This is a genomic window from Pectobacterium betavasculorum (assembly GCF_000749845.1).
Taxonomy (GTDB): domain Bacteria; phylum Pseudomonadota; class Gammaproteobacteria; order Enterobacterales; family Enterobacteriaceae; genus Pectobacterium; species Pectobacterium betavasculorum.
Genome location: NZ_JQHM01000007.1, coordinates 57,672 through 115,342, shown reverse-complemented (window position 1 = coordinate 115,342; position 57,671 = coordinate 57,672). Strand labels below are relative to the sequence as shown.

The following is a 57,671-nucleotide window of genomic DNA, read 5'->3' as shown; positions in this document are numbered from 1 at the left end:
AAAATGTTCGGCAAACGGCGCGAAGAGATCGTAAAACGACAGACTCAACCAGCGGTTATCGACGCTGTGATAGAGGTTGTTATCCGCCCGCAGAAACAGCGCCACGCGTTCACCGGCGCATAAACCATCCGGCAGCATTTTCGCCAGCATGCCTCCGGCCCAAATCTGCTGTTCGCGTGGGCTGACGACAAACAACCCGCGCTGCCCGGAGGTGCCGGACGACAGCCCGACGCTGAACCCGTTTACATTCGGCGTAAAGTCACGATCGTCCTCACTGCGGCGTGCGCAGGCAAGAAGCTCATCCCGCTTCAGCCCGGCGGTATTCATCCGATCGAATTCGGCCATCATCACGGCTTTATCCATCATCGGCCAGGATGTCATGGGTAGCTGGCAGTAAGGCCGAAAGTAGGGGCTGCGTGCCAGCACCCGCCGAGCAAAACGAGAAAGCTGGCGCTGTTGATAGTGTTCAAGCGCCTGACGAGTGCTAAAACTCAGGCGGCTGGCACGAAAATAGTGCCAGATCGTCATCAGCGGAATCATAGGTCTCCCTCGTGGCACAGCCGAATCTCAACCCGCCCGTTCAGGTGCAACTGGTGCAGTTGATCTAACGTTTGGTAATAGGCTTTTGGATCGTCCATCACCAGATTCGCCAACCGCGACGGCCCGCGACCTTCTCGATAACTGTGCGGCGACCAGGCCGCATCGCTTGCCAACAGCACCCAGCCGTTTTCAGTCAGTACAAACGCGCCGAGGTGCCCTGCTGCATGACCGGGCAACGGCACCAGCACGATCTCTTTGTCGCTCCCCGGCAGCGCATAACCTTGCGTAAACGGCGCAAGCTCAGCAGGCAAGTCGGTAAGCGGGAAATTTTCGACAAACTGGAGTGACTGCTCAAAATGTTCAGGAATCAGCGCAGGCACAAACGCCCGCTTCAGGGCCGCGAAACCACGCAAATTCCGCGTCTGCTGCCAGCCCAGCGCCGAACAGATAAACGGCACGGCGGGGAAATCCCTCAGCCCCGCGATATGGTCGCCGTGGAAATGGGAAATAATCAGGCCGTCGATGTCGGCAGGTTGAATACCCTGAGCATGTAGCTGATGAATCAGCGCATCTTTGGTCTCGAAATGCACTGGCGTCATTCTGCGGTACAGTTGAAACAGGCCGGAACGCGTGGCATCGGTAAAATGCTGGGCATAACCGGTGTCCCACAGCCAGCGCTTGCCGTGACTCTCCAGCATCCAGACACGAGCCGGAAAACGGCACACCTTCCACCCCGCACCACGCAGCGCCATGCAGCCCGGATGCAGACAGTACCCTACTTCAAACGTCGAAATATTAGCCATGTCCGTCAGTACTCCGCTGCGCAAGATGGGTATTGAACCAGCTACCGGTTAATTCAATGCCCTGCTGGAGGGAGAAACGCGGCTGATATCCCAGCTCTTGCTGCGCTTTTTCCGCGCTGAGCGTCATATCAAAATTCACCGCGCCCGCACTGTAGCGCGTCAGCAGCGGCTCTTTCCGGCTAAAGCACGAGAACAGTTCCATTCCACTGGCTACCGTGTGCAGCAGCGGATACGGCACCGCTTTGACGCGATAATGCATCCCCAGTTGCCCGACCAACAGTTGCGCAAGCATATCTGCAAGGCGTGCGGGTTCGTGATTGGTGATGTTGTACGCCGAGCCAGAAACTAACCCCGTTCGCTGGCTGGCAAGCGCCATCGCTTCCACCACGTTGCCGACAAATGTCAGATCCAGCAGCGCCTCGCCGCCGCGTGGAAGGCGCAGCACACCGCCGCCCACCGCGATTTGTTCCAGAATACGCGGCAGGATCACGCGGTCATGCGGGCCAAACAGGCCACGTGGACGCAGAATCACGTAGGTCGTTTGCGGATAGCGCAGCGTCAGAACCTGAAGGCGTTCTTCCGCCAGAAATTTGGTCTGCGCGTAGTGATTGGCAAAGCGCGCTGCGCGGTAGCTTTCATCAATATTCAGGTGGTGCTGATAATCAAAGTAAATCGCAGGCGTGGAGATATGGACAAAACGTGGGATGCCCAACTGTCCGGCAGCCTCAGCCAGCCGCGCCGTCACCTCGGTATTATTCTGATAGAAGTCATCATATTGACCCCACGGCGATGATTTCGCCGCACAGTGCCAGACAACATCGCAGCCCGCCATCAGCGATCGATACTGCTCTACCGACGTTTCGACCAAATCAATGCAGATAAACTGCGCACCCAGCATGTCAAGCTGCTGCCCCACCGTGCGATCGCGCCCGCAGGCCAGCACCTGATGCCCGGCCTGAAGCAGCCATTCCACTGCATTACGCCCCAACCCACTGGTTGCGCCCGTGACGAAGACCTTCATGGAATCAGTACCATTCCGCCCAACGTCAACCCTGCGGCCGTACCGACTAGCATCGCGGGTTCGCCTTCAGGCAGGCGTTGCGTCACGATGGCATGGTGCAGCGCCGTCGGAATCGAAGCAGCGACCTGATTACCGTGATAGCGGTAAATATCAATCAATCTTTCTGTCGGGATCGCCAGCCGCTTACGCATATGCTCCAGCGACAGGTGGCTGGCCTGATGCGGAACCACCGCCGCCATCTGCTCAAGGGTGAAACCACTCGCATCCAGCAGCCGTTGCAGATAGCCCTCAATCAAGGCAGACGCCTGCCTGAATAGCCGTTTCCCCTGCATATGGAACAGAAAATCATGCAGTTCCATCCCCGCTCGCGGGTTGCGCAACGTACCGCCTGCACGGATCTGACACAGCTCATTGCCCTTCGGATAGGTTTCCAGCAGACATGCAGCAATCCCGCTGCGACCATCACCGCGTTCGACAATCGCACAAGCGGCCCCGTCGCCAAAAATCAGCGACGATTCTTCGTCATCCCAGTCAATACCGCGTGAAGCCAGTTCGGTAGAGACAATAGCAATGCGACGATAGGCTCCGGTATTTAGCAAGCCAGCGGCCACCTGAAGGGCAGAAATAAAACTGACGCAGCTGCTGTTAATATCAAAACAGGCCGTCCCTTTTGGCAGAGACGATGCCTTTAATAAATGACTGGCGCTATAAGGCAGCGCCTGAATCGGGATAGCGGAAGCAAACAGCAGCAGATCGATTGATGCTGGCGGAATAACGCCTCGCGTCAGCGCATCATTTAACGCCGCCACACCAAGCTCGGCCTGGCTGGCATGATTATCAGCATGATGGCGATAGATAATTCCTGAACGACTTTCGACATAACCAGCGGGCTTATTTAATCGCACATCTAATTCAGCCGACGTCACCCGCTGCGCAGGAAGCGCACTACCGGTAGAAATAATTTTGAGTGGCACCAACCCCTGAGTAAATGCATGACTTTGCGTCTTCAACTTCAATCCTTTCCAGATTCATTATCGTTTTAGCTGCACCTACAGTGCCATATACCCTAAATAATTCGAGTTGCGTGAAGGCGGCAACCGCGTGAATCCCCAGGAGCTTACACAAGTAAGTGACTGGGGTGAGCAAGGGCGGCCAACGCACAAGCAGCTCGAAGTATGACGGGTATCACGTACGGTATTTATTCATTCTGACGCTAAGAATAACGAAATCACCACGAATTGAAATCTTAAGCTGTGCGATCGCACTATTCCATCCCGACACTTTTTCGCTATTCTCTGTGCATTCGCGATGCTTAATTAAGCCAGAAGTTATACTTATGTCATTGTTTATCAAATCGGTTATTGGCGCGCTGATCGTATTGCTCATCAGCGTACTGGCGAAAAGCCGAAACTATTATATTGCCGGGCTAGTGCCGCTATTCCCCACGTTCGCCCTGATCGCGCATTACATCGTTGGCACTGAACGTGGACTGGACGCGCTACGCGCCACCATCCTGTTTGGCATCTGGTCTGTTATTCCTTATCTGGTTTATCTCATCTCACTTTATTACTTTACCGGGTGGATGAAATTGCCACAGGCGCTGCTCGCGGCAGTCGTGTGTTGGAGTGTATCAGCGGCACTGCTGATCAAAATCTGGACGTGGTATCAGGGGAATTAGCGTCTGACTTCTTATCTTAGGATTGTGCAATGACAAAAACGACATATCCAGGCACGGTTTCTCGCCCCATTCTCTCCGCGCAGGAAGCAGAACGCTTCACGCTCCCGCACTATTTTACGCGGTGTGGACACGTTGACCATCCTGATGCTGATGTCTGGCAGCCCGTACCGATTGAGGTCGATCCGGCGACGCCTTGGGTTGTCGGGCCAAAAGTCGGGGTCGATGGCGCAACGCACACTCATATCCAGCAGGCGGTGAACGCCGCGCTGCGGGCTCAGCGGGATCGGACGCGCATTGATATTAAAGTGCTGCCGGGCACCTATACCGGCACGGTCTACCTCCCCGCCGATGCCCCACCGCTCACGCTATTTGGAGCGGGAGAACAACCGGATGACGTAGTGATTCAACTCACGCTGGATTCGATGTTCTCACCAGCAACCTACCGAGAAACAGTGAACCCGCACGGTGAATATCAGCCCGGTGACCCAGCCTGGTACATGTACGATCTCTGTGCGTCAAAGCAGAACGCGACGATTGATACTCTCTGTGCAGCCGTAGTCTGGTCGCAGAGCGACAGTTTCCAGATGAAGAACCTGACAGTGGTAAATTCATTGCTGGATTCAGTAGATAGCCGTGCACATCAGGCCGTCGCGCTGCGCACCGACGGCGATAAGGTGCAGCTTGAAAGAGTTCGCCTGATCGGGCGTCAGGATACGTTTTTTGTCAATACCAGCAACCTCCAGAATGAGTACGTCACAGACCGCTACAGCCGCGCCTACATTAAAGACAGCTATATTGAGGGCGATGTCGATTATGTTTTTGGCCGAGCGACTGCGGTATTCGATTGCGTCCACTTTCATACCGTTTCTAGCCGTGGAGCAAAAGATATACATGTCTTCGCACCTGACAGCATGCCATGGGCGCCGTATGGTTTCTTGGCAGTAAAGTGCCGCTTTACGGGTGACGAAGGCTTCAGCGGGGAAAGAAAGGCCAAACTGGGACGCGCCTGGGATCAAGGGGCAAGGCAAACGGGATATCAGCCGGGTCAGACGGCAAACGGCCAGTTAGTGATCCGCGATAGCACAATTGACGCCAGCTACGATAGAGAACAACCGTGGGGAGCCGCCGCGACTACCGCACGACCCTTTACGGGTAACGCGGATTCGGCCCGCAATCTGGACGATATGCATTTCAATCGGCTGTGGGAATATAACAATATCGACAAGGAATAGCGTGCGATGGGAAACAGGCACAGCATGCATCAAAGACGACTGTTGCAAGCACAAGAATCAGATTGATGCAGCAAATGTTGGTGCATCTTAATAGGCCTGCAAAATGGTACCAGTGTAGAGAAGAAAAGCGCTGTTTTTTTATGACGTTATTGATGAAGCCAGTTAAATGAACATTCCCTGATGTTAGCCAATAATCAACAAAATTTAAATGCATATGAATTATATCAATTACGTCTTTTTACTTATCTTATAATTGTACGTTTTTTCACTTCGGCATAACAATTAGACTTAGGTACAGGTATAGGTATATACTTTTCCATTACAGGGATGTTGATTCTTCAGACTGAGGTCATGAGATGTCGCCATTATTCACTGATAGCGAAATAATAAGCAAGGTAATCAAAAAACACTTCACTAAAAATTTGGATCATTACGATGGCGTAAAATTCTCATTTATGGTTCTCAATAAGAAGAACCCTTCTCAAATGATCATCATTTCCAGCTATCCCGATGAATGGGTTGACCTGTATAAAGAAAATAAGTATCAACACATTGATCCTGTTGTTCTTGCTTCATTTAATAAGATATCGCCTTTCTCTTGGGAGAAAAGCCTGGTTATTAATACTCGACTACAACTTGCCAAAATATTTGACCTCTCTAAAAAATATAACATCATCAACGGATATACCTTTGTACTTCACGATCATGGCGACAATCTGGCCATGCTATCGATTATCGTGGACAGTTCATATCCAGATGATGTTGAAAAATTTATTGAAGAAAAGAAAGACACTTTCCAGATGCTGTTAATTGAAGCATATGAAGAAATCATCTCTCTTTGCAGAGAGATGATTGAAAGTAAAAAACAATTACATAATAAAGACATATTTTCTCAACGAGAAAATGAAATTCTTTACTGGGCCAGCATGGGTAAAACCTATCTGGAGGTGGCTATTATTCTCGGTATTAAAACCAGCACGGTAAAATTTCATATCGGCAACGTTGTGAAAAAACTAGGTGTCCTTAATGCCAAGCATGCGATAAGGCTCGGCGTTGAGTTGCAGCTCATTAAGCCTGTACAATAGCGGCAGGTAACCGTAGCGGCCACTGTTTCAAATCATTGCTCATAAATGTCCCGCTGCGGTTAATACGACGAACCAAAGCGTCCTGATTCTGATCATCAACAGGAAGAAAAACTAAATAGACCCTTTCTTTCTTCTCTGACAAGCCTTGCTCAACCACACTAATACCCCAACCAGAACGCTTTAATATCGTCAGCATAGGGTGGCTAACTATCGTATATATTCCATCATAACCTTTATCCCTTGAATAGTTAATCATCGAAAGAAATAGCATCGAACTAATAGGATATTCGTTGCCGAGAATTTCTTTCGCACGTGATTTATCTACAAAAAAACGGCTAGATTCCAGATAATTCCCTTCTGGAATATTGATCTCTTTGAAATAGGAGAAAAATGTTCCAGTAATCATGTTAGGATATTTTGTTTCGATAAATCTCAGACTACAAATGACAGTGTTATCTTTTATACCAAAAAGATAAGTCGTATTATTATTATCATACTGATCAAACTCCATTCCATCAGTACATTGTACGGCCCAATTCAGTCGATCTTTAAACGTCTCTTTTCTGAGGGTAAATAGCTCTTCTGATTTCGTTTCCGACAACAAGGTGTGATTTACATCAAATATCTCTAACATTTTTCCTCCATTGAAAAGTTAATACATAACCTCAAAAAACAATACACCATCCTACAGATCCTTCGCCTTCAGATTATTTTCCCACCTGATTATTTATAGGTATTCTGTCGCTTTCCTCGGTGGTTGTACAGATGCAACCCGCATTGTCAGCAAGAGTTCACACACGAAAAAATTTCATGGGAAAAACGAATGTAATCATATGATAAATAGATAAAAAAAACCCGGAAGCGCAAGACGATTCCGGATTTTTATATCACTCAACCTGTGAGTTATTTCTCTTCTTTATGCTGCACTTGCCCTACCTGCGGCAGACCCGTGCTAGCAGAAGAGGAGAGCAAGCCTGTTTCAACATAACTAAACAGTTTTTCACGCGTATCAGTGATGTCCAGATTGCGCATGGTCAACTGGCCAATACGGTCATCAGGTGAAAATACCGAGTCGCCTTTCTCCATGGTCAAACGTTCTGGTTTATAGGTCAGATTGTCAGACACGGTATTCATGATGGAGTAATCATTGCCACGACGCAGCTCCAGCGTCACTTCGCCGGTGATAGCACTGGCGATCCAACGCTGAGAAGAATCACGCAACATCAGCGCCTGGGAATCAAACCAGCGTCCCTGATACAGGAAACGCCCCAGTTGACGACCATTAGCGTGGTATTGTTCGATGGTGTCTTCGTTGTGGATACCAGTAACCAGACGCTCATAGGCAATGTGCAACAATGCCATTCCCGGTGCTTCATAGATGCCGCGGCTTTTCGCTTCAATGATACGGTTTTCGATCTGATCGCTCATACCCAGACCGTGGCGACCGCCGATGCGGTTCGCTTCCAGCATCAGTTCGACATCATCGGTAAAAGTCTTGCCGTTCAGCGCAATCGGGTAACCACGTTCAAAACGAATGGTCACTTCTTCTGCCGGAACCTTGACGTTCTCGTCCCAGAATTTCACGCCCATAATCGGGTTAACGATTTTGACGCTGGAGTTCAGGAATTCCAGATCCTTCGCTTCGTGCGTCGCACCCAGAATATTGGAATCGGTGGAATAGGCTTTCTCGGCCGACATTTTATAGCCGAACCCTGCCTGCGACATAAACTCTGACATCTCCTGACGACCACCCAGCTCATCAATGAAGTCGGTGTCCAGCCACGGCTTGTAAATCTTCAGTTCAGCATTGGTCAGCAGGCCGTAGCGATAGAAACGCTCAATATCGTTGCCTTTATAGGTGCTGCCGTCACCCCAGATGTTCACGCCGTCTTCTTTCATCGCCGCAACCAGCATCGTACCGGTAACCGCACGGCCTAGCGGTGTGGTGTTGAAATAGGTCACGCCCGCTGTCGTATTGTGGAATGCGCCACACTGAATCGCAGCGATACCTTCAGCGACTAATTGCTTACGGCAATCGATAAGGCGAGCATTTTCTGCACCGTATTCCATAGCACGACGTGGAATTTCATCGTAGTCATCCTCGTCTGGTTGCCCCAGATTTGCGGTATACGCATAAGGAACCGCGCCCTTTTGACGCATCCAAAGCAGCGCAGCGCTGGTATCCAGACCACCCGAGAACGCAATACCAATACGCTGACCAACCGGAAGATGCTTGAGAATCGTTGTCATATATGTAATCCCTGCTCGAAAGATCTATGGTGATATACCCGTTATACTTCAAACTGCATGTGCGTTGGCTTCTCTTACTCACCCCAGTCACTTACCGATTTAAGCTCCTGGGGACTCGGGCGATTGCCGCCTGCCTGCAACTCGAATTATTTAAGGTATCAGCTTAGCCGCCACACCATTATGTTACGCCATACATTAATGAGCGTTCGAGCCCTGTGCACATCCCACATCAAACGGGCCGGTCGATGACCAATAATCGATACGCTCACAAATGCATATTTATGCAAAATAAGTGAGTGATAATTTAAACATCTTTTTGGCGGGACAGGAAGAGAAGAGTCATACTTTCATGCAAAAAAATTCGTGGCTAATTCACGACCAGTTAGCAAGTATAACGCCATCTTCTCTTCAAGATAAGCAGCAAAAATCGTTTACGCGACTCACCCGACATTAATAAAACATCGTTTCATTTTTACGATATTTCTTTGCTATCCTCTTGCCGTTAACACTTTCCCTTGCATATTGCTGGAGATGCTATGTCTATGAACGTCGCCGTTCTGCTGGCTCCTGGGTTTGAAGAAGCAGAAGCGATTATGGTGATTGATGTACTGCACCGTATGAAGATAGAAGTCACCATGCTGTCATGCTATGACAGACTGGAGCTGCGCAGTTATCACAATATCCGACTGTTTGCCGATGCACTGCTGGAAAGAAACCAGGACACGCTGTTTGATGCGGTGGTCATTCCCGGCGGCCCACAAGGAACGGTAAATCTTGCCGCAAACCCGATGGTTGTCGAGTTTATCCGCCGCCATGACGACGCGGGAAAACTGATCTGCCCACTGTGCTCCGCGGCCGCACGCGTGCTGGGTGGTAACAAGCTGCTGAAAGGCCGCCGCTACGTCTGTTCTGGAGATTTATGGCAGGACGTGACCGATGGCGTTTATGTTAACGAGAAAGTCGTAGAAGACGGCAATCTGATCAGCGGCAAGGGGCTAGGCGTGTCATTCGATTTTGCCTTTACCATCGCCACCCGCCTGACCGGTGATAAAGAAGATGCCAACTTCCAGGTTGAGCACATCGATTATGATTACTGGCGTGTGCCAGCGTAACCGTTCACCAGCCTAATGATAAGGCGCGCACCATCGCGCCTTCCTGCATGATTTTCCTATGTGAATACCTTAATAACCTTCCCCATAGCGCTCGCGGTACTCTTTCGGCGTGATGTCATAGCCTTTTTTAAAGACGGCATAAAAATAGGGTAGCGAAGGGTAGCCACACATCAGCGAGATCTCGCCAATCGGGAGCGAAGTCGAAATCAGCAAGTTACGCGCCCGATCTAATTTCTCCGCGTGAATCACACCGTGGATCGTCTGACCTACCTCATCTTTGAAGCGTTTTTCCAGATTAGAGCGGGAAATCCCCACTGCATCCAGCACCTGCTCGACCTTAATCCCTTTACAGGCGTGATAACGAATAAAGTGCATCGCCTGAATAACAGCAGGATCGTGCACGGAGCGATAATCCGTTGAGCGGCGTTCAACCACCCGAACCGGTGGCACCAGAATACGTTGCAGCGGCAACTCGGCCTGATTCAGCAACAGTTGGTGCAGCAGTTTAGCTGCACGGTATCCCATTTGCCGCGTGCCTTGCGCCACCGACGATAGCGCGACGCGTGACAGGTAGCGAATCAGATCTTCGTTGTCGATCCCAATCACGCACAGCTTTTCCGGTACGGCAATATTCAGATGTTCGCAGACCTGCAACAGATGACGCGCACGGGAATCCGTTACCGCAATAATTCCGGTCTGCGGCGGCAGTCCCTGTACCCAATCGGCCAATCGATTTTGCGCGTATTGCCAGTTATTCGGCGACGTTTCCATTCCCTGATATACCACGCCCTGGTACTTTTCTGCCGCAACCAACTGCCGGAAAGCGTGCTCCCGCTCCTGTGCCCAGCCTTTACCACCCGATGCAGGCAGGCCATAAAAAGCAAAGCGGTTCAGACCTTTCTCTTTAAGGTGCATAAACGCGCTTTCCACCAGTGCATAATTATCTGTCGCGATATAATGCACAGGCGGGTAATCCTCGGGCTGATGATAGGAACCGCCAACCCCCACTAGCGGAACGTTCACATCCTGTAGTAGCCGTTTGATCTCGCCATCGTCAAAATCGGCAATCACGCCATCACCCAGCCACTCTTTGATGTTATCAATCCGGCAACGGAAATCCTCTTCAATGAAGATGTCCCAGTCACACTGAGAAGCCTGTAAATATTCGCCAACCCCTTCAACCACCTGACGGTCATACACTTTGTTGGCGTTGAACAGCAGCGTGATGCGATAGCGTTTTTCAAACATGGTAGTCGGCGCTCATTAATCGCAAGTTCCTTGAATAAAACTCTCTTTCTTGAATAGCACAGCGCCCTCAGAGGCCAAAATAATTTGCTGATTATTGCGAGCCGTCACGTATTTCCTCCACAGGCCCAACCACGTCATACGCGCCGCTTTGTGGCGGTGTCCATCCACACAGCTAGGAGCAGGATTCCTCCTTTCACAACGTATTGCCAGAACGTCGGCACATCCAGCATGCTCATCCCGTTATCCAGCGACGCCATGATAAATGCCCCCATCACCGCACCCGCCACGCTACCAATCCCCCCCGCCAGACTGGTTCCACCAATCACGCAGGCCGCAATCGCATCCAGCTCGGCAATATTCCCGGCAGATGGCGACCCCGCCCCCAATCGCGAACTGAGAATCAGCCCGGCAACCGCGACCATCAGGCCGTTAATTGCGAACACCGCCATTTTGGTGCGTTCGACATTCACTCCCGATAAACGAGCCGCGTCGATATTCCCGCCCACGGCATAGATACGGCGGCCAAACGCGGTTCGCGTCGCCAGAAAAATACCGCCTAGCATCAACAGCGTCAGCACCAGAACCGGCGTTGGCACACCGCGATAGTCATTCAGCAGATAGATCGCACCCAGTACGACGAGTGCCGTCACTGTCTGCCGGCCGACATCACCTGCGGGTGGATTTATCGGTAATCCTAACCGGGCACGGCTGCTGCGCCGACGCCACTGCCAGCCAATAAACACCATCAGCCCGATCGCACCGAACATAAAACCGATGCCAGAAGGCAGATAGCTTTGCCCAATCTGCGACATCGCCTCGCTGGTCGGGGATACCGTTGTCCCATTGGTAATGCCGATCAAAATGCCGCGAAAAGCCAGCATCCCCGCCAGTGTTACGATAAAAGAAGGGACTTTCCGGTAGGCAACCCACCAGCCGTTCCACGCACCGAGCAATAATCCCAGCGCGAGCGTCACAACAATGGTTAGTGGCAAAGGCCAGCCAAGCCAGACATCAAAAATAGCCGCCGCACCACCCAATAACCCCATCATCGATCCGACCGACAGATCGATTTCGGCAGAGATAATGACAAACACCATACCGACCGCCAGAATGCCAGTAATTGCCGTTTGCCTCAGCAGGTTGGAAAGATTACGCGCACTGAGGTACGCCCCATCGGTCATGTAGGTGAAAAAGAGCATGATCGCGATGATGGCGGCAATCATCACGTAGACCTGAAGATTGATGCTTTTCAGCCGTTGCAGCATCGAGACAGATCCGGCGACATGTTGTTGTTCAGACTGCGATGTTTTCAGCACGATGTTCACTCCTCAATGCAGCTTCCATAACCTGTTCCTGGGTTAAATCGCGATTGATCAAATCCGCTTTGATACGCCCCTGATGCATCACCAACACCCGATCGCTCAATCCCAATACTTCAGGCAATTCTGAAGAAATAACGATGACGGCAATATGCTGTTTTACCAGTGCATTGATGAGCTTATAGATTTCATATTTGGCACCGATATCGATGCCGCGCGTAGGTTCATCGAGGATGAGAATGCGAGGATTCAGCAGCAGACATTTTGCCAGCACCGCTTTTTGCTGGTTGCCGCCGCTTAATCGGGCGATCGCCAGTTCCGGGCTGGAGGTTTTCACTTTCAGGTTCGCTAGCGACTGCCGGACGATGTCCTGCTCACGAGCATCATCCAGCATGGAAAGCGCCCCTGTGAATTGCTCAAGCGCCGCCAGCGTCATATTCTGCGCCACGCTCATCACTGGGACGATACCGTCCTTCTTACGATCCTCTGGCACCATTGCAATTCCCTGCGCCATAGCCTGCTGACAGTTGTTGATGGTCACCCGCTTACCGTCAATAACGATGTCGCCCTGCCAGCGGCCATGATAGGCACCAAACAAACACTGCACCATCTCCGTGCGCCCTGACCCAACCAATCCGGCAATACCGAGAATCTCGCCTCGATGCAGAGCAAATGAAACATCGTCAACCCGACGAATGTGACGATTGACGGGGTGCCAGGCGGTAAGGTGTTCTACGCGCAATACTTCTTCACCAATGACATGCGGTTCATTGGGATAAAGCTCCGTCAGTTCCCGCCCTACCATCATCGCAATGATCTGATCCTCGCTCAGCTCAGCCGCCGGACGTGTACCGATATGTTTCCCGTCGCGAATCACGCAAATCACATCGGAAATCGCTTTAACTTCATTGAGCTTATGAGAAATATAGATACAGGCGATGCCGTGATCGCGCAGATCCTGAATGATCTCCAGCAGAATACCCGTTTCTCGTTCGGTCAATGAGGCCGTTGGTTCATCCAACACCAACAGGCGCACCTGCTTGTTCAGCGCCTTGGCGATTTCCACCAGTTGCTGCTGACCTAACCCTAGCTCGCCCACTTTAGTATTTGGGTCGACGGCCAGCTTGACCTGTTCCAACATACGCTGGCAGCGTAAATACATATTGTCGTAATCCATCACACCAAAACGCGTCCACTCATTACCCAGAAACATGTTCTCCAGCACCGTCATCTCTTTCACCAGCGCCAGTTCCTGATGAATAATCGCGATACCTTTCTGCTCCGTATCACGGATATGGTTGGCACGTAGTTCATCACCCGAAAAGATAATCTTCCCGTCATAACTGCCATCTGGGTAGATAGCACACAACACCTTCATCAAGGTGGATTTCCCTGAGCCATTCTCGCCGCACAGCGACAAGACCTGACCAGCCTCCAGCACCAGGCTGACGTTATCGACGGCTTTCACCGCGCCAAACGCCTTGGTGATGTTTTTCATTTCCAACAGGTGTGGCATCACGGCCTCCGTGATTCAGGTATCTCAGACCTCGTCTGCGACAGTGGCGAGCCACAACGTCATGTCATGGCTCAGTAACCTCTTTCCTACATCCTGAAATCAATTGGTTGTGAAGATCGTTAATACACATCCGCTTTTTTGTGGAAACCATCAGCAATGACGGTGGAGTCAATATTGGATTTATCGACGGAAATCGGGGTCAGTAAGAAGGAGGATATGTCTTTCAACCCATTGTTTAATTTAGCGTTAGACTCCGGCGCTTTACCTGATCCAAGCGCCACGGCAATATCTGCGGCATCTTTCGCCAGCTTGCTAATCGGTTTATAGACCGTCATGGTTTGCGTCCCAGCCACAATGCGTTTAATTGCCGCCAGATCGGCATCCTGACCGGAAATAGCGACTTTCCCTGCCAAGCCTTGTGCAGCCAGCGCCTGAATCGCCCCGCCCGCCGTCGCATCGTTCGACGCAACGACGGCATCAATCTTATTGCTGTTCGCCGTTAGCGCATTTTCCATAATTTTTAGCGCGTTCTCTGGTAGCCAGGCATCAACCCACTGATCGCCAACGACCTTGATCTTCCCGCTCTCGATCAACGGCGTGAGCACTTTCATTTGCCCCTGACGAAACAGCTTCGCATTATTATCGACGGGTGAGCCGCCCATTAAGAAATAGTTACCGCCGGGCACCTTATCGACGAGATATTTCGCCTGTAGCTCCCCAACCTTTTCATTATCAAATGAGATATAAAAATCCACATCTGCATTATTAATCATGCGATCGTATGCAAGAACTTTTATTCCCTCACGTTTTGCTTCCGCAATAACATTACCAAGTACCTGACCGTTATAAGGAATAATAACCAATACATCGACACCGCGATTGATCATGTTTTCTATTTGAGAAATTTGCGTAGCTTCATTGCCGTTTGCTGATTGAACAAAAACATCAGCGCCCTGCTTTTTGGCTTGCTCAACAAAAAGATCGCGATCTTTCTGCCAGCGTTCAAGACGCAAATCATCAATCGCCATACCTATTTTCACGTCTTTCGCGAATCCGGGCTGACAAACTAAAGTGAATACGGCACAAGCTGAGAGTAAAAAATGTTTAACTTTCATCATAGCGTACCTTTTTTATTTAAAATGCAGGGCCTAAGACTCCACTCGCAATTGCCAGATGAGTATTATCGCTAAGCATCCCCCCATCAATTACAGATTTTTATCCTCCAATTATGTTTTTTGGTTTAATTTCCGTTTTTTGATACGGGTCATATTTTATTGTCGAGTCACCTCTTCACGTTGTTACATATTGCGAAGCGCATTCAGGTTAAAACACCGTTATTTTTGCGACACAGCGCACATTTAATAATTCTCTGAATTTCAGTGTGAAATAACGTAATTGAGGAAACGTTCATCCACTCCGAAAATTAATCACATTACCGTCTCTTCCGTCTGGATGGTTTCTAAGGAGTTAACAATGCAAGCTTATTTTGAACAGATCGAAAAAGTCCGTTATGAAGGTAGCCAAAGCAATAATCCCTTCGCCTTTCGCCACTACAACCCCGATCAGGAAATTCTCGGTAAACGTATGGCGGACCATTTGCGTTTTGCCGTTGCGTATTGGCACACGTTCTGCTGGAACGGCGCGGATATGTTTGGCGTCGGCTCCTTTGCCCGACCGTGGCAACAGTCCGGCGACGCGTTGGAGCTGGCGAAGCGCAAAGCGGACATCGCATTCGAATTTTTTCAAAAGCTAAGCGTGCCTTACTACTGCTTTCATGATGTTGATGTCGCGCCGGAAGGGAACTCGCTGAAAGAGTATCTGCATAACTTTGCCGTGATCACCGATGTGTTAGCGGAAAAGCAGCAAGATAGCGGCGTGAAGCTGCTGTGGGGCACCGCCAACTGTTTCACCAATCCACGCTATGGCGCAGGTGCGGCCACCAGCCCTGACCCAGAGGTGTTTGCCTGGGCGGCCACGCAGGTGTTCACGGCAATGAACGCGACGAAAAAGCTAGGCGGTGAAAACTATGTACTATGGGGCGGACGCGAAGGGTATGAAACCCTGCTCAATACCGACCTGCGTCAGGAACGCAAACAGATTGGCCGTTTCATGCAAATGGTCGTCGAGCATAAACACAAAACCGGTTTTCAGGGCACACTGCTTATTGAACCGAAGCCGCAGGAGCCGACCAAACATCAGTACGATTACGATGTCGCCACCGTTTATGGCTTCCTGAAACAGTTTGGGCTGGAGAAAGAGATTAAAGTCAACGTGGAAGCCAACCACGCTACGCTCGCTGGGCATTCATTCCATCATGAAATCGCCACCGCTGTCGCGCTGGGCGTTTTCGGATCGGTCGATGCCAATCGCGGCGACCCTCAGCTTGGCTGGGACACCGATCAGTTCCCTAACAGCGTGGAAGAGAACGCGCTGATCATGTATGAAATTCTTAAGGCGGGCGGCTTCACGACGGGCGGTCTAAACTTTGATGCCAAAGTCCGTCGCCAGAGCACCGATCGCTATGACCTTTTCCATGCCCATATCGGCGCGATGGATACGATGGCACTGGCGCTCAAGGCTGCTGCCAGAATGATTGAGGATGATAAGCTCAATCAGCTTGTTGCTAAGCGCTATGCGGGCTGGAACGGAGAACTGGGCCAGCAAATTCTGCAAGGCAACGCGTCTCTGGAATCACTTGCCCAGTATGCGGAAAGCCACCAGCTTGCTCCACAGCACCAGAGTGGCCAGCAGGAATTGCTGGAAAATATGGTTAACCGCCACCTATTTGGCTAAAACGGTACTCATACCTGCTACGGCAGGTTAAAAAACTGCCGTAGCACGAGGTTATCAGGAGCGACTATGTATATCGGTATTGATCTGGGCACTTCCGGTGTTAAAGCCATCCTGCTGGATGAAGCAGGCGAGGTGATTGCCAGCCATAGCGCCGCGCTGAGCATTTCTCGTCCACATCCACTTTGGTCGGAGCAAGCACCTGAAGACTGGTGGCAGGCAACCGATCAAGCGTTACAAGCATTGGCAGCAACACACAACCTTCGCGGCGTGAAAGCGCTGGGGTTAACCGGGCAAATGCACGGGGCGACCTTGCTGGACGCCCACCAGAACGTGCTACGACCTGCGATCCTCTGGAATGACGGGCGCAGCGCAGCACAATGCCGGTCGCTGGAACAGTTGGTGCCGACATCGCGCCAGATTACCGGCAACCTGATGATGCCGGGCTTTACTGCCCCCAAACTAAAATGGGTACAGGAAAACGAAAACGCTATCTTTCGCCAAATCGACAAGGTCCTGCTGCCAAAAGACTATCTGCGCTGGCGTCTGACAGGGGAATTCGCCAGCGATATGTCCGATGCGGCAGGAACCCTTTGGCTGGACGTTGCCAAACGAGATTGGAGCGACGCTCTACTGGAAGCTTGCTCGCTGAGCCGCGAGCATATGCCCACGCTGTATGAAGGCAGCCAAATTACCGGCTATCTGCGACCTGACATCGCCAGTCGTTGGGGTATGGAACCCATCCCCGTTATTGCTGGCGGTGGAGATAACGCAGCAGGCGCGATTGGCGTCGGGCTGTATAAAACCGGTCAGGCGATGCTGTCTCTCGGTACATCCGGCGTTTACTTCGCCGTCAGCGACGGCTTTCTCAGCAATCCTCAGCATGCCGTCCATAGCTTCTGTCACGCACTGCCGAATACCTGGCACCTGATGTCCGTAATGTTAAGCGCAGCATCTTGCCTCGACTGGGTCGCCCACCTGACACAGGCCGAGAGCGTGTCCACGCTGTTGCAGGAAATCGCCTCGACGCCAGTTGATGACTCAATAACACCAGTGTGGTTCTTACCCTATCTTTCCGGCGAGCGTACGCCACACAATAATCCCGATGCCAAAGGCGCATTCTGGGGGCTGACCCACCAACATGGCCGCGTAGAGCTGGCAAAAGCGGTACTGGAAGGTGTGGGATTTGCACTGGCTGACGGGATGGACGCGCTGCACATGACTGGGCTGAAGCCCGATAGCATCACGCTAATTGGTGGTGGTACACGTAGCGCCTATTGGCGGCAAATATTGGCAGATATCAGTGGTCAAACGCTGGAATACCGCACGGGGGGGGATGTCGGCCCTGCGCTTGGTGCTGCCCGTCTGGCGCAAATTGCTATGCATCCCCATACGCCACTAGCAGAACTCTTGCCACCGCTACCGCTGGAGCAGGTTCATCAGCCGAACAGCCAGCACCACGCCGACTATGCCGAGCGGAGGCGTATATTTAAAACGCTCTATCAACAGCTTAGTCCGCTGATGTAGCACCGTTAGTCCGATAAGCTGGGCGAACCGTCAACTCACCCAGCGCCGCACATCAATCTTCTGTAGCGCCATCGAAAGCAGCAAGCTGCCAGCCAGCGCGATGGCGAAGACAGAGAAAATATCGAGAACAGGGGGGGACGGCAACGCGACATCATGTGTACGCAGATAGTGAATGATCAACGCGTGAAAACCGTAAATCGCCAGCGAATGACGCGAAATGGTGGCAAACCCCGGTAAAACCCGCTGGCTAAAGTAATTCTTAAACACCACCAGCAGGCTGACCGCGGCCAGAAACACCAATGGGCCACAGTAGATATAAAACGTCTGGGTAAACGTATCGTTCAACAATGTGTGGTGCTTCGTCCCCATTGCAATCAGCGCGACACACGCGATAAAGAAGGGGATAGCGGCCAGCACGACTTTCTTTGGCACGTCCAACATGCCCAACGCGCGCCCCAGCGCGGCATACAGCACGTAGTAAAACGTATCGCCGTAAATATAGAGATTAACAGGCAGTAATTTAAAGCCTTCAAACCCCACACGCCCCGTATTAGGATTGGCGACAACAGCTAATAAGATAATCAAGACCGCTAAATATTTACCCGATACTGGCTTGATTGTAATAAGTGGGGAGAGCAGGTAAATCACGATAATGGCGTAGAAAAACCATAAGTGATAAAAGATCGGTTTTTGCAGCGCATGGTGTAATGAATTCAAGCCATTAATCGGCGTGAGCGTCGCAATATAGATCAACGCGACCGTACTATAAAAAAGCAGACATAAGCCGATACGCAGGAAATGTTTTTTCCCCGCACTGCGTTCACCAAAGAATAAATAGCCCGAGATCATAAAAAACAACGGGACGCAGACGCGCGAAGCAGAGTTCAGGACATTCGCCACATCCCAATGCCCGTCGCCCGGTGTGCCACCCGCAGTAATAGAGTAAGTTGTGCTATGAATCAGAACGACCATCATGCAGGCCAGCGCCCGCAGGTTATCAATCCAGCCGATCTTATCCTTCATGCACAACCTCTTGAAAGCAAAGCGCTATTCAAAATATCGTAGCCGTTGTTAAGCGCCGGCACAATCAACTATCAAGAATCAGCGACTAACAATCGGGCAAATCTGAGTGCTCAGGACGCATTAACACGGAAAGCTCGCATCGATTTACGCTATGCCTGCGCACCCACCCGCATTGGCAGGCGCGCAGGGTTTTAAGGAAGTGTGCTGTTAGAACAGCCCCATTGGCTTATCAGAGTAACTCACCAACAGGCACTTGGTTTGCTGATAATGATCCAGCATCATTTTATGATTCTCGCGCCCGATACCGGACTGCTTATAGCCCCCAAACGCGGCATGTGCGGGATAGGCGTGATAACAGTTGGTCCAAACCCGACCCGCCTGAATACCGCGCCCCATTCGGTAAGCGATGTTACCGTTACGGCTCCATACACCTGCGCCCAAGCCGTATTCCGTATCGTTGGCTATCTCCAGCGCGTCATCCATGGTTTTGAACGTTGTTACCGCCAGCACCGGACCGAAAATCTCCTCTTGGAAGACGCGCATACTGTTTTTACCGAACAATATCGTCGGCTCCAGGTAGTAGCCTTCCGACAGCCCGCCCGGCATCGCCTTACGCTGGCCGCCCGTGAGCACACGTGCGCCCTCTTTCTTACCGATATCAATATAGTTAAGGATGGTGTCAAGCTGGCCTGCTGACACCTGTGCGCCCATCATGGTTTTGCTGTCCAGCGGGTTACCGATACGGATAGCCTCAACGCGCTTGATTGCACGTTCCATAAAGCGCTCATAGATAGATTCCTGCACCAGCGCGCGGCTCGGACAGGTGCAAACCTCTCCCTGATTGAAGGCAAACAGCGTGAAACCTTCGAGCGCTTTATCAAAGAAGCTATCTTCCTTATCCATCACGTCGGCAAAGAAAATGTTCGGCGATTTACCGCCCAGCTCCAGCGTTACTGGCGTCACGTTCTGCGCCGCATAGCTCATGATCTGCTGGCCCACCTCGGTCGACCCGGTGAATGCGACTTTCGCGACGCGTTTTGACGTAGCCAGATATTCACCAATTTCGCTTCCCGACCCATTAACGACATTAATGACGCCCGGCGGCAGCAGATCCTGAATCAGCTCCATCAAAATCAGCACCGACATCGGCGTCAGTTTGGCGGGTTTCAGCACAATACAGTTACCGGCGGCCAGTGCAGGCGCCATCTTCCAACAGGCCATCAACAGCGGGAAATTCCAGGGAATGATTTGCCCGACAACGCCGAGAGGTTCATGAAAATGATAGGCCACGGTATCGCCATCAATTTCGCTAATTGCCCCCTCTTGCGCTCGGATACAGGCTGCAAAATAGCGAAAATGGTCAATCGCCAGCGGCACATCCGCCCCGCTGGTTTCACGTATCGGCTTACCGTTATCCCAGGTTTCTATCTGCGCCAACAGTTCAAGATTTTGCTCCATCCGATCAGCGATTCGGTTAAGTACCAATGCGCGTTCCTGCACCGACAGCCCTCCCCATTCCGCTTTTACCTTATGGGCAGCATCCAGCGCGTAATCAATATCTCGCGTTGACGAACTGGCTACTTCACACATAGGTTGGCCAGTTACGGGGGTTAAATTGACAAAATACTGACCAGCATCAGGTGGAACCCACGCTCCGCCGATAAAATTGTCATAGCGTTTTTTCAGATTGAGAGAACCGACTTCGCCAAACTCGGATCGACCTTCGAGATTATCGTGTGCCATTTCAGTCTCCTTTTCATTTCCGAATGAGCGGCCATGCCGCAGTGAAGAAAAGAGGCAAGCAGTAAGCAGCTACATTAAGCCTATACGGGGTATGGGGTTAGCGATAGGGTTCAGGCAGAGAAGAAGACAACTCTTCGAGTTAACGCACAGTTTCTTTCCTGTTACAGGAAAAATACATATTGCTATGCGAGCACGCTCGCTGTTCCTGGAGAAAAATTCGCATCCCTTCTGGCGCAGCGAGATATACCCTAAATAATTCGAGTTTCAGGACAAAACGTTATCGTTTTGAACAACGCAAAGCGTTGGCCCGCTAGGGCGAGGTTCATTTATGAGCCTCGTAACGCGGCAAGGGAAGGAGCCCCGATGAGCTTACTCAAGTAAGTGATTCGGGCGAGTGACAAATCTGCCAAAGGCAGGTTTGAACGCTGCTTGCAGCGGCCCCTGTAGGGCGAGGCACACGCTAGTGTGTCGAGTAGCGCAGCCAACGCACATGCAACTTGAAGTATGACGGGTATAATACTTTTAATTTCTATGGTTACTAACATGCAGGTATTTCAGGTGAAAGGGGTTCATTCACAAGCGGATGCCGTCCTCGAAGGCGCAACGCAACATCCGGTCTATCATCCCGACTCGCTGCATCAGCCACAGTCTGACTGGCTAGCGGAAGAGGTGCCCGTGGCGCTGGTTTATAACGGTATCTCGCATGTCGTCATGATGGCATCACCGAAGGAGTTGCAACAATTCGCCCTCGGGTTTTCCTTATCCGAAGGCATTATTCAATCACCGGCAGATATTTACGGCATTGATGTGCAGCCCGCCTGTAACGGCATTGAAGTTCACATTGAGCTTTCCAGCCGACGCTTTGCTGGGCTAAAAGAGCGGCGTCGGGCGATGGATGGCCGCACAGGATGCGGTGTATGTGGTGTAGAGCAGCTTGCAGAAATCGGCAAACCAGTCACTCCTTTGCCCTTCACACAGGCATTTTCTCTCAGCAAACTTGAAAATGCGCTAGTACGTCTGCGTGATGTGCAGAAGATCGGTCAAATGACTGGCTGCACTCACGCCGCAAGCTGGATAGCACCAGATGGCACACTATCAGGGGGAAGCGAAGATGTCGGCCGCCATGTCGCACTGGATAAATTGCTTGGTGCCCGGGCAAAACAAGGGTGGCAACAGGGTGCCGCACTGGTTTCCAGCCGGGCCAGCTATGAAATGGTGCAAAAATCCGCTATGTGTGGCGTAGAAATCTTGTTTGCCGTCTCGGCGGCAACCTCGCTGGCTGTAGAAGTTGCACAGCGCTGCAATCTGACGCTGGTCGGTTTTTGTCGACCGGGACAGGCGACTATCTACACACATCCGCAGCGCCTAAGCGAGTAAACCACTGCCGTCAGGATCGCGATGGCACGCAGCCAACGCACAGGCAGCTTGAAGTATCACGAGTATAGATTAATTTGTTTTTACATAGTGCAATAACGACATAAGCGTTTGTTATCATGAAGTAAAGCAATCTGAATCACGACATCAGCTCGAGAATAATCATTTTCAATATCATTTAATTAACTATAATGAACGTATTGCTTACGCGGCACTCATAGAACAGTACCGTAACATTTTTTTTACCAAGGAGATGCTAAACATGAGTTATTCACTGCCATCGCTGCCTTATGCTTATGACGCACTGGAACCGCATTTCGACAAAGAAACGATGGAAATTCACCATTCCAAACACCATCAGGCTTACGTCAATAATGCTAATGCCGCGCTGGAATCTCTGCCTGAGCTGGCTAAATTGTCTGTTGAAGAGCTGATCGCTCAACTGGATAAAGTCCCTGCTGAGAAAAAAACAGCACTGCGTAACAACGCTGGCGGGCACGCTAACCACAGCCTGTTCTGGAAAGGCCTGAAATTAGGGACTACGCTGACTGGCGATCTGAAAGCGGCAATCGAACGTGATTTCGGTAGCGTCGATGCGTTTAAAGAAAAATTTGAGCAAGCAGCAGCAACTCGCTTCGGTTCTGGCTGGGCTTGGCTGGTACTGAAAGACGACGGCAAACTGGCTGTCGTTTCTACGGCAAACCAAGACAGCCCGCTGATGGGTGAAGCAATTTCTGGTGCCTCTGGCTACCCAATCGTCGGTCTGGACGTATGGGAACACGCTTACTACCTGAAATTCCAAAACCGCCGCCCAGATTACGCTAAAGCCTTCTGGAACGTGCTGAACTGGGACGAAGCCGCAGCTCGCTTCGCTAGCGCGAAAAAATAAAACCGTTGGATGCCTGATACCATCAGGCTCCTTCTGCGTTTGAATAGAGACTGGAATAACACGTTGTTATTCCAGTTTTTTATTATATTTCACCTTGTATTGTCCGCTCCTCTTCTCGCTCTTCCCCATCACCCCGCACGCTCGAATAGCGGTGCGCTCACACGGTTTATTCATTTCTGGTCGCATGCAGACTTCAGACCCGAAAAACAGGCGATGCGTAAAGTTTCAGAGTAAAGTGCCGATATCTACTGCGGGTTTTTATCATGTTTTTTTGCAGTGACAGGCCTGGCAAGCGGTAATCCGGGATGCTAACAGCGCTCATCAAGTGTGCATCAGGATAGTGAATTTGACTCAATAGGATAGAGTGGTGGGATTTGATGGCTATGAATTTTGACAATCTAAAAGTCGGTAAAAAATTAGGATTAGGCTTTTTCCTGATTCTGTTGATGACCATGGTGATTGCCGGTGCGGGTATTATGCATATAGGCGAGCTGAAAGGCAGTATTGATAAAGTTAATTTAAGCAACAATATTAATGATGAAATTAACCAGGCTAAATATTACCGTGCATTATACGGTACCACTTATAATCCTGATGATATAAAAAAGAACATTGAGCACATTGCCAATATCAGTAAACTCGCTGAAAAAGCAAAAGAATTTAACTGGCCAGAAAGCGACGCCAAGAAGATAGCCGATATCCCTACATTAATTACCAGCTACCAGGAAAAACAAAAAGGTTATATTAATGCAGTGAATGCTAAAGACGCCGTCAGAAAAAGCTGGAATATATCAACGACGGAAAAGCCCCTGCTACAGCTTAATGATCAGTTAAAGGCAGACAATAACAGCACTGCGCTTCAATTATTACTTTCGGACCTGAACCAAAAACTGATTGCCGTTCGCTATCATGTTCGCGGTTTATTACTTTCTACCAACAAAGAATCCGAAGAAAAACTGACAGACTCCATCAACGCGGCGCAAACGTCATTGACCTTTCTATATCAGAGCCTGTCTGCTGAACAGCGTGAAACGCTGGCGCCGGTTCTGACGATCATGAACAATTATGAAGAACAAGTGTTGGCATATATGCCGGCCTATCATGAGGAAATGGCACAGGCGGGGCAAATGCATGCTGTTGCCGAACAGCTGAATATTGTTGTTGAATCTCTGCTTAGCGATCAGTTGGCCGCCTCACAGGCAGACATTCGCAGTGCCATACTGCAAATGAGCATCGCGACGCTGATTACGTTACTGCTTGGCCTGATGATTTCCTGGTTCATTTCACGTCAGATCACCACACCACTTGGCAATACATTGAGCATGGCTGAAAAAATCGCGACAGGCGATCTCACCATGTCTATCAATACGACCCGTAAAGATGAGCTGGGTCAGTTGATGAGCGCAATGTCGAAGATGAACGACAACCTGCACAATATGATCGACGACATTCGCGTTGGTGTCAGCCAGATTTCTAACGCATCCAGCGAGATCGTTGCGGGCAATACAGATTTGTCGTCACGTACCGAACAACAGGCTGCTGCCGTTGAACAAACCGCCGCCAGCATGGAACAGCTCACCGCGACGGTTAAGCAAAACGCCGATAACGCACACCAGGCCAACAAGCTGGCAATCAGCGCTTCCCAAACCGCCAGACAAGGTGGCGAGCAGGTGAATAACGTGGTGCAAACCATGACCGCGATTGAGAGCAGTTCTAAGCGTATTGCAGAAATCACGTCTGTCATCAACAGCATCGCCTTCCAGACTAACATTCTGGCATTAAACGCCGCGGTAGAAGCCGCCCGCGCTGGTGAACAAGGCCGTGGCTTTGCCGTTGTCGCTAGCGAAGTGCGCAATCTTGCCCAGCGCAGTTCACAGGCGGCGAAGGAAATTGAAGGCCTGATCTCTGAATCTGTTAATCAGGTGTCACGCGGTGCAACACTGGTCGGTAACGCGGGTAAAACGATGAATGACATCGTCACCTCTATCACACAGGTGCATGACATCATGGGTGAAATTGCCACCGCATCGGATGAGCAAAGCAGGGGAATTAGCCAGGTTAGCCAGGCAATTGTTGAAATGGATAGCACCACGCAGCAGAACGCCGCGCTGGTTGAACAATCTTCTGCTGCCGCCGACTCGCTGGAAGAGCAGGCAAGACTGCTGAAGCAGGCCGTTTCCGTCTTCCGTCTGGCTAATGCACAGCATGATGACACCCCCGCTGGCATCGCGTTTAATAACCAAACGCAACGCCTGCACGCACCGAACTAATATCGAAAGCGGCACAAAACAAAGCCCCTGTTTAACAGGGGCTTCATCAATGAATCAATCGCGATAACTCGTCCATCACTATCCTCCCCCTGCGCAGAGAAAAGGCCTCAGAACGGTTTCGGCGCGTAGCCTGTCATCTCTTTTAAACCCATCTCACGACCGAGTGCCGTCATCGGATGCACAATCACCAAACCGCGAACGTTTTTCTTCAACGTTCCCATATCAGCCTGCTCTTTTTTAGTAATCGCACGGTTGAAAGGTAGATTTGCCAATTTCTGTGCTTCTTTGCTGAGTTTCTGTTCTCTCACGTTACGCAGGCGCTCAATTTCAGCCACTAGCTTCTCGCAGGCCTCCAGATTGAGGGCAATGGCTTCGGCGTCACCTTGTGCCAGCAGCGTGGTCTGCTTATGCGTCAGCTTATCCAATTGGTCGCTAAGACGTTTGATCTCTGCTTTTTCCTGCTCTTTCATAAAAGATAACCTATATAACGGGAGAATAATGCGGGGCACAGCATACACTATACGCTAAATAATTCGAGTGGTTGTAAGACCCGCCCACACACATGCAGCTTGATGTAGGACGAAGATAAAGTCTGGTAGGCGTAGTGATGTCGTGCAGCAGAATGGCGTTAAAACGCTTTTTTCAGGCTAATTTGCGCAATCAATGTGGTCAAGGATAAAACCAGCGTGGAACGCACCATCTGCTGATAACGCTGCTGCTGCATATTCACCAGAAGTGGATCGGCATCCGCCCCTAGCGGTAACGCGGGCTTTGCGGGCAACGCCGCAACGCAGTGCAGCTCTCCGATGGGCCCCAGAATTTCATCATCGGTAAAACGATAATCACGATCGTCATGTGCTAGCTCTTCGCCCAGCGCCATTAACAGTTCGGCATCTTCATACTCTTTACGGCTGATCATCCCCAGCCCATAAATCAGTTTCAGGCGCACGGAAAGATCGCCCAGCGGACCCGTTCCCGTCATCAGAGGCTCTACGGCATACTTCACCGCATAGTCGTCTTTACGGAATACCTGCAACATCAGGATACTAGCCGCTTCAGCCAGCAGCTCAACAGCGCAGAGCATAAAGTCGCGCACAGTCTTCCCTGAGTTCAGCGCTTCCAGAACCCGGTTTTCAAACGCCTGTGTTTCTTCCATCGTCACTTCTTGACCCTTTAAACCCGCACAGCATACCCACCTCGGTAGTATGCTTACCGGCAGGTGTGGCGACATCCGATCCCCGACGTCGCCCGTATACATTACACCGTGTCGAAAAGACCACACCTGCCTTGTGACGAGACGCGCCGATTACTGCATGGCGTTATACACATTCACTGCTTGCGCGACAACCTTGCTGTTCGCATCCAGACCAGAAATCTGCACCAGCGCCGCCTGCGGCCCTTGTGTACGGATTAACTCAGCCAGTTCCTGCGCCTGCGGATCCTGTTCGCTACGATAATGCATCGCGGCGGCAACACCAGTAATCAAGTTGTCATGCGGCAAATGGTATTCCAGCGTTCCGAGCAGCGGCTTGATCAGACGGTCACCGGCGCTCAGTTTGCGCAGCGGCTGGCGGCCAACGCGATCCACATCATCATGCAGGTGAGGGTTTTCAAAGCGGCCAAGAATTTTATTGATATAGGCGGCGTGTTTATCCGCATCAAAACCATAACGTTTGATGAGTACCGCACCGCTCTCTTCCATTGCGCCTTTGACCACGGCTCTGACTTTCGGGTCAAGAATCGCATCACGGATCGTTTGATGACGCGCCTGCTGGCCGAGATAGGCCGTAATCGCATGGCCGGTATTGAGCGTGAACAGCTTACGCTCGACAAACGCCATCAGATTGTCGGTCAGTTCCATACCGGGAATCGCTGGCGGCTCACCGCAGAACTGGGTTTTATCGACAATCCATTCGCTGAAGGTTTCTACCGTCACCGCTAACACATCATCGCTGCCCGCCTCGGAAGGAGGAACGATGCGATCCACCGCGGAATCCACGAATCCTACATGCTCGACAACCCATTCCTGATGGGCTTCCGGCAGCAGTTTTAGCACATGCTGTTTTAACTGGCTGGTGCCACGCACCATATTTTCACAGGCAATAATGTTCAACGGCCGGATGTTGCCGTCATCATGACGTTTCACCAGCCCCTGAGCGATAGTTCCAGCGATTTTTTCCAGAATCTGCGGTCCCACAGCAGTGGTCACCAGATCGGCCACGGAAATTAATGCGACAGCATCCTGACTGCCGCTGTGAACAGCGCTAACGTTGCTGACGGTATCAACCTGCGTGTTATCACCGACAATCCGCACTGTGTAGCTTTTACGACTGTTCAGGGCATCCAGCAGAGGCTGATTGACGTCAGCGAATGTCAGTTCGACGTTGGCATCCGCCAACAATTTACCAATAAATCCACGGCCGATATTACCTGCGCCAAAATGTAATGCTTTCATGAGAGATAACCTTAAAAAAACATAAAAAGAGGCCGCCTGAAGGCGGCGCTAGCCACATCAATTAGGCACTCTTTTTACCGGAGAGTAAGTCGAGTACTTCCTGAACATCCTGGGTATGTGCCAGACGTTCAATGACGGCATCATCGTCCAGCGCGTTGGTCAGACTGGTGATGACCTGAATATGTTCGTTATTACGGGCAGCAATACCGATAACCAAACACGCGACCTCATCGTCTTCATCGCCAAAGCGAACGCCTTCAGGATATTGGCAGAAGACAACGCCCGTTTTCAGCACGCGATCTTTCGCTTCAATGGTGCCGTGAGGCACAGCAATCGATTCGCCCAGATAAGTGGAGGTCAGCTTTTCGCGCTCCAGCATCGCTTCAACATACTCAGGCTCGACGTAACCGCCTTTTACCAGTTGTTCACCGGCAAAACGGATGGCCTGCTCTTTGTGTGTCGCATGCTGATTCAGGAACACATTGCCCGCACCCAGTTGGAACAGATTCGTCTGCGCATCAGCAACAACTGGTGCAGGCGTCGCCACGGTTTCTGGCTGCACGGCACCCTGCGCTGCCACAAGTCGAGCCACCAGGTCGCTATACAGACCGCTATCAAGGAAGTTGGTCAGCGAAATATGCTGTGCCTGCGGTGCATGACGCATCGCACGCTCAGTCAGATCGCGGTGCGTAATGACCAGATCGACGTCGTCCGGCAGGCTATTGATCGCGCTGTTAGTCACCGAAACGTTGGTCAGCCCAGCATCCTGAACTTTCTTACGCAGCACACCAGCCCCCATCGCGCTGGAACCCATACCGGCATCACAGGCTACGATGATTTTACGCACGGTACTCATATCGCCGCTAACACCAGCGCCCGTTGCTGTACCTTTGGAAGAGGCTTTCATTTCCTGCACGCGGCGTGTTGCGTCGCCCAGATCTTCTTCTTTTTGCTTGGTACTTTTCAACAGAATCGCCGACACGATGAAGGACACCGCAAAAGCCGCTGCAATGGCTGCGAGGTTAGCAAAGTAAGCGCCTTTTGGTGTCATCGCCAATACTGCCAGAATGGAGCCAGGGGACGCAGGTGAAACCAAACCGCCACCCAACACGCTCAGTGTAAACACGCCAGTCATCCCGCCCAGAATCACTGCGATAATCAGGCGCGGATTCATCAGCACGTAAGGGAAGTAAATTTCGTGAATACCGCCCAGGAAGTGGATAATCGCCGCACCCGGTGCTGATTCTTTCGCGTTACCGCGACCGAAGAACATATAAGCCATCAGCACGCCCATACCTGGGCCTGGGTTTGCTTCGATCAGGAAGAAAATAGATTTGCCGGTTTCCGTCGCCTGCTGAATGCCCAGCGGTGAGAAGATACCGTGGTTGATGGCGTTGTTCAGGAACAGAATTTTTGCGGGTTCAACGAAGATAGATGTGAACGGCAACAGGTTGTTCTGCACCATCAGGTTAACGCCGGAAGCCAGCACCTGAGAGAAAACTTCAACGAGCGGACCAATTGCCAAAAACGACAAAATGGCCAACAACATACCGATGATACCGGCAGAGAAGTTGTTGACCAGCATTTCAAAGCCGCTCTTGATTTTACCGTCGACCATGCGGTCAAAACGTTTGATCGTCCAGCCACCCAGCGGCCCTACAATCATGGCACCGAGGAACATTGGGATATCAGTCCCGACGATCACACCCATCGTCGTAATTGCACCAACGACACCACCACGCTCACCAAATACCAGGCGTCCGCCGGTATAACCAATCAGCAATGGCAGTAAATATGTGATCATTGGACCGACAAGCTTCGCCAACGTTTCATTGGGGATCCAGCCAGTTGGGATAAACAGCGCGGTAATAATACCCCAGGCGATAAATGCGCCAATATTGGGCATCACCATATTGCTGAGGAAGCGGCCAAAGTTTTGAACTTTGATCTTAATGTCTGGTGAAAGCATAAAAACACACCCCTATTGAAACGCGCTGACAATAAGAGCGCGTGGTAATTATCGTGAGACGGCGTGGCTATAAAGACACCGACTGCCACAAGAATATTTCCGTCATTATTACTGTATGCAGCGCGGACTCTAACACGCTGTTTTCATACCGCAACCTCATGGCAGAAACGTGACAAAAATCACACAACCACCCTACATCAACGATACAAATAGGTGATTTACTTCACAAAAAACCATTAAAAATGAAAAACTAAACAGATTTGTAGACAATTACAGAACCCTATATGTGATTTTCATCACAATTTTAATCGCCTTGTTTGTTTTATTTATGTGATATTAATCACAATTTATTTTTCCCTCATGCCAGCCAAACTCATCTTATCCAGAATATCTATCGGCTAAGATCGGTTAGCAAAAAGAGGCTATTAGGGATAATTCACGCCATTTATCCCTCTGAGTGCATTCATTAAATTTTGCTGCTGAACAGGTAATGCGGCCATCATACCGTTATATTGCGCCACCAGCTGTGGCGTACGGAATTGCACAGATGCCCCATTAAATACGGCCTGATCGCCCTGAGCCTGAAGGAAATCCCCAACCTGAATCAGGCTTTGTACAAACGATGTGGCATTCGGAATAGCCGGTAACAAGGCATTCGTCGGCTGTATTACCGTGCGCGCATACAGGCGCTCATAAGGAATTTGTACCTCTTCAGGCTGCTTTAACGCGCGGTGTGCATTGTCAGCCTGTGCCTTTGCTGTCTGAACATGCTGCGCCAATAGGCTCATGGTTCCAACAGATTGCCTTAGCACATCACTCTGCGTCAGATAGTCTTTAGGGACGCGAATACGGGAAATTTGCCCCAGCATCGGCGTCAAGCTACCGGACACGGCTTGATTAAACTGCTGAGAAAAGGTGGTTAAAATTGCGTAATCGTTGGTAAAATTGCCAAAATTCTTCTTTTGCTCTTCCGTCAATGCAGGCAGCCTGCCATCCTGTTGCGACTGCACGCTTTGCAGGAACGCAACGAATGCCTTGCGCTGCTCGGCTTCGCTGTCACCGCAGGCAGCAAGCTGCAATGCCGCCAGAATAACCAGAACTGGCAGCAGCCAGCGTGAACGGTACGTCATCAGCCTTCTCATTCCCTACTCCTGTTATGCTCGCTGCCCCGCCAGTCGTGCTTTATACGGACAAAAACATGCCAGCGACGGATTTTCCATGACAAGATTTTCTACGACATAAGCATAGTCGAATCAGGCTGGCTGTGCAGAAAAAGACCAGGTTTGACAACAGGTTTTGATGATGTTCCAGAAACCTTCTGATAGTGCATGCACAAATACATACCGACTTTTGCCTATGCCAGGCGTTGTAGCCGTGCTAACAGGATTTGAAAAAGAGTAACGTAAAAGGCGGGTGTTTAGCGCATAAACACAGGATGATTAACGCATTGATATTGATGCTGAAAGGTTATTAGCCTTTCAGCATTTAAACGAACATACCCTTAAGACGGGCAGCGGGCTGCGTCGCCTTAGGTGAATATCAGCACTACCTCTTCAGCGTTAAAAGTAAAAATGTGATGGCCAATAGGCAGGAGGCGATTAATGTAATGAATCCACCAGTCCAGCCGGCAATATCAACAACGAACCCCATCAGTACACCGGCGCTAGCGGAGCCAAGGAGATAACCAAGCAGTCCCGTCAACCCCGTTGCGCTTCCCGTCGCTTCTCTGGGCACCAGATCTGCCGCCTGTAAACCAATCATCATTACTGGGCCGTAAATCAGAAAGCCAATCGCTATCAGACTAATATTGTCCACGAGCGGATTTCCTGGCGGATTAAACCAGTACACTAAAATAGCCGCTAATACACCGCACATGAACAGAATTGTTGCCGGTGCTCTTTTACCCTTAAATGCTAAGTCACTTAAATAACCGCTGACTAACATTCCCGGTATGCCAGCCCATTCATATAAAAAATATGCCCACCGTGAGTTCTCTTTACTAAATCCTTTTACCTCAGATAAATAGGTTGGAGCCCAGTCTACTACGCCATATCGAATGAAATAGACAAAAATATTTGCAACCGCGATATACCAAAGAAATTTATTTCTCAATACATACTTAACAAATATCTCTTTATGGGAAAGCCCTGATGAATCCTGTTTTAATTCTTCCCCATTGCCTTCTTTCTTATAGACTTCTATTGGTGGTAGTCCGCATGACTGAGGTGTATCCCTCATTAAAAAGAAAGTAATAATCGCAATGACTATCGCAATCAATGCGGGAAAGAAAAATATGCTATGCCATGTTCCAAATAAAAATATCCCCAGCGTTGCCAGCGGCGCAATTAATCCGCCACCCAGATTATGGGACACATTCCACCACGACCACCACTTCCCGCGCTCTTTTTGTGAAAACCACGTTACCATGGTTTTTGCATAAGGAGGATAGCCCATCCCTTGTGCCCAACCATTCATAAAACTCAATACGCACATGACCGGAATGCTCGACATCACACCGGGAACAAGCCCGAAGACAATGCAGATAAATGCACTGATCATTAATCCCGTCACCGCAAAATATTTGGGATTCGATCTGTCGGAAACACTTCCCATCACAAATTTACTAATCCCATAGGCAATGGAAAGCAGTGTCAGCGATGTGCCTAACGATGCCTTTGTATAGCCATAATCCTCTATCATATAGGGTATGGCAAGACTGTAATTTTTTCTTAAAAGATAGAAAGCGGCATATCCAAGAAAAGTTCCTAAAAAAACCTGCCACCTTATTTTTTGATACTCTTTATCTATCTCTGCTTTGGGTAATAAATTTTTATGCTTTGCCGGTGTAAAAATAGACACGTCACTCTCCTTAGCAAAAAATTTGAATAAATTAATTCATGAAATCTTATACAGAGCTTTACGGCTTCCTCGTTATAAAAAATAAAACCATTTCTCTCAAATAATGAGAGAATCTACTAGCCGGGATGCATAGTATTTATTGATATTTAACGATACCTGTCATATTTAAATTTGCATGTGCGTTATTTTACTCACTCCATTCATGTACCGATATAAATTCCTAAGGATGAATGAGAGACATCCTGCCTCTCATTGGAAGCCAGCGTTATCTCGTCAATTTCGTTTCTGACGAGATTGTCCTTCTCTAGCCGCGTTACGATGCTCATCACTGAGCATCGTCCTAAAGGGCTGCTCAACACATTAATGTGTTGCCCTGAAACTCGAATTATTTAAGGTATATAAGGAATAGCCCCCTATCAATTACGCCGACGATATTCACCCTTTCACGTCAGACCAATATGTATTCCCTGATGTTATCATGCTAAACAAAGGCCATAGTGGAACCAACCAGCCATTGTGAAATGGACAGTATTGTGTGATCCTCTAACGTTTACATGATTCATTTTTCAGGTTGCAGACGTATTAGCTTTCTGCTTCCCAGAATCAATCGGGCACCTTTGATGCATTGCCATTGCCCGACTAACATTTCAGTACAAAGAAACATTAACCGAACAAAAAGCCTATATCAAGCCCGAAAATCGAATTTTTGTGACGAGACATGTGCTTTTAATTCGATAAGGAATGTCCTGCATGGCAGAAGACCGACAAAACGATGGATATGACGTAAAATCCGGCCGGGAACACATCATCGAAAAACAGTCAATTCACCGATTTGGAGAGCGGCTGAAACTTGCTATGAATGGTTTGAGCAACATGGAGTTATCCCGCCGCAGCGGCCTGTCTGAAACGACAATCCGTAAATATATTCAGGGGAAAATTTATCCAGGTCTCGATAGTCTGGCTTTGGTTGCGGAAGCTTGTGGCGTCTCCCTTTCCTGGTTAGCGACCGGGGAAGGCGATCCGAACAAAAAATCGAACCAACCTCTATCAGATCGCGCTACTGCCTGCGAGTCTCCTCAGGTTCGTTATAACGACACAACGACTAGGGAGCTGGAAGCGATTTTTCGCCGCCTGAGCGAACAAGAGAAAAATGCGCTAATCAATACAATATATCGTATCGGTATCGAAGGATTGCTACGGCAGTTGAAAGGAACGCCGGATAACATCGATACGACAGCGCAAGACTGATGACCACCGGGTCATCGCAACCGGGGTCATCAGCATCACACCTGAAGGCAGAGGCGATTACTGCAGCACAGAAATATCCGCAACCTGCAAGAACAGCTCACGCAGTTGGCTCAGCAGCGTCAGACGGTTCACTCGAACCTGCTCATCTTCCGCCATGACCATCACCTGATCGAAGAATGCATCGACAGGTTCACGCAGTGAGGCCAGCTCAACCAGTGCTTCCTGATAGCGACCTTCAGCAAACAGCGGTGTCAGTTTGTCACGCAGCACGACAAGATGCGTTGCCAGCGTAATTTCCGCCGCGTCTTTCAATACGGCCGCATTGACGCTCTCATTCAGCGTATCGGTAGACTTCGCCAGAATGTTGGAAACGCGTTTGTTAGCTGCTGCCAGCGCCGAAGCTGCATCCAGCGTACGGAAGTGACTGACCGCTTTCACACGGGCATCGAAATCAGCCGGACGAGTTGGACGACGCGCCAATACCGCTTGAATGGTATCTACGCTGTGACCCTCTTCCTGATACCAGGCGCGGAAACGACCGAGCATAAACTCAATCACCTCATCCACAGCCTTGGTATTAGTCAGCTTGGTGCCATACAGACGCACCGCTTCTTCGGTCAGCGTCTGCAAATCGAGCGGCAGACGTTTCTCGACGATGATGCGCAGCACACCGAGAGCAGCACGACGCAGTGCAAACGGGTCTTTGTCGCCTTTTGGATGTTGACCGATACCAAAAATCCCGGCCAGCGAATCCATTTTGTCAGCAATCGCCAATGCACAAGCCACAGCAGAAGACGGCAGTTCATCACCCGCAAAGCGCGGCTGATACTGCTCATTCAATGCAACAGCAACATCTTCCGCTTCGCCATCGTGACGCGCATAGTGCATCCCCATCACGCCCTGCGTGTCAGTGAATTCGAACACCATGTTGGTCATCAGGTCGCACTTGGACAGCAGGCCCGCGCGCGTCGCGTGATTCACATCGGCACCAATCTGGCCAGCAACCCAGCCTGCCAGTGCCTGAATACGGTCGGTTTTATCACGCAATGAACCCAGCTGCTGCTGGAACAAAACGGTTTCCAGACGCGGCAGGTGATCTTCCAGACGCTTCTTGCGGTCGGTATTGAAGAAGAACTCGGCGTCAGCTAAGCGTGGGCGCACCACTTTTTCGTTACCGGAGATAATCTGCTGTGGATCTTTGGATTCGATATTGGCAACAAAGATGAAGTGAGGCAGCAGATTGCCGCTGTTGTCGTAAACCGGGAAATACTTCTGGTCACCTTTCATGGTGTAAACCAGCGCTTCGGACGGCACAGCGAGGAATTTTTCTTCAAATTTCGCGGTCAGCACCACCGGCCATTCCACCAGCGAGGTGACTTCTTCCAGCAGGCTGTCGCTCAGATCGGCATTGCCGCCAATCTTGCGTGCGGCTTCTTCCGCATCGGCTTTGATTTTGGCTTTACGCGCATCATAGTCGGCGACAACTTTACCGCGTTCCAGCAGAATCTGCGGGTACTGTTCGGCGTTGTCGATCGTGAATTCAGCTTCACCCATAAAACGGTGACCGCGGATGGTACGAGCAGAATGGATACCCAATACCTGACCGGAGATCAGCTCCTCACCCAGCAGCAGAGTTACGGTGTGTACCGGACGCACAAACTGGGTTTCTTTATCGCTCCAGCGCATCAGTTTTGGGATCGGCAGCTTTGATAAAGCGGTGCTTACCATACCCGTCAGCAGCGCCTGTGTCTGCTCACCTTTAGCGTGGGCGCGATACAACAGCCACTCGCCTTTGTCGGTCGTCAAACGTTCAGCCTGCTCAACGGTTATACCACAGCCACGCGCCCAGCCTTCTGCTGCTTTGGTTGGTTTCCCTTCAGCATCAAACGCTTGAGAAATCGCCGGCCCCCGTTTTTCTACTTCACGATCGGGCTGAGAAGCGCTTAAACGCGCCACTTTCAGCGCCAGACGGCGCGGTGCGGCAAACCAGCTTACGTCCCCGTGCGCCAGATTGGCGGCATCCAGCTCCGCCGTGAAATTAGCGGCAAAGGATTCTGCCAGATTACGGAGAGCCTTCGGCGGCAGCTCTTCCGTGCCAATTTCCACCAGAAAAGTCTTGTCAGTCATGGCTGCCTCTTAGCTCTCTTTCTTATTACACATCGGGAAACCCAGAGCCTCACGAGAGGCATAATAGGCTTCCGCAACCGCTTTGGTCAGGGTACGAATACGCAGAATGTAACGCTGACGTTCGGTAACCGAGATCGCTTTACGCGCATCCAGCAGGTTAAAGCTGTGCGCCGCTTTCAAAATGCGTTCGTAAGCTGGTAAAGGCAGCGGTTTTTCCAGCGCCAGCAGGTGCTGCGCTTCTTTCTCATATTGCTCGAAACAGCTGAACAGGAAGTCGACATCAGCGTGTTCAAAGTTGTAGGTCGATTGCTCGACTTCGTTTTGGTGGAACACGTCGCCGTAGGTGGTTTTACCTAAAGGACCATCGCTCCAGACCAAATCGTAAACGCTGTCAACGCCCTGAATGTACATTGCCAGACGTTCCAAACCGTAGGTGATCTCACCGGTCACTGGTTTACATTCCAAACCGCCAACCTGCTGGAAGTAGGTGAACTGAGTGACTTCCATACCGTTCAACCAGACTTCCCAGCCCAAACCCCACGCACCCAGCGTCGGGTTTTCCCAGTTGTCTTCCACGAAGCGGATATCGTGAATGGCCGGATCCAAACCCAGCTCTTTCAGAGAGCCGAGATACAGCTCCTGAATATTATCCGGTGATGGCTTAATGACGACCTGAAACTGGTAATAGTGCTGTAGGCGGTTCGGATTTTCGCCGTAGCGCCCATCGGTCGGACGACGAGAAGGCTGCACATAGGCGGCGGCCATTGGCTCCGGCCCCAGTGCCCGCAGGCAGGTCATAGGATGTGAAGTGCCTGCGCCGACTTCCATGTCCAATGGTTGAACAATGGTGCAGCCCTGGCGAGCCCAGTAATCCTGTAACGTCAGGATCAGGCCCTGGAAGGTCTTGGTATCAAACTTTTGCATGTTGGATTCGCGCACGATACAAGTGGATTTATAAGGAATGCGCCAGTATACCCTCTGACCGCAAGATATACAGCCAGAATGCGGTAACAAGTGCAAATCCCCGTCATCATCGTTCAAGTTCCGGGATCAGCCGGAAAAAACGGTCTGCAACATCTTTAAGCTCAGCAACAATAACAGTGCCGCAAAGGCTTTTTTCAGCGTCGCAACAGGCAAACGATGCGCCAGACGAGCGCCGACAGGTGCAGTGAAGAAGCTGACGACGGAAATCAAGAGAACCGCGGGCAGAGAAACATAGCCGACGCTATAATCAGGTAGCCCGTTCGCTGACCAACCGTTGATCATGTAGCCCAGCGCACCAGAAAGAGCAATCGGCAACCCGACCGCTGCTGACGTACCAATCGCCTGCTGGATACGCACGTTACACCACGTCAGAAACGGCACTGTGAGCGATCCACCGCCGATAGCCACCAGCGCCGAAATACTGCCAATCACCAACCCTGCGAACGAAATGCCTGCCGTATCGGGCAACTGGCGCTGCGGTTTTGGTTTGATATTCAACACCATTTGCAGTGAAACATAGGCCATAAAACAGGAAAAAAAGATTGCCAGCATCCGCGTCGGCAACAGCGTCGCCAGCCAGGTAGCAGCGAATGTCCCGATCAGTATCGCAGGTGTAATCCGCACCACCACAGGCCACAGCACCGCCTGATGCTGATGGTGGGTGCGCAGGCTGGAAATTGCCGTAACAACAATCGCCGCCATTGACGTTCCCAACGCCAGATGCACCAGATGCGTATTATCTACACCCTGTGCAGCAAACAGCGCCGTCAGCACTGGCACCATAATGCCACCGCCACCGATGCCCAATAATCCCGCCATAAAACCCACTACTGCACCTAATGCCAGATAGGCTACTACCCACTCCACTGCCATTCCCTCTTCCCCTGTTTATGCTTTTCTTATGATCAATGAACAGCCCTGAGCTAATGAACAGCCTTGAACGAATGAACAGCCCTAAGCTGTCGGCAATGCATTATTCACGATTCCACGACGACTTTCCGCTCCATCCGCACGCAACCTTTCATATCTGCGAGTACGCCCGCAAAATGCTGGTTGCATATACAGCACCATGAATGCCATGATCTCCCCCACATTGCGGCAGACCGCATTACAATGAACGGTGCGTCCAAACACCAACGGCACAACCGAATCAGGAGAAAGGAATGCAACGCTGCGGCTGGGTTACACAAGACACCTTATATCAGGATTATCACGATAACGAGTGGGGTAAACCCTGCACCGACAGCCAGAAGCTCTTTGAGCTATTGTGTCTGGAGGGCCAGCAGGCGGGTCTTTCCTGGATCACCGTCCTGAAAAAACGCGAAAACTATCGCCGTTGCTTTCACCAGTTTAATCCAGAACAAGTAGCGAAAATGACGCAGGATGACGTAGATCGGTTAGTGCAGGACAGCGGTATTATCCGACACCGTGGGAAAATCGAGGCAATCATCACCAATGCAAAAGTGTGGGTGGAGATGGAAAGTCAGGGAGAGCGTTTTTCGCACTTCATTTGGTCTTTTGTCGAACACCAGCCGCGTCTCAATCACCCAGCTTCACTTGCAGAGGTTCCTGCCAAAACGAACGTTTCAGATGCCATGTCCAAAGCCCTGAAGAAACGCGGCTTCAAATTTATTGGTTCAACTATCTGTTATGCCTTCATGCAGGCGGGCGGATTGGTCAACGACCATGTCACCGACTGTTTTTGTCATCAGGAAAGCACCTCGTGATCCGCCCTTACCGTGGCTCCGATATCGAACCACTGATGCAACTCTGGTTGAAGAGCACCATTCTGGCGCATCCCTTCATTCGTGAAGATTACTGGCGAGAAAGTGCCTCCGCAGTACGTGAAATCTATATCCCTCAGTCTCAAACCTGGGTTTATGAAGAGCAAGAAAGCCTTATCGGCTTTATCAGCGTGCTGGAAGCACGATTTATCGGCGCGCTATTTGTGGAAAAGAACTATTACGGCAAACAGATTGGCGCAGCGCTAATCCAGCATGTTCAGGCGCTGTTCCCCTTACTCAGTCTGGAAGTATATCAGCAGAATACGCGTGCCTGCCGGTTCTACCATAAACAGGGTTTCGCCATTGTTGACGAAAACGTCAATCGGGATACGCAAGCTACTGCGCTGATCATGCAGTGGGCAAAACAAGTGAAGGAGCAGTAAATACCGCGCCCTCTGATTCAATAGGTCATCTCTGAGCTATCGGTTCAATGGAATAGCAGAATATCGTGCAAATCCCCCATTAATCATGGCTAACCTTGGGCAGATGCGAGGGCAGTATCGCTTGCAGTCTCTCGCCAGCTACGCGATTATTTGATGAGCGATTTCTACCCCAACGTCCTTAATCTGCTGGAGTTTGTGATGAAACCTAGCGTTATCCTGTATAAAAAAGTGGCTGACGACCTACGTGCTCGTTTGGACCAACACTTCACCGTCACTGAACTTGACGCCTTTCCCGCCCTCGACCACCCCGCTCTGGCAACGGCCGTAGGCATCATCGGTTCCGGCGGCAAAGTCGATAAAGACTTCCTGCAACACGCACCGCGTTTACGCGCGGCTTCTACCATTTCTGTCGGTTACGACACCTTTAACGTTGATGCGCTGAATGAAAAAGGGGTGATTCTCATGCATACCCCAACCGTGCTAACGGAAACGGTGGCGGATACGGTTCTGGCACTGATGCTTGCCAGCGCGCGCCGAGTCGTGGAAGTGGCTGAGCGGGTCAAAGCGGGCGAATGGAAAGGCGGTGTCGGCAGCGACTGGTTTGGCACCGACGTTCACCATAAAACCATCGGTATTCTGGGAATGGGACGCATCGGCCTGGCTGTCGCACAGCGCGCTCACTTTGGTTTCAGCATGCCGGTACTGTACAACGCACGCCGCCATCACGCCGAAGCGGAAGAACGCTTTAATGCTCGCCACTGCGATCTCGATACGCTATTGGCCGAATCTGATTTCCTCTGTATCACACTGCCGCTGACGGCGGAAACTCACCATCTCATTGGCCGCAAACAACTAGCAAAAATGAAGCCCAGCGCTATTTTGATCAATATCGGTCGTGGTGCCGTTGTGGATGAAGACGCGTTAACGGAAGCCTTGGTGAAAGGGACAATTCAGGGCGCAGGGCTGGATGTTTTTGTCCAAGAACCGTTACCCGTCGATTCTCCACTGCTGGATTTACCCAACGTCGTGGCGTTGCCGCATATCGGTTCTGCGACGCACGAAACACGCTACGATATGGCCGCCTGTGCCGTCGATAATCTGATTGCCGCCCTGAGCGGTCAGGTAAAAGAAAACTGCGTGAACCCGCAGGTTTTGAAATAACTCTCAGTCGACCTTAGCGCTGCGACGACGATTCGCAGCGTTGCTATCTCCCAATTAATAACCCCATCATCACACGCGAAATGCGGTTATTTTCCGCTAAAAATCACTCTTTTCCCTACCTAAAAACTGGATAACCAATGCCAGTATTGTTCTTTGCTGTTTCCTGCCACCTATGGAAATATCGGCCTTAACGTGCGGTTAACATTTCCTGCTTTATCCCGTTTCAGGACGTAGTCGATCCGCATATTCACCTGATAAACCAATAAGTTTAATAAAAATAATCACATGTAGGGACAATCATCGTGGCGACTTTTTTGCATCCTCATCAGACACTCACTCTTTTTGCCTCGCTGCTTCTTCTGAGCGGTGCGGTGAACGTACAAGCTGCGAACGACGCACCGAAAATCGGCGGTACGCTGGTTTATCTGGAACAACAGGCGCACACCAACCTCTATACGCCAGCGGGTGGTTTTTATCCGAACGGCGGCATTCTTAACCAAATTACCGATAAATTGACGTACCAGAACCCAGAAACACTGGAGATCGAACCGTGGGTTGCAGAATCCTGGAGCATCAACGCGGATAACACCGAATACACGTTCAAGATCCGCCCCGGTGTTAGCTTCTCTGATGGCACACCGCTGGATGCCAACGCGGTAGCGAAAAACTTCGATACTTATGGTCTAGGGAACACGGCGCTCAACCAGCCAGTTTCCGAAGTCATCAACAATTACCTGCGCAGTGAAGTTATCGATCCGCTCACGGTGAAGTTTTACTTTAAGAAGCCGTCTCCGGGCTTTCTGCAAGGGACTGCAACCATCGGTTCCGGTCTGGTTTCTCTCAGTACGCTGGAGCGCAATTTCAATCAGTTAGGCAATGCTAAAAACATTATTGGCTCCGGCCCATTCGTGGTGAACAGCGAGAAACTGGGACGCGAACTGAAGCTGACTGCCCGTAAGGATTACGACTGGGCACCGGTTAAATCAAAGCACCAAGGGCGTGCCTATCTGGACGGCATTACCTATCTGGTCACCCCGGAAGACAGCGTGCGTATCGGCGCATTGGTTTCCGGTCAGGCGGACTTCATTCGTCAGATTCAAGCCTATGATGAAAAACGGGTACAAAGTCAGGGCTTCAATCTTTATGCCCCACCTACGCGCGGCGTCAATAACAGCGTGGTTTTCCGCCCGGATAACCCGCTGGTAGCCGATATCCGCGTGCGTAAAGCACTGCTGCACGCCACCAACACCAAAGAGATCATTGATACGCTGTTCTCTGACAACTATCCACAGGCCACGTCACCGCTGGCCAAAACCGCCGCTGGCTATGTCGATCTCTCCAGCAAGCTAACGTTCGATCCCGCTCAGGCCAACACGCTGTTAGATGAAGCAGGTTGGAAAACCGGTCCCCAAGGATTACGTCAGAAAGACGGCAAAACGCTGGAACTGACCGCCTATGAATCACTGCCGCAACCGCAAAACAAAGAAACCCTGCAACTGGTTTCTCAACAGTGGGCAAAAGTCGGCGTGAAGCTGAATGTGTTAGCGGGCGATGCAGGCAGCAAAACCGTGGATAGCCTCGACCCGCTGAAAACCGGCGTGGCACCCGCGATGGTCGGACGCGCCGACCCGGATGTGCTGAAAAGCCAGTATTACCCGACGGTACGCAACGTTCTGCTGCAAAAAGGTGGATCCAGCGACAAGGTGAAAGACTTTGTTGACCCGCATCTGAATACGCTGCTGGATGGCATCGCCGCAGAAACCGACCGCAGCAAGCGGTTAGCGCTGGTGGGAGAAGTACAGGGCTACCTGATCGATCAGGCCTACGTCATTCCCATTTTTGAAGAACCGCAGGTGTTTGCAGGCACACCCACTACAAAAGGCATCGCGTTTGAAGCCGTTGGTCGCCCCAGCTTCTACAACACCTGGCTGGATAAGTAACACAGAAGAGAGAGGCATCATCATGAACCGATATCTGGCACTGCGCATCGGTCAGGCACTGCTTGTGCTGTGGGCGGCATTCACTCTGTCTTTTATCTTGCTTCAGGCGATGCCGGGTGATGCCGTACTGATCAAGTTTCAAAACCCAGAGCTTGGCCTAAGCGCCGAGCAAATCGCGCAACTACGTTTGTCTTACGGTGCCGATACTCCGGTACTCACGCAGTATTTTCATGCGATAGCGCAGATACTGCGTGGCGATCTTGGCCTGTCTATTCAGGCTGGCGTGCCAGTCACTGAGCTTATCGCCGCGAATCTGCCATCCACACTGCTGCTCGCGGTTCTGGGCTTCATTGCAGCAGGTCTATTAGCGTTTTCCCTCGCGTTCTTATCAACGCTGACGCCGTTTCAGTGGCTGCGAACCACACTACAATCGCTGCCGTCGCTGTTTATTTCCGTACCAACGTTCTGGCTCGGCATCGTGCTGATTCAGATCTTCTCTTTCCGTTTAGGATTGATTCCCGTGATTAATCCCGGCGAATGGGAAGGACTGATTTTGCCGGTTCTCACACTGGCGCTACCGATTTCTGCCCCACTGGCTCAGGTGCTGATGCGCAGCATCGATCAGGTGCAAACGCAGCCGTTTGTTGCCGTTGCCCGCGCGAAAGGGGCTAGCCGCAGCGGCGTGCTCTGGCGGCATATCGCCCGTAACGCGATGCTGCCCACGCTGACCATTGCCGGTTTACTGTTGGGCGAACTGATTGCGGGCGCGCTGATTACTGAAACCGTGTTTGGCCGTAACGGACTCGGACAGTTAACGCAGGAAGCCGTGAACTATCAGGACAGCAGCGTGTTACAGGCCATCGTACTAATTTCCGCCGCCGCCTTTGTTGTCGTCAATCTGGCCGTCGATCTGCTTTATCCCCTTCTCGATCCGCGCCTGAAAAGAACGCCAGGAGCCACGCTATGACTACCGTACCGCTGGAAAAAATCACCTTTCCTCTTCTGCGCAAGCGACCGCTTCTGCGTCGCTATGCCTTTCAGCCGGGGCTGCTGCTAGCCTGGCTGGTGATACTGACTGTTGCGCTTTGGGCTCTGTTTCCCGGCTGGTTTACCGGTTATAGCCCGACGGAAGGCATCGCGGGCGCACAGCGGCTAACACCTGACGCCGACTATTGGCTCGGTACCGATCAGTTAGGACGCGATCTCTATGCGCGCATCGTTTACGGCGCAGTGCACTCGCTGTCTGGTGCGGTCATCGCCGTTGGGCTGGGTTTGGTGCTCGGCAGCCTGTTCGGCCTCTTGGCTGGTGCCGTTGGTGGCTGGCTGGATAGCGCCGTCATGCGCAGCATCGATGTATTGCTGGCAATCCCCGGCCTGCTGCTGGCGCTGAGCGTCATCATTCTGCTGGGTTTCGGCACGGTCAACGCCGCGATTGCCGTGGGCGTCACCTCCGTCGCCAGCTTTACCCGACTGGTGCGTTCAGAGGTATTGCGCGTGCGCCACAGCGACTATGTCGAAGCCGCCTATGGCAGCGGCGGCACCTTTTTCAGCGTGCTATGGCGACACATTTTGCCGAATTCACTGACCACCGTTTTCGCCTTCGCTGCTCTGCAATTCGGCAGCGCGATTCTGGCTATCTCTACGCTCAGCTTTCTCGGCTACGGCGCACCGCCGCCCACGCCAGAATGGGGGCTGCTCATCGCCGAAGGCCGCAACTACATCGCAACCGCATGGTGGTTAACCACCTTCCCCGGCCTGATTGTCGTACTCGTTGTGCTGTCCGCTAACCGCATCAGCCAGTCGATCAGGAGGACAGAACGATGAGCCTGTCAGTCAGCTTACAAACCAGCGCGGCGGTGCCCGTACTGGCTCTGGAGAATGTCACGATTGCCTACCGTAGCGACGATCGCGAACAGACCGTCGTGGAAGGTGTCTCTTTTCATATTCAGCCCGGCGAAGTCGTGGCGCTGGTAGGGGAATCCGGTTCAGGCAAGACCACCACCGCGCAGGCCGTCATCGGCTTACTGGCCGAGAATGGTAGGCTCACACGCGGCGCTATTCGGCTAAACGGCGTAGATATCAGCGGCTGGTCGCAAAAGCGGCTGGACAGCGTGCGCGGCGCACAGATCAGCCTGATCCCTCAGGATCCCACCAGTTCCCTGAATCCGGTGCAGACCATTGGCGAACAGGTGGACGAGATTCTGCGTATTCATCAGCGGGAAAATCGCCAGACTACCCGCCAGAAAACGCTGATGCTCCTGGAGCGTGTTGGCCTAAACCAGCCCGAATTACGGGCGAAGCAGTATCCACACGAACTCTCCGGCGGCATGAAACAGCGCGTCCTGATTGCCATTGCCATTGCGCTGAAACCCGCACTGATTATTGCCGACGAGCCCACCAGCGCACTGGATGTCACGGTGCAGAAACGTATTCTCGATCTGCTTGATGAGTTACGGCGCGAGAATGGTACCGCAGTGCTGTTCGTCACCCACGATCTGGGCGTGGCGGCCGAGCGTGCCGATCGTTTGCTGGTCTTTCAGAACGGCTACATTCAGGAACAAGGCCCAACGCTTGACGTGCTCAGCACGCCCGCAAGCCACTATGCTCGTACGCTACTGGCGAACGTTCCGTCGCTCAGCCCGAAACCGCGTCCACCACGCAGCCGCAGCCATACATCCGATATTATTGTCTCGGTCGAAAATCTGGTGCAGACCTTTCCTCTGTCTGGCCGTAAAGGCGAGCATTTTCGCGCGGTGGATGACGTCTCTTTCAGCGTGGCACGCGGCACAACGCACGCGATTGTTGGCGAGTCTGGCTCCGGTAAAACCACTACAGCACGCAGCTTGCTCGGGTTTCATCATCCCAGCGCCGGACGCATTCTGATCGACGGCACGGACATCACTCATCTAAAAGGTGAAGCGCTGCGCCAGTTCCGGCAGAAAATTCAGCTGGTGTATCAAAACCCGTTTGGCTCGCTCGATCCCTCGCAGCGGTTGTACGACATCGTCGAGGAGCCGCTGCGCAATTTTAATCGCCATTCCTCCGGGCAGTGGGAGCGAAAAATTCATGAGATGTTCGAACGCGTCGCTCTGCCCGTAGCGTTGCTATCACGCAAGCCGCGTGAGTTATCCGGCGGCCAGCGCCAACGCGTCGCCATCGCCCGAGCACTGGTGCTGGAGCCGCAGGTGTTGGTATTGGACGAAGCCGTTTCCGCACTGGATGTCACCGTGCAGGCACAGATTCTGCGTTTGCTGACTGAGCTACAGGAATCACTGGGGCTGACGTACGTGTTCATCTCGCACGATTTAGCGGTAGTTCGCCAGATCGCCGATACCGTTTCCGTGCTGTACCACGGTAAGCAGCTTGAATCCGGCCCAGTGGAACACATCTTCGCTCAGCCTGGGCATCGCTATACCCGTGAACTCATCGAGGCTATCCCCGGGCAGCAACACCCGGCGTTTGCCCGTTCACACCAACCCCCAATTCATACTGAACCCACATTCGCACTAAACCAAGGACTGTAAAATGGCAACGAAACGTCTGGGATTTTTCACACGGTTGCTGGATGACGTTTCCGCCCAGCAGCGCTATCGGCTGGCAACGGAACAGATCGTCAAAGCAGAACAGTTAGGATTCGACAGCGCCTGGGTCGCACAGCACCACTTCCACGCTGATGAAGGCGGGCTGCCGTCACCGCTGGTGTTTCTGGCGCTGGTCGCCGCCCGCACCCAACGCATTCAGCTCGGCACCGGCGTGATTACACTGCCAATGGAGGAGCCTCTACGCGTGGCGGAAGACACCGCCGTGCTCGATTTACTCAGCAATGGCAGGCTGGAAGTCGGCGTGGGTTCAGGCGGCACGCCGTCCTCATTCGCCGCATTCGGCCACGACAGCGCGCAGCGCGGGCAGATACTCGGGCGCTATCTGGAGAAACTGCGTGCGGCGTGGCGGGGAGAGGCACTGAGCGAAGACGGCAATCAGCTCTATCCTGCCGCCCCGCATTTAGATAAGCGCGTCTGGCAGGCCACATTTTCTATCGAGGGTGCAGAACGGGCGGGCAAAGCGGGCGATGGCCTGATGCTCTCTCGTACCCAACCACGCCCGGAACATTTCCCAGACGCCACGCTCGCTGATCTGCAAAACCCGATGATCGACGCCTATCTGGCTGCGCTACCTGCTGGCGTCGCACCGCGTATCCTCAGCTCACGTAGCGTCTTCGTGGCTGACGATCGTCAACTAGCACTGAGCCTGGCAGAGAAAGGGCTTACTCGTTCTGCCGCCCGTTCCGGTACGTTCCGCGCGATCCCTCACGACTCGATTGAAGCCCTGATCGCCTCCTTCGACAGCCATGTCGGCACCGCACAGGACGTCACGGCGTCGCTTCGCGCAGACAGCTCGCTAGAGCGGGCAACCGATGTGACATTCCAGGTACATTCTATCGATCCACCACATGCGCTGATCCTCCGTTCACTTGAGCTGATTGCCACTCAGGTTGCACCCGCTTTGGGCTGGAAGCCCGCCGTCAAACAGAAAAGCCCGATCGGGCAGGAGATTGCATGACGCACGCTAACACTTTACACACCCATGACGTATTGGATGCGCTGGCCGACATCGGCCCGGATTCCGCCCTCGCCGCAGCCAGAAAAACCCGTGAGGCGGCAACTCGCCACACCCAGGGCAGCTACGATGCGCTGTTTAACGCCACAGTACATGACAACGCGACACTACCGTTATCGCTGCGCTTCTGGTTTGCGACAAAAATCAGTGGCTGGCAGCAGGATGAACAGCTACAGCATTTTTATACTGACCGACTGGCGGATTTTTCAGAACCCGAGCTGACACCCGCGCTACAGTTGGCGCTAGATCACGCTGAACGCCTGACGAAAACGCCCGTGCAAGCCGCACCATCACACGTCAACGCGCTGGAGCAGGCGGGCTGGTCAGTAGATGATATCGTGACGCTTTCACAGCTCATCGCATTTGTGAATTTTCAAAGCCGTTTGCTACGCGGCTATCGCCTGATTGCGGGTCATCGCGTTAGCCAGCCTCATTCTCAGGCAGCTGTCGCCGGTCAGTGGCATACCCAACCGCAGGCGCACAGCGGCAAATCCGCACCGCAGGCGTTCACTCAGGCAGAGCTAGGCTGGGAACCGTGGATTTCCCCCAAACCACTGGCAGCATTCAATACTGACGAGCAGGCGATTCTGGCGCGTTTCGGTCATACTGATTCCGACTATTTCCGTCTCTTAGGACGTAACTTGCCGGTACTGGAACAGCGCACGCTGACGGATAAAGGGATTTTTTATACTTCTGGCGGCCTGCCGCGCAAAGAACGCGAACTCATCGCCGCCGTCACCAGCAAGGTCAACGGCTGCATCTATTGCGCCTCAGTGCATGCGCGTAAAGCCAGCCAACTCTCCAAGCAGGACAGCGACGTGCAACGGCTACTGGATGTCGTTCCCGGTGGCGATTTAAGTATTGGTCAAAGCCCACGCTGGCAAGCGATTATCGATTTTTCGGCACGCCTTTCCGCCACGCCCGCGCAGGTCAACGCAAACGACGTGAAACAACTGCAAGAACAGGGGTTGGATACGCTGGAAATTGTCGATGTGGTGCAGTCAGCCGCCTTCTTCTCATGGGCCAATCGGCTGATGCTCACGCTGGGCGAACCGTTCTGGCCGGAGAGTTAATCAGCCTTACGCGATAGCGAATCAGGCGGCGCAATATCTGTGACGCCTGTTGCTGCTTATTTTTTCAGACAAGCAGGCAATTCGCTGGCAGGGCAATTGATGACGTCGTTATTGTTTTCCCCACAGTCGCGGATGAACGTAATGGTGGCGAACTCATCGATCACTTCAGTAGGGTACGCAGGACCCGCGTCGCGATACACCTCCATTTTAACAATGTGTTCATTCTGGAAACACACCGTTTTCTCCGGGTTGTTGATAATCCAACGCGGGAAGAAGATGGTGCCGTGGAAGACCTTATCGGCAATATTCACAATCAGGCTGACATCCGTTCCTGTTGGTTCTGTCCATGAAATTTTATACACCTCGCGAGCGACTTGCACGATACACACCTGCTGATCCCTCACCCAACGATTACCCACAATACCGCTCAGCAAAGAAATCATGACGCTCATCGCGCTACTGTTCGGCAGATTATGATAGATGGAGCTATTGGCTGCCTAAGCGATCAAAACCGCTCAATCCATAAATGAGCCAAATGTTAATAATTAATATAAATAAGTGTTAAATATGGACACCAAGAAAATTTACAGGCTATATTTAAACCATAAATGAGGTAAATTCAAAAAAGAGTCCATTTATGAACACTCCTGCCACTGCGCCAACATTACTAAAGCTCGACGCCATTAGCGAAGCTATCGACGAACTAAGACACGAACTCGCACATAACGAAACCGCCAATAAAGGTACCGTGCTGGGGGATCACATTCATTCTTTGGATGCGTTCGGTTCTCAGCTAAATACACGACGTAAAGCGCTGGGCATCGAACTTTCTACACTTGAGTTACAGACTGGCGTATCCATATCCACCTTAAAACGCCTATTCAACGATCCCGCTCAGGTGAAATTTGCCACGGTTTATAACGTCTGCTCTGCGTTAGGGATAAAACTGTGCGCCGTCAGGTAAAGGTCTATCTTTATGGTGTCCATATCGGCCAGTTAAGTCAGGATGATGAAGGCTATCTGTTTGAATACAAAAAATCCTATCTCGGCCCACCGCTATCATTGAGTTTACCGCTACAGACCGGAATATTTCGCAGCAAGTCATTACTACCCTATTTCGCCTCGTTAGCCCCCGAAGGCTGGCTCCGGCGGCAATACAGCCAGCTTCAGCATCTGGATGAGAAGGATTTATTTGGCATCCTTATTCAAAACGGTAAGAACTTGATCGGCGCAGTACAACTGATCGCGGAGGATAACGCATGACAAGATGTCGAATCTTGCTGACACCGCTGGCACATGAAGAAGAAATTGCCACAGGCTATAGCCGTAAAGGGTTGAAGCATCTCGCGGGGTCAATACATGCTTCCCCGACTTTACGTTTCACTCGCCAGCAATTCATGCACGACCTGCCACAAACGCAGAAAGGCATGAGTATTTCTGGTTATCAGCCCAAAATTCAGATGGTATTAGAAGACCGAACGTTTACCGTCGTGGATCATCAAGGACTGTACATTCTCAAACCCTCCCCGATCGAATTTCCCCATTTGGCAGAAAACGAACATGCCACAATGACGCTAATGGCGCGTCTGGGATTTACCGTCCCACCACACGGATTACTTCGCTTTAAACCGGAACAGGCTGATGACGAGCCTGAGTTTGCTTCCGTTATTCAGCGTTTCGACCGCGATGAAAAAACAGGTCATCCTATCCATCAGGAACAGTTGGACGGTGCGATGGGGATCGGTGAAAAATTCGGTAAAATACGTGCAGATGGCAGACAATACGTCAGCTACGAGAGGTTAGCGTTATTCCTTAGCGAACACGTTAATGACAATATTGTCTTCAAAATAGATCTGTTCCGCCGCATCGCTTACGCCTACATGCTGGGTAACAACGACATGCACCTGCGTAATTTTGGCCTGATACATTCGCGTTCAGGCCAGTTAATGCTGGCCCCCATTTATGATTTTGTTTCCGTCGCTCCTTATCCCGCCTATTTTTCTTCCTGCTTCATGGCATTACCGCTGTTGATGCAAGAAGAAGGTGACGAGGCACGCGCACCAGGGTTTGAAACCGCCTATGGCGAATACCTTGGTATGGATTTCATGCTGTTCGGTCAGCATATTGGGCTGAGTGAAAACCTTAGCAAGAAGTTGCTAGCAGACCTCATCAAAGAAGCTGAATACGTTGAATCAACCTATCGAGATTCCTTTATGCCTGCGAACGCGATTGATGCAACGCTGCGGTGTTATCGACACCGCCTGAATCTTATGAGCATTCTCGATGCAAAGCAGATTTAGTGATTCTTAATCAAACATTTTAATCACATCACTGCTGACATCAGCGCAATGGCACGATGCTTACCGCCGGGAGAACGCCAGACGTGCGGCGAACGCTAAAAAGACCACGCCCGTTGTTCGATCCATCCATTTAACCACCAAGCCGCGACGCAGGAAGCGAGCCAGTGGGCGTGTAGCAGCAATCAGCGTTCCCAGACCAAACGCGACCATCGCGCCCCAAATCAGGCAGCCAACGTTAATCCCAAACGCGGCATGGAAGGCTTTCTTGCTGCCTTCAACGGTAGCGGTACGTAAAATCAGCGCGGTATCCAAACCCGGCGTCAGGGTCAGTAGCGTCGCGGCAAACGTAAAAGCAATCAGCGATTCGGTCAAGGTCACGGTAATTCATCACTCCAGCAGGGAAAAACCACAAAACACACCATTCTCTACGTAATATACGGCAGAGCCTGAGCCTCCCCAACCACTCTCTTCGGACAGACGTATAACGACAGATCACCGTCTGGCCTTGATTCAGAAAGTGTAAATAAGCTCCCCCGATCGGTTACCGTCCGCTACGCTATCCGGCAGACAATGATTCACGATACAGGCTCAAACACCATGATAAAACGCGTCTTCCTCACACTCACCTTATTGACGCTTTCCGCATCATCACTAGCGCAAGACGCCCTGCCAGACGCGGTGAAGAGCATCGAAAAACAGGGTATTACGATCATTAAGCCGTTCACTGCGCCCGGCGGCATGCAAGGCTGGCTGGGCAGTTATCAGGGCATGGGAGTGACCATCTACTTAACCCCTGACGGTAAGCATGCCATTTCGGGCTATATGTATGATGAACACGGTAACAACCTCAGCGAAGCGCTGATTCAGCAGGAAGTCTATGTTCCTGCCGGCCGGGAGATGTGGCAGAAATTACAGCAAGCGCCATTTATCACCGAAGGGTCGAAAGATGCGCCGCGTAAAATCATCGTCTTTGCCGACCCATTCTGCCCATACTGCAAGCAGTTCTGGCAGCAGGCACAACCGTGGGTGAAAGCAGGAAAAGTGCAACTGCAAACGTTGCTGGTCGGCGTCATCAAACCGGAAAGCGGGCGTTATGCCGCGGCGATTCTTGCCGCCAGCGATCCGGCTAAAGCCTGGCATGAATATGAGATATCAAACGGCAAAACGGTGCCTCCGTTCCCCGAAACCTCATCGCGCGATATCTGGAATAACATTCAGCTTAATCAGCGGCTGATGGATGAACTGGGTGCAAACGTCACGCCAGCCATCTATTACCTGAACGATAAAGATGAGCTACAGCAGGTCGTCGGGCTACCGGATGAACAGCAGTTAGCGGAGATGATGGGGAAATAGACGCAGGAGGGAATATCCCTCCTGAGGTTGCTGACAAAGTCCGTAGAGCGAGAGTAACGGATAGATCGTAAAGACGCTGTGAATACATCCTTGTACGCTCGGCTTGCGCCATCCCTGGCGCAAACGCTTTACTCTTCTATTCCGTCACTCTCGTTTTTCATTCAATAAATAGCTTTGTCAATGCTCTGAGGAGGGAATATCCCTCCTGACGTTTTCTCTTAGCGATGCGACCAGTAAGCCATAAAGTTGATCGTCTCTTTATCGAGGTGACGCTCGTCTAGCAGATAGCGGCGTAGTCGTTTAATGGCAGAGGATTCTCCCGCGACCCAGGCATAGAACGGACGGTGCGCCGTTGCACGCTCCCAGAGTAGCTCGTCTTCCGGCGTCTCCTGTGCAATTTCATCACGGTTGGTACAGGCGCTGGCGGGGATTTTCACGTCTTGTTGCACCGCAGCCAACAGGCGTTCGCCCCATACTGTGCTGCTGGTTTCCTCACGCGGCAGCCAGTGAATTTGCGCAAAAGGGAAATCGCCCGGCGTCACGCAGTCCGCGGCTTTTGGCACTTCAAAAAAGGCCTGCACCGACGGCGGAGAAGGCTGATTCGTTAGCTGTTCAAGAATGCCCATAGCTGCTGGCAGCGCCGTTTCATCCGCAATCAACAACACCTGCTCAACGCCAGCGTGCGGAGCCCATTCATAACCGCCGCTGTCGCCATCGGCTTCCGCGTTGGGTGCGACGATCTGTAGGGCATCGCCCGGTTTGGCATGACTCGCCCAGCTTGAGGCAGGCCCAGTATCACCGTGCAGCACAAAATCGATCGTTGCCTGCTGTAACTCACGAGAAACAGAGCGCAGCGTATAGGTACGCAGAATCGGACGACGCTCACGCGGCAGCGCCAAATAGTCCTGGTACCAGGTGTCGCTCACGGCCATCGGCGTCAATTCGCCGCTTTCACTGGCGAACAGCAGTTTGATGCGCTGATCCGGTGCATCCAGTTTCATCTGGCGCACTTCCGGGCCAGTAAATACACAGCGCGCTAATGAAGGCGAGAGCAGCGTCTTACTCTCTAAACGTAAATTGAACAACCGATAAGCTGAAGACGTTGTGCGGTTAGCTAAAGACATAGTGATAAAGCCGTATGTTTTGTAAGGAAAAATCAGTCAGCGGGATCAAACCCATTTACCGCAACTTATCATAAACAAAACACTAACGATAATCATTATCACCATTAAGGTGAATGCCGTGATAAAAGCGACATTTTATTTATCGCGCAGGCCAGAGGCCATGCTGAGCGAGCATAAAAAATTTTCAAAAGACTTGTTAACAGGTCTTTAATTGATTAATTTAAAGACCTGTTAATCGGTCATAAAGGGTCTACCATGCCGAATATTATATTGAGTGATACCAGTGCCAGCGTCAGTGAATTGAAAAAGAACCCGATGGCGACGGTCAATGCTGGCGACGGTCTGCCTGTCGCTATTTTGAACCGCAACCAGCCTGCGTTTTATTGCATTCCTGCGGATCTTTACGAAAAAATGCTGGATGCGCTGGACGACCAGGAACTGGTTAAGCTAATCGGTGAACGCAAAAACCAGCCGCTGGTTGACGTGGATTTGGATAGTTTCCTATGAGCTATAGCGTCAAATTCAGGGAAGATGCGCTGAAAGAATGGCTCAAACTCGATAAAACCATCCAGCAGCAATTTGCCAAAAAACTAAAAAAATGCTGCGAAAATCCCCATATTCCTTCGGCAAAGTTACGGGGGATGAAGGACTGCTACAAAATAAAGCTCCGAGCATCAGGCTTTCGTTTGGTTTATGAAGTCATTGACGACGTATTGATTATCGCCGTAGTAGCGGTAGGTAAACGTGAGCGCAGCGGTGTTTATCATCTGGCTAGTGAGCGAATGAGATAACCGCATTAACCTGAGAATAAAAAAATGCCGGCAAAATAGTTCACTATTCAGCCAGCATGTTTGCATTTTCCAGAAAAGCGATTAGAGCCGCTTCCCTACACAATCAACGCATCGTCACAAACTCTTCAGAGGCTGTTGGGTGGATGGCGATGGTGTTGTCGAAGTCTTTCTTAGTAGCGCCCATTTTGACGGCAACCGCGAAGCCTTGCAGCATTTCATCCATACCAAAGCCGATGCCGTGGATACCGACGATTTTTTCCTCTTTGCCCACGCAGACCAGCTTCATACGACATGGCTGACGGTGCTGCGTCACAGCGGTGTACATCGCGGTGAAGGCGGATTTATACACTTTCACCTGATCGTCACCGTACTGCTCACGCGCCTGCGGTTCGGTCAGCCCGACCGTGCCAATCGGCGGGTGGCTGAAGACAACGGTCGGGATGTTGCTGTAGTCCAGATGTTCATCCGGCTTGTTGTTAAACAAACGCTCGGATAAACGACGCCCCGCCGCGACGGCAACCGGCGTTAGCTCGACGGCTCCCGTGTTATCGCCCACGGCGTAAATGCCAGGAACGTTGGTGTTCTGGAATTTATCGACGTTGATGTAGCCTTTGTCGTTCAGCTCTACACCGGTGACGCTCAGGTTCAGGTTATCCGTCGCGGGTTCACGACCAATCGCCCAAATCAGGCAATCGACGGTTTGTGACTGGCCGTTTTCCAGCTCCAGCGTCAGGCTGCCATCGGCATTCTTCACAATCGCTTTCGAGATCGACTCGGTATGCAGCGTCGGCCCTTCGGTGTTCATCACTTCCACCAGCGTGTCGACAATCAGCGGATCAAAGCTACGCAGCGGTGCATGTTTACGCACGAACAGATGGGTTTCAGAGCCCAGCCCGTTCAGCACGCCAGCAATCTCCACGGCGATATAGCCTGCACCGACGATAGCGGTACGCTTTGGCAGCGCATCCAGCTCAAAGAAGCCGTCGGAATCAATGCCGTATTCCGCACCGGGAATATTCGGGTGAACCGGACGACCGCCCGTTGCAATCAGGATATGGTCAGCCGTAATTTTCTCGCCGTTCACTTCCACCGTATGCGCATCGACAAAACGAGCAAAACCGTGGATGACATCGACCTTATTCTTACCCAGCACGTTATCGTAGGACTGGTGGATGCGATCGATGTAGGCGCTACGATTCTTGACCAGCGTGCCCCAGTTAAACTGGTTCACCGTGGTATCGAACCCGTAGTCTGGGCCGTACTGATGGATCGCTTCGGCAATCTGCGCCGCATGCCACATCACTTTCTTCGGCACACAGCCGACGTTGACGCAGGTGCCGCCCAGATATTTCGCTTCGATCAACGCACATTTTTGTCCATACATCGCCGCGCGGTTAATAGACGCGATACCACCGCTGCCGCCGCCAATAGCAAGATAGTCATAGTGTTTGGTCATCAGTGTATCCATGCTTAAGTGAATAAAATTTGCCTAGAGTGTAACGCCAGAGCCATACGCCCAATAAAGGTTATGCCTATGGTTGCAATAGGAAAAAACGACCGCCATCGCCACGAATTACTCCGGTACGATTTGCTCTACCAGAGTATGCCCGGTGCCTTCCGGTACCAGTACGCTATGCAGCCACGGCAGCACGTTTTTCATCTGCGCCGCCAGCTTCCACGGCGGATTAATCACAATCATGCCGGACGCCGTCATGCCATAGCGGTCGCTGTCGGGCAGCACGGCCAACTCAATTTGCAGAATGTTGCGAATGCCCGAGGCTTGCAACTCTTTCAGCAGGCGTTTGATATGCTGACGCAGCACAACCGGATACCACAACGCAAATACGCCAGTGCCAAAGCGCTTATGCCCTTCCTTAATGCCTTTGACTACGTCCTGATAGTCCGTCTTCAGCTCATAAGGCGGGTCAATCAGCACAAATCCACGACGAGAAAGCGGGGGCAACTGTGATTTCAGTTGCTGATAGCCATCGTCACGCAACACTTTAGTACGCGCATCTTTCTGAAATTCATTGCGCAGCAGTGGGAAATCGCTGGGATGCAGCTCGGTCAGGTGGAGTTTGTCGTACTCGCGCAGTAGCTGGCGTGCAATCAGCGGAGAACCAGGGTAATAGCGCAGTTGTCCACTGTGGTTATAGGTATGCACCGCCTGCATGTAAGGTTCGAGTTCAGCCGGAATGTCGTCACGCTGCCAGATTTTTGCGATGCCATCCAGATACTCCCCTGTGCGCTCGGCGTGCGGGCCGCTAAGCTGATAGCGACCGGCACCCGCGTGGGTATCCAGATACAGGAAAGGTTTTTCTTTCTCTTTCAGGGCAGTGATGATCAGGCTCTGAACGGTGTGTTTCAGCACGTCGGCGTGATTGCCGGCATGGAAACTGTGGCGGTAACTTAACATGCTTGCTTTCCGGTGAAGTTTTATAAATAACGTCGATTAACCGACAGTATAACCGTCTGCGGCGGAAAATATCCCGTCAAACGCTCCCCCTCTGCGAGCCGCCCCGCAAACCAACCATTTTTATCGTCTTAAATCAGTAAATTGTGAAACATGGTCGTTTTCATTCGATTGAAGGCTACCGATATTCAGGCAGAGGAAGTACGTGCATGCACGACGGATTCAGGAATATTTTCCAACAGGTCTGGTGAGTGATAAACAAGCGTTATATTATTTTATATATAACGATCATTCACGGAGCATTATCATGGGAAACCATTTTGAGCGAGGTGTCCTCGCGGGGCTGAGATCTGCCAACCCAAAATCCACCAACGACATTAATCCTTACTGCTACGATTATCGGCGCGGCTATATTTGTGGCTATGCCCACAATCTGGCGGAAACCAAAGGCGACCGTCAGCAGGCCGCCTTCGAGGCCGGGCTGTTATCCCGTCGCTACGGGCTGGAACGGGAGAGAGTCGCAGAGTTCTTTACCGAACAGGGCAACCCTTACGCGATTCGGTTTTTTTATGCGGGCTATGATGCGCACACGCCGCGCTAGTTGATATCAGCTAGCGGCGTGCTTCGCGTAAATCAAAGCTAATGGGGATTGTGATGGTGAGCTGCGCGTTATCGCCAATCACTTCTGCTGGCGGAGCCGGAAGCAGTGCGCGGGTAACGGGGGCGAGCGGCTTTTGCGACGGCGCCGTCGCAAAGACAGAGCCGGCATTCTCAATAAATAAATGAGGTTCCAAGGAAGCCATCGTGCGTTCTTCATCACATCGTTAGACATAAAAAAATTGATAATGGTAGGTCGTTTAGCCATGGGAATCGGGCAGAAAAATAGCAGAAATTTTCAGAGAAATGCCTTTAGCACGGAGTTAGTGACCGCATTCAGGTAACCCACGGGAATGCTTTATGACGGAAAAACGCACCGTTGGTCACGAGGAGCACCGCCTCTACCATTGATTTTCACGGCACTTGACCTCATCTTAGTAACTAATCCGCAATAGATATCCGCCTTGCTGGTTTCTCATCAATAGATTCCACTTACCGGCAACGAGATCACCCACAATTATCAGGACGGCACCATGACGAATCCATTACTGACCTCATTTACCCTGCCCCCGTTCTCCAGCATTAAAACGGAAGATATTGTCCCAGCCGTTAAATCTGCGCTGGATGAATGCCGCGAGACGGTAGAGCGTGTGGTGGCGCAAGCGGGGCCGTTCACATGGGATAATCTGTGTCAGACGCTGGCGGACAGCGACGATCGTCTTGGCCGTATTTTTTCCCCTATTAGCCATCTGAACGCCGTGAAGAACAGCCCAGAGCTGCGCGGTGCTTATGAACAATGTCTGCCGCTGCTGTCCGAGCACAGCACCTGGGTTGGTCAACATGCCGGACTGTATCAGGCCTATCGCAGCCTGCGTGACGGCGAGCACTACACCACGCTGAGTCTGGCGCAGAAGAAATCCGTTGATAACGCGCTGCGCGATTTTGAACTGTCTGGCATCGGCCTGTCGCCGGAAAAACAGAAACGCTACGGCGAAATTTCCGCTCGTCTGTCTGAACTCGGTTCGCAGTACAGCAACAACGTGCTGGATGCCACGATGGGCTGGAGCAAACTG

At 51.5% G+C, this 57,671-nt stretch carries 53 protein-coding genes and 1 pseudogene (2 of these 54 cut by a window edge); 27 read left to right on the top strand and 27 right to left on the bottom strand.

Annotated elements, in window-relative coordinates; translation table 11 throughout:
* The 4 genes in view from KP22_RS14890 to KP22_RS14875 are tightly spaced (each overlapping or abutting the next) and all read right to left on the bottom strand, a layout consistent with a single transcriptional unit that may run on beyond the window.
* Window positions 1–540, bottom strand: the start of a protein-coding gene (locus KP22_RS14890) for a F390 synthetase-related protein (protein WP_039325037.1). The gene continues 747 nt to the left of window position 1, outside the view; the window shows 540 of its 1,287 coding nt (coding positions 1–540); its start codon is at window positions 538–540; its stop codon lies beyond the left edge, outside the window.
* Window positions 537–1,343 (bottom strand): MBL fold metallo-hydrolase, encoded by an 807-nt coding sequence (locus tag KP22_RS14885; RefSeq protein WP_039325034.1) that lies wholly within the window; start codon window positions 1,341–1,343, stop codon window positions 537–539. The genes KP22_RS14890 and KP22_RS14885 overlap by 4 nt, the downstream gene beginning before the upstream one ends.
* Window positions 1,336–2,364 (bottom strand): NAD-dependent epimerase/dehydratase family protein, encoded by a 1,029-nt coding sequence (locus KP22_RS14880; RefSeq protein WP_039325033.1) that lies wholly within the window; start codon window positions 2,362–2,364, stop codon window positions 1,336–1,338. The genes KP22_RS14885 and KP22_RS14880 overlap by 8 nt, the downstream gene beginning before the upstream one ends.
* Window positions 2,361–3,374: a 3-oxoacyl-[acyl-carrier-protein] synthase III C-terminal domain-containing protein gene (locus tag KP22_RS14875; RefSeq protein WP_033072446.1), complete on the bottom strand. Its 1,014-nt coding sequence runs from the start codon at window positions 3,372–3,374 to the stop codon at window positions 2,361–2,363. Before KP22_RS14875 ends, KP22_RS14880 begins: the two co-directional genes overlap by 4 nt.
* 326 nt (window positions 3,375–3,700) lie before the next feature.
* On the opposite strand from KP22_RS14875, the gene KP22_RS14870 reads away from it, so the two are divergent.
* From KP22_RS14870 to KP22_RS14860, 3 genes are all read left to right on the top strand, one after another.
* Window positions 3,701–4,042 carry a GlpM family protein gene (locus tag KP22_RS14870; RefSeq protein WP_039325031.1) on the top strand — a complete coding sequence of 114 codons (342 nt, stop codon included), beginning with the start codon at window positions 3,701–3,703 and terminating at the stop codon, window positions 4,040–4,042.
* Window positions 4,043–4,071: 29 nt separating this feature from the next.
* Entirely contained in the window at window positions 4,072–5,274 is a 1,203-nt protein-coding gene (gene pemB / locus KP22_RS14865; protein WP_039325030.1) for a pectinesterase PemB, read from the top strand.
* Between the two features lie 356 nt (window positions 5,275–5,630).
* Window positions 5,631–6,359, top strand: a complete 729-nt coding sequence (locus tag KP22_RS14860) for a helix-turn-helix transcriptional regulator (RefSeq protein WP_039307035.1) — start codon at window positions 5,631–5,633, stop codon at window positions 6,357–6,359.
* On the opposite strand, the gene carI is transcribed toward KP22_RS14860, so the two are convergent.
* The gene (carI, locus tag KP22_RS14855) at window positions 6,343–6,993 is read right to left on the bottom strand and encodes an acyl-homoserine-lactone synthase CarI (RefSeq protein WP_039325028.1); all 651 of its coding nucleotides are present in this window, start codon (window positions 6,991–6,993) and stop codon (window positions 6,343–6,345) included. The two genes, KP22_RS14860 and carI, sit on opposite strands and share 17 nt — an antisense overlap.
* A gap of 269 nt (window positions 6,994–7,262) precedes the next feature.
* Window positions 7,263–8,609 carry an argininosuccinate synthase gene (gene argG, locus KP22_RS14850; RefSeq protein ID WP_039325025.1) on the bottom strand — a complete coding sequence of 449 codons (1,347 nt, stop codon included), beginning with the start codon at window positions 8,607–8,609 and terminating at the stop codon, window positions 7,263–7,265.
* Between the two features lie 536 nt (window positions 8,610–9,145).
* On the opposite strand from argG, the gene KP22_RS14845 reads away from it, so the two are divergent.
* The gene (locus KP22_RS14845; protein WP_039307025.1) at window positions 9,146–9,721 is read left to right on the top strand and encodes a DJ-1/PfpI family protein; all 576 of its coding nucleotides are present in this window, start codon (window positions 9,146–9,148) and stop codon (window positions 9,719–9,721) included.
* A 69-nt stretch (window positions 9,722–9,790) separates the two neighbouring features.
* Here KP22_RS14845 and xylR read toward each other — a convergent pair whose 3' ends face one another.
* From xylR to xylF, 4 genes are all read right to left on the bottom strand, one after another.
* Window positions 9,791–10,969, bottom strand: a complete 1,179-nt coding sequence (xylR, locus tag KP22_RS14840) for a D-xylose utilization transcriptional activator XylR (protein ID WP_039325022.1) — start codon at window positions 10,967–10,969, stop codon at window positions 9,791–9,793.
* Between the two features lie 134 nt (window positions 10,970–11,103).
* Entirely contained in the window at window positions 11,104–12,234 is a 1,131-nt protein-coding gene (gene xylH / locus KP22_RS14835; protein WP_244880037.1) for a xylose ABC transporter permease XylH, read from the bottom strand.
* A gap of 28 nt (window positions 12,235–12,262) precedes the next feature.
* Entirely contained in the window at window positions 12,263–13,804 is a 1,542-nt protein-coding gene (locus tag KP22_RS14830) for a xylose ABC transporter ATP-binding protein (RefSeq protein WP_039307019.1), read from the bottom strand.
* Window positions 13,805–13,923: 119 nt separating this feature from the next.
* The gene (xylF, locus tag KP22_RS14825) at window positions 13,924–14,919 is read right to left on the bottom strand and encodes a D-xylose ABC transporter substrate-binding protein (protein WP_039307014.1); all 996 of its coding nucleotides are present in this window, start codon (window positions 14,917–14,919) and stop codon (window positions 13,924–13,926) included.
* 358 nt (window positions 14,920–15,277) lie between these two features.
* On the opposite strand from xylF, the gene xylA reads away from it, so the two are divergent.
* Both xylA and xylB read left to right on the top strand, forming a co-directional pair.
* A complete protein-coding gene (xylA, locus tag KP22_RS14820) occupies window positions 15,278–16,597 on the top strand; it encodes a xylose isomerase (RefSeq protein ID WP_039307010.1) in 1,320 nt (439 codons plus the stop codon).
* Between the two features lie 66 nt (window positions 16,598–16,663).
* The gene (gene xylB, locus KP22_RS14815) at window positions 16,664–18,121 is read left to right on the top strand and encodes a xylulokinase (protein WP_039325018.1); all 1,458 of its coding nucleotides are present in this window, start codon (window positions 16,664–16,666) and stop codon (window positions 18,119–18,121) included.
* A gap of 30 nt (window positions 18,122–18,151) precedes the next feature.
* Here the strand turns inward: xylB and KP22_RS14810 are convergent, their stop codons facing one another.
* Both KP22_RS14810 and exaC read right to left on the bottom strand, forming a co-directional pair.
* The gene (locus KP22_RS14810; RefSeq protein ID WP_039307005.1) at window positions 18,152–19,144 is read right to left on the bottom strand and encodes an acyltransferase; all 993 of its coding nucleotides are present in this window, start codon (window positions 19,142–19,144) and stop codon (window positions 18,152–18,154) included.
* 207 nt (window positions 19,145–19,351) lie between these two features.
* Window positions 19,352–20,887, bottom strand: a complete 1,536-nt coding sequence (exaC, locus tag KP22_RS14805) for an acetaldehyde dehydrogenase ExaC (RefSeq protein ID WP_039307002.1) — start codon at window positions 20,885–20,887, stop codon at window positions 19,352–19,354.
* Window positions 20,888–21,430: 543 nt separating this feature from the next.
* Here exaC and fdhD point away from each other — a divergent pair.
* The 3 genes from fdhD to KP22_RS14790 all read left to right on the top strand — a co-directional run bounded on the left by fdhD (window position 21,431) and on the right by KP22_RS14790 (window position 25,420).
* Window positions 21,431–22,264, top strand: coding sequence for a formate dehydrogenase accessory sulfurtransferase FdhD (gene fdhD, locus KP22_RS14800; protein ID WP_039306999.1), 834 nt, complete (start codon window positions 21,431–21,433; stop codon window positions 22,262–22,264).
* A gap of 259 nt (window positions 22,265–22,523) precedes the next feature.
* Window positions 22,524–23,150 (top strand): superoxide dismutase [Mn], encoded by a 627-nt coding sequence (sodA, locus tag KP22_RS14795; RefSeq protein ID WP_039306997.1) that lies wholly within the window; start codon window positions 22,524–22,526, stop codon window positions 23,148–23,150.
* A 377-nt stretch (window positions 23,151–23,527) separates the two neighbouring features.
* Entirely contained in the window at window positions 23,528–25,420 is a 1,893-nt protein-coding gene (locus KP22_RS14790; RefSeq protein ID WP_039306994.1) for a methyl-accepting chemotaxis protein, read from the top strand.
* Between the two features lie 107 nt (window positions 25,421–25,527).
* On the opposite strand, the gene KP22_RS14785 is transcribed toward KP22_RS14790, so the two are convergent.
* The 6 genes from KP22_RS14785 to pgtP all read right to left on the bottom strand — a co-directional run bounded on the left by KP22_RS14785 (window position 25,528) and on the right by pgtP (window position 32,703).
* Complete coding sequence (locus KP22_RS14785) at window positions 25,528–25,890, bottom strand: YibL family ribosome-associated protein (protein WP_039325016.1); 363 nt, start codon at window positions 25,888–25,890, stop codon at window positions 25,528–25,530.
* Between the two features lie 158 nt (window positions 25,891–26,048).
* Entirely contained in the window at window positions 26,049–26,576 is a 528-nt protein-coding gene (locus KP22_RS14780) for an MltR family transcriptional regulator (protein ID WP_039306988.1), read from the bottom strand.
* A gap of 150 nt (window positions 26,577–26,726) precedes the next feature.
* On the bottom strand, window positions 26,727–27,875 hold the full coding sequence (locus KP22_RS14775; RefSeq protein ID WP_039325014.1) for a mannitol-1-phosphate 5-dehydrogenase: 1,149 nt from the start codon (window positions 27,873–27,875) through the stop codon (window positions 26,727–26,729).
* Between the two features lie 61 nt (window positions 27,876–27,936).
* Window positions 27,937–29,844 carry a PTS mannitol transporter subunit IICBA gene (locus tag KP22_RS14770; protein WP_039325012.1) on the bottom strand — a complete coding sequence of 636 codons (1,908 nt, stop codon included), beginning with the start codon at window positions 29,842–29,844 and terminating at the stop codon, window positions 27,937–27,939.
* A 425-nt stretch (window positions 29,845–30,269) separates the two neighbouring features.
* Window positions 30,270–30,974 (bottom strand): DUF3053 domain-containing protein, encoded by a 705-nt coding sequence (locus KP22_RS14765; RefSeq protein ID WP_081926253.1) that lies wholly within the window; start codon window positions 30,972–30,974, stop codon window positions 30,270–30,272.
* A gap of 415 nt (window positions 30,975–31,389) precedes the next feature.
* Entirely contained in the window at window positions 31,390–32,703 is a 1,314-nt protein-coding gene (pgtP, locus tag KP22_RS14760; RefSeq protein WP_039306975.1) for a phosphoglycerate transporter protein PgtP, read from the bottom strand.
* Window positions 32,704–33,453: 750 nt separating this feature from the next.
* Between pgtP and KP22_RS14755 the strand changes: the two genes are divergently transcribed.
* Complete coding sequence (locus KP22_RS14755) at window positions 33,454–33,951, top strand: helix-turn-helix domain-containing protein (RefSeq protein ID WP_052012538.1); 498 nt, start codon at window positions 33,454–33,456, stop codon at window positions 33,949–33,951.
* Window positions 33,952–34,008: 57 nt separating this feature from the next.
* Here the strand turns inward: KP22_RS14755 and glyS are convergent, their stop codons facing one another.
* The 3 genes from glyS to KP22_RS14740 all read right to left on the bottom strand — a co-directional run bounded on the left by glyS (window position 34,009) and on the right by KP22_RS14740 (window position 37,935).
* On the bottom strand, window positions 34,009–36,078 hold the full coding sequence (glyS, locus tag KP22_RS14750; protein ID WP_039306972.1) for a glycine--tRNA ligase subunit beta: 2,070 nt from the start codon (window positions 36,076–36,078) through the stop codon (window positions 34,009–34,011).
* A 9-nt stretch (window positions 36,079–36,087) separates the two neighbouring features.
* Window positions 36,088–37,002, bottom strand: a complete 915-nt coding sequence (gene glyQ, locus KP22_RS14745; RefSeq protein ID WP_039306969.1) for a glycine--tRNA ligase subunit alpha — start codon at window positions 37,000–37,002, stop codon at window positions 36,088–36,090.
* Window positions 37,003–37,128: 126 nt separating this feature from the next.
* Window positions 37,129–37,935 carry a sulfite exporter TauE/SafE family protein gene (locus KP22_RS14740; protein ID WP_039325008.1) on the bottom strand — a complete coding sequence of 269 codons (807 nt, stop codon included), beginning with the start codon at window positions 37,933–37,935 and terminating at the stop codon, window positions 37,129–37,131.
* Window positions 37,936–38,225: 290 nt separating this feature from the next.
* Between KP22_RS14740 and KP22_RS14735 the strand changes: the two genes are divergently transcribed.
* From KP22_RS14735 to KP22_RS14695, 9 genes are all read left to right on the top strand, one after another.
* Window positions 38,226–38,789 (top strand): DNA-3-methyladenine glycosylase I, encoded by a 564-nt coding sequence (locus KP22_RS14735; protein ID WP_039306964.1) that lies wholly within the window; start codon window positions 38,226–38,228, stop codon window positions 38,787–38,789.
* Window positions 38,786–39,229: an N-acetyltransferase gene (locus tag KP22_RS14730; RefSeq protein ID WP_039306959.1), complete on the top strand. Its 444-nt coding sequence runs from the start codon at window positions 38,786–38,788 to the stop codon at window positions 39,227–39,229. The genes KP22_RS14735 and KP22_RS14730 overlap by 4 nt, the downstream gene beginning before the upstream one ends.
* 198 nt (window positions 39,230–39,427) lie before the next feature.
* A complete protein-coding gene (gene ghrB / locus KP22_RS14725) occupies window positions 39,428–40,390 on the top strand; it encodes a glyoxylate/hydroxypyruvate reductase GhrB (RefSeq protein WP_039307095.1) in 963 nt (320 codons plus the stop codon).
* 302 nt (window positions 40,391–40,692) lie between these two features.
* Complete coding sequence (locus KP22_RS14720; protein WP_039306957.1) at window positions 40,693–42,330, top strand: TIGR04028 family ABC transporter substrate-binding protein; 1,638 nt, start codon at window positions 40,693–40,695, stop codon at window positions 42,328–42,330.
* A gap of 22 nt (window positions 42,331–42,352) precedes the next feature.
* Complete coding sequence (locus KP22_RS14715) at window positions 42,353–43,297, top strand: ABC transporter permease (protein WP_039306955.1); 945 nt, start codon at window positions 42,353–42,355, stop codon at window positions 43,295–43,297.
* The gene (locus tag KP22_RS14710) at window positions 43,294–44,154 is read left to right on the top strand and encodes an ABC transporter permease (protein WP_039306951.1); all 861 of its coding nucleotides are present in this window, start codon (window positions 43,294–43,296) and stop codon (window positions 44,152–44,154) included. Before KP22_RS14715 ends, KP22_RS14710 begins: the two co-directional genes overlap by 4 nt.
* The gene (locus tag KP22_RS14705; RefSeq protein ID WP_039325006.1) at window positions 44,151–45,854 is read left to right on the top strand and encodes a dipeptide ABC transporter ATP-binding protein; all 1,704 of its coding nucleotides are present in this window, start codon (window positions 44,151–44,153) and stop codon (window positions 45,852–45,854) included. Before KP22_RS14710 ends, KP22_RS14705 begins: the two co-directional genes overlap by 4 nt.
* Window position 45,855: 1 nt before the next feature.
* Window positions 45,856–46,890, top strand: a complete 1,035-nt coding sequence (locus tag KP22_RS14700) for a putative FMN-dependent luciferase-like monooxygenase (RefSeq protein ID WP_039325004.1) — start codon at window positions 45,856–45,858, stop codon at window positions 46,888–46,890.
* The gene (locus KP22_RS14695; RefSeq protein ID WP_039325002.1) at window positions 46,887–48,020 is read left to right on the top strand and encodes an alkylhydroperoxidase domain protein; all 1,134 of its coding nucleotides are present in this window, start codon (window positions 46,887–46,889) and stop codon (window positions 48,018–48,020) included. The genes KP22_RS14700 and KP22_RS14695 overlap by 4 nt, the downstream gene beginning before the upstream one ends.
* Before the next feature lie 56 nt (window positions 48,021–48,076).
* Here KP22_RS14695 and KP22_RS14690 read toward each other — a convergent pair.
* Window positions 48,077–48,448 (bottom strand): annotated as a pseudogene (locus KP22_RS14690) (phenolic acid decarboxylase); the annotation flags it as partial.
* A 209-nt stretch (window positions 48,449–48,657) separates the two neighbouring features.
* On the opposite strand from KP22_RS14690, the gene KP22_RS14685 reads away from it, so the two are divergent.
* Genes KP22_RS14685 through KP22_RS14675 form a run of 3 tightly spaced genes read left to right on the top strand, consistent with a single transcriptional unit; the run spans window position 48,658 to window position 50,320 of the window.
* On the top strand, window positions 48,658–48,984 hold the full coding sequence (locus KP22_RS14685; protein ID WP_039306939.1) for a helix-turn-helix domain-containing protein: 327 nt from the start codon (window positions 48,658–48,660) through the stop codon (window positions 48,982–48,984).
* A complete protein-coding gene (locus tag KP22_RS14680; RefSeq protein ID WP_039306936.1) occupies window positions 48,969–49,283 on the top strand; it encodes a HipA N-terminal domain-containing protein in 315 nt (104 codons plus the stop codon). The genes KP22_RS14685 and KP22_RS14680 overlap by 16 nt, the downstream gene beginning before the upstream one ends.
* On the top strand, window positions 49,280–50,320 hold the full coding sequence (locus KP22_RS14675) for a type II toxin-antitoxin system HipA family toxin (protein ID WP_039325000.1): 1,041 nt from the start codon (window positions 49,280–49,282) through the stop codon (window positions 50,318–50,320). Before KP22_RS14680 ends, KP22_RS14675 begins: the two co-directional genes overlap by 4 nt.
* A gap of 60 nt (window positions 50,321–50,380) precedes the next feature.
* Here KP22_RS14675 and KP22_RS14670 read toward each other — a convergent pair whose 3' ends face one another.
* Window positions 50,381–50,698 carry a LysE family transporter gene (locus tag KP22_RS14670; RefSeq protein ID WP_039306929.1) on the bottom strand — a complete coding sequence of 106 codons (318 nt, stop codon included), beginning with the start codon at window positions 50,696–50,698 and terminating at the stop codon, window positions 50,381–50,383.
* A gap of 219 nt (window positions 50,699–50,917) precedes the next feature.
* Here KP22_RS14670 and dsbG point away from each other — a divergent pair, with 219 nt between their 5' ends.
* Window positions 50,918–51,673 (top strand): thiol:disulfide interchange protein DsbG, encoded by a 756-nt coding sequence (gene dsbG / locus KP22_RS14665; RefSeq protein WP_039324998.1) that lies wholly within the window; start codon window positions 50,918–50,920, stop codon window positions 51,671–51,673.
* A gap of 218 nt (window positions 51,674–51,891) precedes the next feature.
* Here dsbG and KP22_RS14660 read toward each other — a convergent pair whose 3' ends face one another.
* On the bottom strand, window positions 51,892–52,797 hold the full coding sequence (locus KP22_RS14660) for a siderophore-interacting protein (RefSeq protein ID WP_039324997.1): 906 nt from the start codon (window positions 52,795–52,797) through the stop codon (window positions 51,892–51,894).
* 255 nt (window positions 52,798–53,052) lie between these two features.
* Between KP22_RS14660 and KP22_RS14655 the strand changes: the two genes are divergently transcribed.
* Together KP22_RS14655 and KP22_RS14650 are read left to right on the top strand one after the other, a co-directional pair.
* Window positions 53,053–53,304 (top strand): type II toxin-antitoxin system Phd/YefM family antitoxin, encoded by a 252-nt coding sequence (locus KP22_RS14655; RefSeq protein WP_010281712.1) that lies wholly within the window; start codon window positions 53,053–53,055, stop codon window positions 53,302–53,304.
* On the top strand, window positions 53,301–53,588 hold the full coding sequence (locus KP22_RS14650; protein ID WP_015842269.1) for a type II toxin-antitoxin system RelE family toxin: 288 nt from the start codon (window positions 53,301–53,303) through the stop codon (window positions 53,586–53,588). The genes KP22_RS14655 and KP22_RS14650 overlap by 4 nt, the downstream gene beginning before the upstream one ends.
* A gap of 103 nt (window positions 53,589–53,691) precedes the next feature.
* Here KP22_RS14650 and gorA read toward each other — a convergent pair whose 3' ends face one another.
* Both gorA and KP22_RS14640 read right to left on the bottom strand, forming a co-directional pair.
* Entirely contained in the window at window positions 53,692–55,044 is a 1,353-nt protein-coding gene (gene gorA / locus KP22_RS14645) for a glutathione-disulfide reductase (RefSeq protein WP_039324995.1), read from the bottom strand.
* A gap of 117 nt (window positions 55,045–55,161) precedes the next feature.
* On the bottom strand, window positions 55,162–56,004 hold the full coding sequence (locus KP22_RS14640; RefSeq protein WP_039306916.1) for a 23S rRNA (adenine(2030)-N(6))-methyltransferase RlmJ: 843 nt from the start codon (window positions 56,002–56,004) through the stop codon (window positions 55,162–55,164).
* Window positions 56,005–56,308: 304 nt separating this feature from the next.
* Here KP22_RS14640 and KP22_RS14635 point away from each other — a divergent pair, with 304 nt between their 5' ends.
* Window positions 56,309–56,602, top strand: coding sequence for a DUF2623 domain-containing protein (locus tag KP22_RS14635; RefSeq protein WP_005968196.1), 294 nt, complete (start codon window positions 56,309–56,311; stop codon window positions 56,600–56,602).
* Between the two features lie 10 nt (window positions 56,603–56,612).
* On the opposite strand, the gene KP22_RS22800 is transcribed toward KP22_RS14635, so the two are convergent.
* Entirely contained in the window at window positions 56,613–56,804 is a 192-nt protein-coding gene (locus KP22_RS22800) for a hypothetical protein (RefSeq protein WP_039324993.1), read from the bottom strand.
* 327 nt (window positions 56,805–57,131) lie between these two features.
* Between KP22_RS22800 and prlC the strand changes: the two genes are divergently transcribed.
* Window positions 57,132–57,671, top strand: the 5' end (the start) of a protein-coding gene (gene prlC / locus KP22_RS14625) for an oligopeptidase A (RefSeq protein WP_039324992.1). It continues 1,503 nt past the right edge of the window; only the first 540 of its 2,043 coding nucleotides appear in the window; the start codon lies at window positions 57,132–57,134; the stop codon falls past the right edge of the window.

Excerpts from the sequence above, each read along its gene's own strand:
- KP22_RS14660 (WP_039324997.1), bottom strand. The coding sequence starts at position 52,797 with ATGTCTTTAGCTAACCGCACAACGTCTTCAGCTTATCGGTTGTTCAAT.
- KP22_RS14880 (WP_039325033.1), bottom strand. The coding sequence starts at position 2,364 with ATGAAGGTCTTCGTCACGGGCGCAACCAGTGGGTTGGGGCGTAATGCA.
- KP22_RS14790 (WP_039306994.1), top strand. The coding sequence starts at position 23,528 with ATGGCTATGAATTTTGACAATCTAAAAGTCGGTAAAAAATTAGGATTA.
- KP22_RS14810 (WP_039307005.1), bottom strand. The coding sequence starts at position 19,144 with ATGAAGGATAAGATCGGCTGGATTGATAACCTGCGGGCGCTGGCCTGC.
- xylR (WP_039325022.1), bottom strand. The coding sequence starts at position 10,969 with ATGTTTGAAAAACGCTATCGCATCACGCTGCTGTTCAACGCCAACAAA.
- KP22_RS14640 (WP_039306916.1), bottom strand. The coding sequence starts at position 56,004 with ATGTTAAGTTACCGCCACAGTTTCCATGCCGGCAATCACGCCGACGTG.
- KP22_RS14675 (WP_039325000.1), top strand. The coding sequence starts at position 49,280 with ATGACAAGATGTCGAATCTTGCTGACACCGCTGGCACATGAAGAAGAA.
- fdhD (WP_039306999.1), top strand. The coding sequence starts at position 21,431 with ATGCAGGTATTTCAGGTGAAAGGGGTTCATTCACAAGCGGATGCCGTC.
- pemB (WP_039325030.1), top strand. The coding sequence starts at position 4,072 with ATGACAAAAACGACATATCCAGGCACGGTTTCTCGCCCCATTCTCTCC.
- KP22_RS14785 (WP_039325016.1), bottom strand. The coding sequence starts at position 25,890 with ATGAAAGAGCAGGAAAAAGCAGAGATCAAACGTCTTAGCGACCAATTG.
- glyS (WP_039306972.1), bottom strand. The coding sequence starts at position 36,078 with ATGACTGACAAGACTTTTCTGGTGGAAATTGGCACGGAAGAGCTGCCG.
- xylH (WP_244880037.1), bottom strand. The coding sequence starts at position 12,234 with ATGCTGCAACGGCTGAAAAGCATCAATCTTCAGGTCTACGTGATGATT.
- KP22_RS14635 (WP_005968196.1), top strand. The coding sequence starts at position 56,309 with ATGGGAAACCATTTTGAGCGAGGTGTCCTCGCGGGGCTGAGATCTGCC.
- argG (WP_039325025.1), bottom strand. The coding sequence starts at position 8,609 with ATGACAACGATTCTCAAGCATCTTCCGGTTGGTCAGCGTATTGGTATT.
- gorA (WP_039324995.1), bottom strand. The coding sequence starts at position 55,044 with ATGACCAAACACTATGACTATCTTGCTATTGGCGGCGGCAGCGGTGGT.
- KP22_RS14780 (WP_039306988.1), bottom strand. The coding sequence starts at position 26,576 with ATGGAAGAAACACAGGCGTTTGAAAACCGGGTTCTGGAAGCGCTGAAC.
- xylA (WP_039307010.1), top strand. The coding sequence starts at position 15,278 with ATGCAAGCTTATTTTGAACAGATCGAAAAAGTCCGTTATGAAGGTAGC.
- KP22_RS14765 (WP_081926253.1), bottom strand. The coding sequence starts at position 30,974 with ATGACGTACCGTTCACGCTGGCTGCTGCCAGTTCTGGTTATTCTGGCG.
- KP22_RS14710 (WP_039306951.1), top strand. The coding sequence starts at position 43,294 with ATGACTACCGTACCGCTGGAAAAAATCACCTTTCCTCTTCTGCGCAAG.
- KP22_RS14695 (WP_039325002.1), top strand. The coding sequence starts at position 46,887 with ATGACGCACGCTAACACTTTACACACCCATGACGTATTGGATGCGCTG.
- KP22_RS14755 (WP_052012538.1), top strand. The coding sequence starts at position 33,454 with ATGGCAGAAGACCGACAAAACGATGGATATGACGTAAAATCCGGCCGG.
- KP22_RS14685 (WP_039306939.1), top strand. The coding sequence starts at position 48,658 with ATGAACACTCCTGCCACTGCGCCAACATTACTAAAGCTCGACGCCATT.
- KP22_RS14705 (WP_039325006.1), top strand. The coding sequence starts at position 44,151 with ATGAGCCTGTCAGTCAGCTTACAAACCAGCGCGGCGGTGCCCGTACTG.
- glyQ (WP_039306969.1), bottom strand. The coding sequence starts at position 37,002 with ATGCAAAAGTTTGATACCAAGACCTTCCAGGGCCTGATCCTGACGTTA.
- KP22_RS14700 (WP_039325004.1), top strand. The coding sequence starts at position 45,856 with ATGGCAACGAAACGTCTGGGATTTTTCACACGGTTGCTGGATGACGTT.
- KP22_RS22800 (WP_039324993.1), bottom strand. The coding sequence starts at position 56,804 with ATGGCTTCCTTGGAACCTCATTTATTTATTGAGAATGCCGGCTCTGTC.
- exaC (WP_039307002.1), bottom strand. The coding sequence starts at position 20,887 with ATGGCACACGATAATCTCGAAGGTCGATCCGAGTTTGGCGAAGTCGGT.
- KP22_RS14870 (WP_039325031.1), top strand. The coding sequence starts at position 3,701 with ATGTCATTGTTTATCAAATCGGTTATTGGCGCGCTGATCGTATTGCTC.
- KP22_RS14715 (WP_039306955.1), top strand. The coding sequence starts at position 42,353 with ATGAACCGATATCTGGCACTGCGCATCGGTCAGGCACTGCTTGTGCTG.
- KP22_RS14845 (WP_039307025.1), top strand. The coding sequence starts at position 9,146 with ATGTCTATGAACGTCGCCGTTCTGCTGGCTCCTGGGTTTGAAGAAGCA.
- KP22_RS14860 (WP_039307035.1), top strand. The coding sequence starts at position 5,631 with ATGTCGCCATTATTCACTGATAGCGAAATAATAAGCAAGGTAATCAAA.
- KP22_RS14830 (WP_039307019.1), bottom strand. The coding sequence starts at position 13,804 with ATGCCACACCTGTTGGAAATGAAAAACATCACCAAGGCGTTTGGCGCG.
- KP22_RS14885 (WP_039325034.1), bottom strand. The coding sequence starts at position 1,343 with ATGGCTAATATTTCGACGTTTGAAGTAGGGTACTGTCTGCATCCGGGC.
- xylF (WP_039307014.1), bottom strand. The coding sequence starts at position 14,919 with ATGAAAGTTAAACATTTTTTACTCTCAGCTTGTGCCGTATTCACTTTA.
- sodA (WP_039306997.1), top strand. The coding sequence starts at position 22,524 with ATGAGTTATTCACTGCCATCGCTGCCTTATGCTTATGACGCACTGGAA.
- KP22_RS14735 (WP_039306964.1), top strand. The coding sequence starts at position 38,226 with ATGCAACGCTGCGGCTGGGTTACACAAGACACCTTATATCAGGATTAT.
- ghrB (WP_039307095.1), top strand. The coding sequence starts at position 39,428 with ATGAAACCTAGCGTTATCCTGTATAAAAAAGTGGCTGACGACCTACGT.
- KP22_RS14740 (WP_039325008.1), bottom strand. The coding sequence starts at position 37,935 with ATGGCAGTGGAGTGGGTAGTAGCCTATCTGGCATTAGGTGCAGTAGTG.
- KP22_RS14655 (WP_010281712.1), top strand. The coding sequence starts at position 53,053 with ATGCCGAATATTATATTGAGTGATACCAGTGCCAGCGTCAGTGAATTG.
- dsbG (WP_039324998.1), top strand. The coding sequence starts at position 50,918 with ATGATAAAACGCGTCTTCCTCACACTCACCTTATTGACGCTTTCCGCA.
- carI (WP_039325028.1), bottom strand. The coding sequence starts at position 6,993 with ATGTTAGAGATATTTGATGTAAATCACACCTTGTTGTCGGAAACGAAA.
- KP22_RS14775 (WP_039325014.1), bottom strand. The coding sequence starts at position 27,875 with ATGAAAGCATTACATTTTGGCGCAGGTAATATCGGCCGTGGATTTATT.
- KP22_RS14650 (WP_015842269.1), top strand. The coding sequence starts at position 53,301 with ATGAGCTATAGCGTCAAATTCAGGGAAGATGCGCTGAAAGAATGGCTC.
- KP22_RS14770 (WP_039325012.1), bottom strand. The coding sequence starts at position 29,844 with ATGCTTTCACCAGACATTAAGATCAAAGTTCAAAACTTTGGCCGCTTC.
- xylB (WP_039325018.1), top strand. The coding sequence starts at position 16,664 with ATGTATATCGGTATTGATCTGGGCACTTCCGGTGTTAAAGCCATCCTG.